Annotated in this window: 66 protein-coding genes and 1 tRNA gene; 59 read left to right on the top strand and 8 right to left on the bottom strand. The window is 42.0% G+C overall.

Annotated elements, in window-relative coordinates; all coding sequences use genetic code 11:
- Positions 1-1,336 precede the first annotated feature (1,336 nt).
- Together EKM99_RS12170 and tnpA are read right to left on the bottom strand one after the other, a co-directional pair.
- On the bottom strand, positions 1,337-2,476 hold the full coding sequence (locus EKM99_RS12170) for an RNA-guided endonuclease TnpB family protein (RefSeq protein WP_125583696.1): 1,140 nt from the start codon (positions 2,474-2,476) through the stop codon (positions 1,337-1,339).
- Positions 2,457-2,909: an IS200/IS605 family transposase gene (gene tnpA, locus EKM99_RS12175; RefSeq protein ID WP_125583697.1), complete on the bottom strand. Its 453-nt coding sequence runs from the start codon at positions 2,907-2,909 to the stop codon at positions 2,457-2,459. Before tnpA ends, EKM99_RS12170 begins: the two co-directional genes overlap by 20 nt.
- A 639-nt stretch (positions 2,910-3,548) precedes the next feature.
- On the opposite strand from tnpA, the gene EKM99_RS12180 reads away from it, so the two are divergent.
- Positions 3,549-4,952: an S-layer protein gene (locus EKM99_RS12180; protein WP_125583698.1), complete on the top strand. Its 1,404-nt coding sequence runs from the start codon at positions 3,549-3,551 to the stop codon at positions 4,950-4,952.
- Positions 4,953-5,534: 582 nt separating this feature from the next.
- On the opposite strand, the gene EKM99_RS12185 is transcribed toward EKM99_RS12180, so the two are convergent.
- On the bottom strand, positions 5,535-6,257 hold the full coding sequence (locus EKM99_RS12185) for an XRE family transcriptional regulator (protein ID WP_125583699.1): 723 nt from the start codon (positions 6,255-6,257) through the stop codon (positions 5,535-5,537).
- A gap of 160 nt (positions 6,258-6,417) precedes the next feature.
- On the opposite strand from EKM99_RS12185, the gene EKM99_RS12190 reads away from it, so the two are divergent.
- The 4 genes from EKM99_RS12190 to EKM99_RS12205 are packed head-to-tail and all read left to right on the top strand — an operon-like array spanning position 6,418 to position 7,851.
- Positions 6,418-6,669 carry a helix-turn-helix transcriptional regulator gene (locus EKM99_RS12190; RefSeq protein WP_085768473.1) on the top strand — a complete coding sequence of 84 codons (252 nt, stop codon included), beginning with the start codon at positions 6,418-6,420 and terminating at the stop codon, positions 6,667-6,669.
- 15 nt (positions 6,670-6,684) lie between these two features.
- Positions 6,685-7,443, top strand: a complete 759-nt coding sequence (locus EKM99_RS12195; RefSeq protein ID WP_125583700.1) for a Rha family transcriptional regulator — start codon at positions 6,685-6,687, stop codon at positions 7,441-7,443.
- A 12-nt stretch (positions 7,444-7,455) separates the two neighbouring features.
- The gene (locus EKM99_RS12200; RefSeq protein WP_125583701.1) at positions 7,456-7,653 is read left to right on the top strand and encodes a hypothetical protein; all 198 of its coding nucleotides are present in this window, start codon (positions 7,456-7,458) and stop codon (positions 7,651-7,653) included.
- 12 nt (positions 7,654-7,665) lie between these two features.
- Entirely contained in the window at positions 7,666-7,851 is a 186-nt protein-coding gene (locus EKM99_RS12205; protein WP_047021379.1) for a hypothetical protein, read from the top strand.
- Here EKM99_RS12205 and EKM99_RS12210 read toward each other — a convergent pair.
- Entirely contained in the window at positions 7,844-8,017 is a 174-nt protein-coding gene (locus EKM99_RS12210; RefSeq protein WP_125583702.1) for a YjzC family protein, read from the bottom strand. The genes EKM99_RS12205 and EKM99_RS12210 overlap by 8 nt on opposite strands.
- A 102-nt stretch (positions 8,018-8,119) precedes the next feature.
- On the opposite strand from EKM99_RS12210, the gene EKM99_RS12215 reads away from it, so the two are divergent.
- The 3 genes from EKM99_RS12215 to EKM99_RS12225 are packed head-to-tail and all read left to right on the top strand — an operon-like array spanning position 8,120 to position 8,889.
- Complete coding sequence (locus EKM99_RS12215; protein WP_047021378.1) at positions 8,120-8,431, top strand: hypothetical protein; 312 nt, start codon at positions 8,120-8,122, stop codon at positions 8,429-8,431.
- A gap of 37 nt (positions 8,432-8,468) precedes the next feature.
- Positions 8,469-8,660 carry a hypothetical protein gene (locus tag EKM99_RS12220; RefSeq protein WP_125583703.1) on the top strand — a complete coding sequence of 64 codons (192 nt, stop codon included), beginning with the start codon at positions 8,469-8,471 and terminating at the stop codon, positions 8,658-8,660.
- Between the two features lie 25 nt (positions 8,661-8,685).
- On the top strand, positions 8,686-8,889 hold the full coding sequence (locus EKM99_RS12225; RefSeq protein ID WP_225419861.1) for a hypothetical protein: 204 nt from the start codon (positions 8,686-8,688) through the stop codon (positions 8,887-8,889).
- On the opposite strand, the gene EKM99_RS12230 is transcribed toward EKM99_RS12225, so the two are convergent.
- Positions 8,886-9,107: a DUF2188 domain-containing protein gene (locus EKM99_RS12230; RefSeq protein WP_125583704.1), complete on the bottom strand. Its 222-nt coding sequence runs from the start codon at positions 9,105-9,107 to the stop codon at positions 8,886-8,888. The genes EKM99_RS12225 and EKM99_RS12230 overlap by 4 nt on opposite strands.
- 99 nt (positions 9,108-9,206) lie before the next feature.
- Between EKM99_RS12230 and EKM99_RS15850 the strand changes: the two genes are divergently transcribed.
- Positions 9,207-9,374 carry a hypothetical protein gene (locus EKM99_RS15850; protein WP_164511598.1) on the top strand — a complete coding sequence of 56 codons (168 nt, stop codon included), beginning with the start codon at positions 9,207-9,209 and terminating at the stop codon, positions 9,372-9,374.
- Positions 9,375-9,419: 45 nt separating this feature from the next.
- Positions 9,420-9,581, top strand: coding sequence for a hypothetical protein (locus tag EKM99_RS15855; RefSeq protein WP_164511597.1), 162 nt, complete (start codon positions 9,420-9,422; stop codon positions 9,579-9,581).
- Here the strand turns inward: EKM99_RS15855 and EKM99_RS12235 are convergent.
- Positions 9,556-9,939 (bottom strand): hypothetical protein, encoded by a 384-nt coding sequence (locus tag EKM99_RS12235; protein WP_125583705.1) that lies wholly within the window; start codon positions 9,937-9,939, stop codon positions 9,556-9,558. The two genes, EKM99_RS15855 and EKM99_RS12235, sit on opposite strands and share 26 nt — an antisense overlap.
- On the opposite strand from EKM99_RS12235, the gene EKM99_RS15860 reads away from it, so the two are divergent.
- The 49 genes from EKM99_RS15860 to EKM99_RS12470 all read left to right on the top strand — a co-directional run bounded on the left by EKM99_RS15860 (position 9,940) and on the right by EKM99_RS12470 (position 43,582).
- Positions 9,940-10,104, top strand: coding sequence for a hypothetical protein (locus EKM99_RS15860; protein ID WP_164511599.1), 165 nt, complete (start codon positions 9,940-9,942; stop codon positions 10,102-10,104).
- Complete coding sequence (locus EKM99_RS12240; protein WP_125583706.1) at positions 10,094-10,297, top strand: hypothetical protein; 204 nt, start codon at positions 10,094-10,096, stop codon at positions 10,295-10,297. Before EKM99_RS15860 ends, EKM99_RS12240 begins: the two co-directional genes overlap by 11 nt.
- 109 nt (positions 10,298-10,406) lie before the next feature.
- Positions 10,407-10,661: a hypothetical protein gene (locus tag EKM99_RS12245; RefSeq protein WP_125583707.1), complete on the top strand. Its 255-nt coding sequence runs from the start codon at positions 10,407-10,409 to the stop codon at positions 10,659-10,661.
- Positions 10,658-10,879 (top strand): helix-turn-helix domain-containing protein, encoded by a 222-nt coding sequence (locus EKM99_RS12250; RefSeq protein ID WP_047021373.1) that lies wholly within the window; start codon positions 10,658-10,660, stop codon positions 10,877-10,879. Before EKM99_RS12245 ends, EKM99_RS12250 begins: the two co-directional genes overlap by 4 nt.
- A gap of 2 nt (positions 10,880-10,881) precedes the next feature.
- A complete protein-coding gene (locus EKM99_RS12255; protein WP_125583708.1) occupies positions 10,882-11,388 on the top strand; it encodes a hypothetical protein in 507 nt (168 codons plus the stop codon).
- A gap of 13 nt (positions 11,389-11,401) precedes the next feature.
- A complete protein-coding gene (locus EKM99_RS12260) occupies positions 11,402-12,085 on the top strand; it encodes an ERF family protein (RefSeq protein WP_125583709.1) in 684 nt (227 codons plus the stop codon).
- On the top strand, positions 12,078-12,506 hold the full coding sequence (gene ssb / locus EKM99_RS12265) for a single-stranded DNA-binding protein (RefSeq protein ID WP_125583710.1): 429 nt from the start codon (positions 12,078-12,080) through the stop codon (positions 12,504-12,506). Before EKM99_RS12260 ends, ssb begins: the two co-directional genes overlap by 8 nt.
- Before the next feature lie 14 nt (positions 12,507-12,520).
- Positions 12,521-13,237, top strand: coding sequence for a putative HNHc nuclease (locus EKM99_RS12270; RefSeq protein WP_125583711.1), 717 nt, complete (start codon positions 12,521-12,523; stop codon positions 13,235-13,237).
- A complete protein-coding gene (locus EKM99_RS12275; RefSeq protein ID WP_125583745.1) occupies positions 13,218-13,970 on the top strand; it encodes a conserved phage C-terminal domain-containing protein in 753 nt (250 codons plus the stop codon). The genes EKM99_RS12270 and EKM99_RS12275 overlap by 20 nt, the downstream gene beginning before the upstream one ends.
- A 1-nt stretch (position 13,971) precedes the next feature.
- Complete coding sequence (locus EKM99_RS12280; protein ID WP_125583712.1) at positions 13,972-14,742, top strand: ATP-binding protein; 771 nt, start codon at positions 13,972-13,974, stop codon at positions 14,740-14,742.
- 170 nt (positions 14,743-14,912) lie between these two features.
- A complete protein-coding gene (locus tag EKM99_RS12285; RefSeq protein WP_125583713.1) occupies positions 14,913-15,323 on the top strand; it encodes a hypothetical protein in 411 nt (136 codons plus the stop codon).
- On the top strand, positions 15,316-15,606 hold the full coding sequence (locus tag EKM99_RS12290) for a hypothetical protein (RefSeq protein ID WP_125583714.1): 291 nt from the start codon (positions 15,316-15,318) through the stop codon (positions 15,604-15,606). Before EKM99_RS12285 ends, EKM99_RS12290 begins: the two co-directional genes overlap by 8 nt.
- A 181-nt stretch (positions 15,607-15,787) precedes the next feature.
- Entirely contained in the window at positions 15,788-16,231 is a 444-nt protein-coding gene (locus EKM99_RS12295) for a YopX family protein (RefSeq protein ID WP_225419862.1), read from the top strand.
- Positions 16,212-16,406 (top strand): hypothetical protein, encoded by a 195-nt coding sequence (locus tag EKM99_RS12300; protein WP_125583716.1) that lies wholly within the window; start codon positions 16,212-16,214, stop codon positions 16,404-16,406. The genes EKM99_RS12295 and EKM99_RS12300 overlap by 20 nt, the downstream gene beginning before the upstream one ends.
- An 8-nt stretch (positions 16,407-16,414) precedes the next feature.
- Entirely contained in the window at positions 16,415-16,630 is a 216-nt protein-coding gene (locus EKM99_RS12305) for a hypothetical protein (protein ID WP_125583717.1), read from the top strand.
- Between the two features lie 11 nt (positions 16,631-16,641).
- Positions 16,642-16,965 (top strand): hypothetical protein, encoded by a 324-nt coding sequence (locus EKM99_RS12310; protein ID WP_125583718.1) that lies wholly within the window; start codon positions 16,642-16,644, stop codon positions 16,963-16,965.
- Between the two features lie 143 nt (positions 16,966-17,108).
- On the top strand, positions 17,109-17,525 hold the full coding sequence (locus EKM99_RS12315) for a transcriptional regulator (RefSeq protein WP_125583719.1): 417 nt from the start codon (positions 17,109-17,111) through the stop codon (positions 17,523-17,525).
- 127 nt (positions 17,526-17,652) lie between these two features.
- Positions 17,653-17,710 (top strand) — tRNA-OTHER (locus EKM99_RS15865).
- A gap of 642 nt (positions 17,711-18,352) precedes the next feature.
- Positions 18,353-18,859 carry a terminase small subunit gene (locus EKM99_RS12320; protein ID WP_125583720.1) on the top strand — a complete coding sequence of 169 codons (507 nt, stop codon included), beginning with the start codon at positions 18,353-18,355 and terminating at the stop codon, positions 18,857-18,859.
- Positions 18,856-20,166, top strand: a complete 1,311-nt coding sequence (locus EKM99_RS12325; RefSeq protein ID WP_075168642.1) for a PBSX family phage terminase large subunit — start codon at positions 18,856-18,858, stop codon at positions 20,164-20,166. Before EKM99_RS12320 ends, EKM99_RS12325 begins: the two co-directional genes overlap by 4 nt.
- A 172-nt stretch (positions 20,167-20,338) precedes the next feature.
- On the top strand, positions 20,339-20,683 hold the full coding sequence (locus EKM99_RS12330) for a hypothetical protein (protein ID WP_087051874.1): 345 nt from the start codon (positions 20,339-20,341) through the stop codon (positions 20,681-20,683).
- Positions 20,637-22,427 carry a phage portal protein gene (locus EKM99_RS12335; RefSeq protein WP_125583721.1) on the top strand — a complete coding sequence of 597 codons (1,791 nt, stop codon included), beginning with the start codon at positions 20,637-20,639 and terminating at the stop codon, positions 22,425-22,427. Before EKM99_RS12330 ends, EKM99_RS12335 begins: the two co-directional genes overlap by 47 nt.
- On the top strand, positions 22,348-23,283 hold the full coding sequence (locus EKM99_RS12340; protein WP_225419863.1) for a structural protein: 936 nt from the start codon (positions 22,348-22,350) through the stop codon (positions 23,281-23,283). Before EKM99_RS12335 ends, EKM99_RS12340 begins: the two co-directional genes overlap by 80 nt.
- A gap of 212 nt (positions 23,284-23,495) precedes the next feature.
- The gene (locus EKM99_RS12345; protein WP_125583722.1) at positions 23,496-24,134 is read left to right on the top strand and encodes a DUF4355 domain-containing protein; all 639 of its coding nucleotides are present in this window, start codon (positions 23,496-23,498) and stop codon (positions 24,132-24,134) included.
- Positions 24,135-24,146: 12 nt separating this feature from the next.
- Positions 24,147-25,223 carry a phage capsid protein gene (locus EKM99_RS12350; protein ID WP_125583723.1) on the top strand — a complete coding sequence of 359 codons (1,077 nt, stop codon included), beginning with the start codon at positions 24,147-24,149 and terminating at the stop codon, positions 25,221-25,223.
- Positions 25,224-25,239: 16 nt separating this feature from the next.
- Complete coding sequence (locus EKM99_RS12355; protein WP_125583724.1) at positions 25,240-25,581, top strand: hypothetical protein; 342 nt, start codon at positions 25,240-25,242, stop codon at positions 25,579-25,581.
- The gene (locus tag EKM99_RS12360; protein ID WP_125583725.1) at positions 25,578-26,180 is read left to right on the top strand and encodes a hypothetical protein; all 603 of its coding nucleotides are present in this window, start codon (positions 25,578-25,580) and stop codon (positions 26,178-26,180) included. The genes EKM99_RS12355 and EKM99_RS12360 overlap by 4 nt, the downstream gene beginning before the upstream one ends.
- A 4-nt stretch (positions 26,181-26,184) precedes the next feature.
- A complete protein-coding gene (locus tag EKM99_RS12365; RefSeq protein ID WP_087129282.1) occupies positions 26,185-26,505 on the top strand; it encodes a hypothetical protein in 321 nt (106 codons plus the stop codon).
- 2 nt (positions 26,506-26,507) lie between these two features.
- The gene (locus EKM99_RS12370) at positions 26,508-26,879 is read left to right on the top strand and encodes a hypothetical protein (protein ID WP_164511600.1); all 372 of its coding nucleotides are present in this window, start codon (positions 26,508-26,510) and stop codon (positions 26,877-26,879) included.
- Positions 26,872-27,357 (top strand): phage neck terminator protein, encoded by a 486-nt coding sequence (locus EKM99_RS12375; RefSeq protein ID WP_125583727.1) that lies wholly within the window; start codon positions 26,872-26,874, stop codon positions 27,355-27,357. The genes EKM99_RS12370 and EKM99_RS12375 overlap by 8 nt, the downstream gene beginning before the upstream one ends.
- A gap of 3 nt (positions 27,358-27,360) precedes the next feature.
- Positions 27,361-28,449 (top strand): hypothetical protein, encoded by a 1,089-nt coding sequence (locus EKM99_RS12380; RefSeq protein ID WP_125583728.1) that lies wholly within the window; start codon positions 27,361-27,363, stop codon positions 28,447-28,449.
- Positions 28,450-28,462: 13 nt separating this feature from the next.
- Positions 28,463-28,963 (top strand): hypothetical protein, encoded by a 501-nt coding sequence (locus EKM99_RS12385; protein WP_125583729.1) that lies wholly within the window; start codon positions 28,463-28,465, stop codon positions 28,961-28,963.
- Between the two features lie 179 nt (positions 28,964-29,142).
- On the top strand, positions 29,143-29,205 hold the full coding sequence (locus tag EKM99_RS12390) for a putative holin-like toxin (protein ID WP_232457175.1): 63 nt from the start codon (positions 29,143-29,145) through the stop codon (positions 29,203-29,205).
- A 215-nt stretch (positions 29,206-29,420) separates the two neighbouring features.
- A complete protein-coding gene (locus EKM99_RS12395; protein WP_086989670.1) occupies positions 29,421-30,050 on the top strand; it encodes a hypothetical protein in 630 nt (209 codons plus the stop codon).
- Between the two features lie 61 nt (positions 30,051-30,111).
- On the top strand, positions 30,112-30,309 hold the full coding sequence (locus EKM99_RS12400) for a hypothetical protein (RefSeq protein WP_042253738.1): 198 nt from the start codon (positions 30,112-30,114) through the stop codon (positions 30,307-30,309).
- Positions 30,309-34,169: an NlpC/P60 family protein gene (locus tag EKM99_RS12405; protein WP_164511601.1), complete on the top strand. Its 3,861-nt coding sequence runs from the start codon at positions 30,309-30,311 to the stop codon at positions 34,167-34,169. Before EKM99_RS12400 ends, EKM99_RS12405 begins: the two co-directional genes overlap by 1 nt.
- The gene (locus EKM99_RS12410) at positions 34,169-35,353 is read left to right on the top strand and encodes a LysM peptidoglycan-binding domain-containing protein (protein WP_125583731.1); all 1,185 of its coding nucleotides are present in this window, start codon (positions 34,169-34,171) and stop codon (positions 35,351-35,353) included. Before EKM99_RS12405 ends, EKM99_RS12410 begins: the two co-directional genes overlap by 1 nt.
- Entirely contained in the window at positions 35,353-35,688 is a 336-nt protein-coding gene (locus tag EKM99_RS12415; RefSeq protein ID WP_042253745.1) for a phage baseplate plug family protein, read from the top strand. Before EKM99_RS12410 ends, EKM99_RS12415 begins: the two co-directional genes overlap by 1 nt.
- 5 nt (positions 35,689-35,693) lie before the next feature.
- Entirely contained in the window at positions 35,694-36,626 is a 933-nt protein-coding gene (locus EKM99_RS12420; protein ID WP_125583732.1) for a hypothetical protein, read from the top strand.
- A complete protein-coding gene (locus EKM99_RS12425) occupies positions 36,619-37,032 on the top strand; it encodes a hypothetical protein (RefSeq protein WP_125583733.1) in 414 nt (137 codons plus the stop codon). The genes EKM99_RS12420 and EKM99_RS12425 overlap by 8 nt, the downstream gene beginning before the upstream one ends.
- Positions 37,029-37,427 (top strand): hypothetical protein, encoded by a 399-nt coding sequence (locus EKM99_RS12430; RefSeq protein ID WP_125583734.1) that lies wholly within the window; start codon positions 37,029-37,031, stop codon positions 37,425-37,427. Before EKM99_RS12425 ends, EKM99_RS12430 begins: the two co-directional genes overlap by 4 nt.
- A complete protein-coding gene (locus EKM99_RS12435; protein WP_164511602.1) occupies positions 37,411-38,646 on the top strand; it encodes a baseplate J/gp47 family protein in 1,236 nt (411 codons plus the stop codon). Before EKM99_RS12430 ends, EKM99_RS12435 begins: the two co-directional genes overlap by 17 nt.
- A 10-nt stretch (positions 38,647-38,656) precedes the next feature.
- Positions 38,657-39,259, top strand: a complete 603-nt coding sequence (locus tag EKM99_RS12440) for a hypothetical protein (RefSeq protein WP_060463125.1) — start codon at positions 38,657-38,659, stop codon at positions 39,257-39,259.
- A complete protein-coding gene (locus tag EKM99_RS12445) occupies positions 39,259-40,788 on the top strand; it encodes a hypothetical protein (protein ID WP_125583736.1) in 1,530 nt (509 codons plus the stop codon). The genes EKM99_RS12440 and EKM99_RS12445 overlap by 1 nt, the downstream gene beginning before the upstream one ends.
- A 189-nt stretch (positions 40,789-40,977) precedes the next feature.
- The gene (locus EKM99_RS12450) at positions 40,978-41,406 is read left to right on the top strand and encodes a hypothetical protein (RefSeq protein ID WP_125583737.1); all 429 of its coding nucleotides are present in this window, start codon (positions 40,978-40,980) and stop codon (positions 41,404-41,406) included.
- On the top strand, positions 41,399-42,217 hold the full coding sequence (locus tag EKM99_RS12455; protein ID WP_125583738.1) for a GH25 family lysozyme: 819 nt from the start codon (positions 41,399-41,401) through the stop codon (positions 42,215-42,217). Before EKM99_RS12450 ends, EKM99_RS12455 begins: the two co-directional genes overlap by 8 nt.
- Complete coding sequence (locus tag EKM99_RS12460) at positions 42,217-42,489, top strand: hypothetical protein (protein WP_125583739.1); 273 nt, start codon at positions 42,217-42,219, stop codon at positions 42,487-42,489. The genes EKM99_RS12455 and EKM99_RS12460 overlap by 1 nt, the downstream gene beginning before the upstream one ends.
- 206 nt (positions 42,490-42,695) lie before the next feature.
- Positions 42,696-43,145: a Panacea domain-containing protein gene (locus tag EKM99_RS12465; protein WP_125583740.1), complete on the top strand. Its 450-nt coding sequence runs from the start codon at positions 42,696-42,698 to the stop codon at positions 43,143-43,145.
- A 2-nt stretch (positions 43,146-43,147) separates the two neighbouring features.
- Positions 43,148-43,582, top strand: coding sequence for an MAG6450 family protein (locus EKM99_RS12470; protein WP_225419864.1), 435 nt, complete (start codon positions 43,148-43,150; stop codon positions 43,580-43,582).
- A 203-nt stretch (positions 43,583-43,785) separates the two neighbouring features.
- On the opposite strand, the gene EKM99_RS12475 is transcribed toward EKM99_RS12470, so the two are convergent.
- Entirely contained in the window at positions 43,786-44,013 is a 228-nt protein-coding gene (locus EKM99_RS12475) for a hypothetical protein (protein WP_047021337.1), read from the bottom strand.
- Positions 44,006-44,794: a ParA family protein gene (locus EKM99_RS12480; protein WP_125583742.1), complete on the bottom strand. Its 789-nt coding sequence runs from the start codon at positions 44,792-44,794 to the stop codon at positions 44,006-44,008. The genes EKM99_RS12475 and EKM99_RS12480 overlap by 8 nt, the downstream gene beginning before the upstream one ends.
- Between the last annotated feature and the right edge of the window lie 942 nt (positions 44,795-45,736).

Below are 45,736 nucleotides of genomic sequence, written 5' to 3' on the forward strand. Positions count from 1 at the left end.
ATCTGTACGGCTGGGTGGTGAATGGTGAGCGCGACCATTAACGGCGCGGGTGGTAAAACGAAGCTTCGGCTTGGTGCCATTGATTAGTTGGTGATCGAACAAAAATAAATACGTATCATCAACGCCTTCTAGGGCGTTTTTTAGTAGGTTAAACCGAAAACGTAGGTTTATAATGAGTGGTGGTAGCAATACCGCAATTGTACAGACAAGCGACGGGCGTTAACGACCGACGAACTAAGGGGAAACTTTTAGTAGTAGAATTGTACTCTGGTTCAGTTATTCCAAATAGCTGTTTCCAGGGAACAATTCTGCGCTCAAAACGTCACTCCCTCTAAACTGAATGGAAAACCGTAACCCGTCAAGTCAAATTCCAAAGAAAAAAAGAAAGTTGGTGGAATTGTTGGAATGTAAGGATTACATTGTTCCATTGAATCCAGATGTGATCGTTAAGAAGACAATCTATCGGAGTTCTGCAAGAATTACTGATCGACAAAGGAACCAAGTGAAGAGAGTTTTGCGTAGTCAAGGGTATCAGGGAAGAATTAGTAGTATTCGATACACTCGGGTAAATTACAAGTATTCCTTTAAAGTATCCGTGAAGTATCAGGGGAGTGTCGGTAAGTTTTTGGTTAATACAAAGAATGAGACAGTTGAATTTAAGGGAATGGTCTAGGAGTAATACCAGTAATTTTCACAAACTTCCTTTCCCCAATTAAAGCCAATCTGCGACCTATACCACTTCTTTTTTGGACAAGTTCACAATCAAAAAATAACGGAATGTGGAAGTACCGCGGTGAATGTGGGTTACTTGGGATAAGCCGCCTTATGTAAAGTAAAAATTGGTATACTAAAAAGAGGTCTCCGGTATTATGCTGGAAGCCTCTTTTTAGTAAATGAATGGATGAAACTTTGTTTGTTATCCTAAAAATGATAGTTCACTTTTAGAAAAATGTAAATTAAATAATCAAAAAAGCCACCAAAGAAGTTGTGTACTGAGGGTAACTTTGAGTGGCTTTTCTAAAGATGAGGACGTTCCGAATGATTGGAACTTTTACATCATAGCATTTGTGAATTATCGTAGCAATTAAAAAATAAAATATGGATAGCCTACGATTAGCTATCCATATTTTATGCACGTTCAGACTATCTCATAGAAGAACAATTGAATATTAACATATTAAATCTAGTCTGGTCAATTTCAAAACTAGCCTTGTGAACTACTCGGCCATGAATGACCGAGCTTCTAGGAACACCGCTGACTTACACATTAGTGGCTAGCACTACGTGCAGAGGTTACGGCTATTTACTAGGGCTCGTTCCGAGCCTGATTAGTCGGTTAAGCGCTTAAGATATTCTTGGCCGCGTTAATATCACGATCATGGCTTATGCCACATTTAGGGCAAGTCCACTCACGAACATCTAAAGTGTGTTTGCCGTCATCAAATCCGCAGTTACTGCAAATTTGACTGGTTTTCCTCGGGTTCACAGTGACCAACTGTTTCCCATACCAAGCACACTTATACTCCAGCTGAGAACGTAGTTCTCGCCAGCTTTGGTTAGCAATTGCCCGAGCAAGCTGATGATTGTGTAGAAGATTCTTGGTTTTCAAATCTTCTATCTTAATCAGATCGTACTGCTCGACGAGTTGTTTACTGAGATTGTGCAGGTAGTTATTCCGTTGGTTGGCAATCTTTTCGTTATACTTGGCTACCATGTGCTTAGCTTTTAAGTAATTTTTGAAATCTGATAGTTCTCTAGGGTTTAAAACTTTATTGTGGCGGTCCCAAGCAATCTCCCTTTGAGCTTGAAGCCTTCTACGAGCTAAGCGTTTCTCCCAGTAATGTTTCTTCTTGGATAGGATTTTGTCGAACCGGATTGTTGGGTATTTAATACCATCACTGGTAATCATCAAGTCAGCTACACCCATGTCAATACCGACGGTATTGTTAGTTTTTGGTAGCTCTTGAGTGTCAGTATCAACCAACAATACCGCGTAGAACTTACCAGTGGCTGACAGCCGGATTGTAACGTTCTTGATTTTCCCAGAAACGGCTTGCCCACACTTAAAACGTACCTTTCCTAGTTTAGGTAACTTAAGGCAGCAGGCATTGGTCACTTGAATATTATGATTCACAGAATTGCATTGGTAACTTTGTTTTGGAAACTTACGTGATTTGAATTTTGGGAAGCCTCTATGTTCTTTGAAAAGTTTCTGATACGCGTGGTGTAGGTCACGACTGACATGTAGCAAGGAGGTCGATTCAGCCGCTTTTAGGAAGGTGAACTCTTGCTTTAAAGACTTGATGAGGTAGTTCATGCCAAATTCGTTTACGTATCGACCACCATTGTCGTGACGTTGAATTTGCATGTCCAACAATTGGTTCCAAACAAACCGACAGTAACCAAAATTAGCAATGATTTTAGTCTGCTGTTGCGAATCAGGATAGATACGAGTTTTAACGGCCTTCAAAGTCATCTATTTCCACCTCCTTATGTCGTTGTTCGTCAATGTATTTAGCCACTGCGTCTTGATTAGTAATACCGATACTTTCCACATAGTAGCTAGGCGACCACAGATGGCGATCGACCTTTTTCCAGTAGTTACGTTGCAATTCGGGACATTCATGGAACAGGCGCCAAGCGCTAATTCCTTTTAACAATCTAACAATATTAGTTACTGATAGTTTAGGTGTGGCGCTAATTAGCAGGTGGATATGGTCGTCTTTTCCAATTTTCATGTGATCAATACTAAATCCATATTTTGAAGCAATTTCCAGCAATACCCGCTTCAATACAACTTCAACGTTTCCTTTGAGAACACGGTTGCGGTATTTAGTACCCCAGATTACATGGTAGTTAAGATTGTAAACAGAAGTTCTACCATAGGTAAGTCTCTTGATGTCTTTCATATCAAGAGTATACCACGTTTTAGGTTCAATCATATGCACTACGTGCAAAACAAAAGGCGATTCATCACGTCCTTAAAAGAACGTGTTTCCTCGCCAAATTTCAAAAATTAGTTTGACTTTACTGGAATTATAAGCTATTATACTTGAAGAGATTTCTTTAAAGTTGGTTTTTATTCTTCCTTCTTTGAAGATTGGACGCTCCTTCAAGCAGGGCGTCCTTTTTTGTTACAAATATTTCATTGATATTGTTTTTTTACTACATATAGGTTATAATTGTCTTTGCATAGATGAATCCTTGATTTCTTCCCTTCCGCTGACCTGTTGAAGGGTTTTTTTATGCACTTTTTTGGTAGTTGTGAATTTTTTGTGAACTTTTTAAAATTTTCTTTTGGCATAGTCAGTAACGTATGCTATAATTGCCATTAGCAAGAATGATTGTGGACATTTACATAATGTTTTTGCTAAAAAGAAATTATTAGGAGGTTTTCATCTATGCGTTCATCATTCGCAAAGTCTATTTATGTAGGCGCTGCAGTGTTAGGTTTAGCTGGTCTTTCAGCTGTTACTACCACTACTGCAAGTGCTAAGAGCTATGCAACTGCAGGCTCATATACTGCCCTTACTAAGGGTCAAAATGTTTTGGTAAACGGTACTAGTGCCATTTACTCAAAGCCAGGTACTGTTAAGGGTGCTAAGGTTGTTGCTTCTAAGAAGACAGTTGCTAAGTTAGCTGCTTCAAAGAGTTCCAACGACACTTTCTACGCATACGGTACTAAGAAAACTAACCGTGGTTCCGTATACTACAAGATCGTTACCATGGACAAGAAGTACCGTGGTTACATCTACGGTGGTAAGACTGCCGGCACTTTTGCTGGTGGTATCAAGACTACTGATACTTTAACTACTGCTGCTACTCCAGCACGTACTACCGGTTACTACTTGAAGGATGCTTCAAAGAACACTCTTTGGACTGCTCCTAAGAATACCGATATCAATGCCAAGAAGGTTAGCCTTTACGGTGCTGCCAAGACTGATCCATTCACGGTTGACAAGGCCGCTACCACGACTAAGGAAGGTTATTTATACTATCACGTAACTGATAGCAAGGATTCTTCAGTCTCTGGCTGGATCTACGCTGGCAAAGGTTACGACGCTACTATCACTGATAACACTAAGCAAGACTTAGGTGGTCTTTCCTTGACTGTTTCTGCTGATACTGCAACTGCTGACAACAGTGTTAAGGTTGTTTACCGTGATGTAAACAACAACAATGCACAAGCTGGCACTTCAACTTGGATCAACGCACCTAAGAGTGGCGCTGCTGCTACCAAGGCCGGCGATCCTGTTGGGGCAAATTTAGTAGACGTCTCAGGCACTAAGCTTGCTGATTTCGTTACTAACAATGTACCAGCAAACTACAAGGCTTCTAACATTGGTGATGCTACTAATGGTGTGAAGTTCGGTAACACTATCTATGTTGACGTGACTGAAGCAGCAACTTCTAAGGTTTCCTTTGTTGTTGACACATTAGCTGGTGCTAATGTTAATAGTGCTGCTAATGTTGCTGCTGCTAAGGCTACTGCTGATAAGGCTGCTGTTCATGCTCAGAATGCTGCTAAGGCTGCTGAGCAGGCTGATGTTCATGCTCAGAATGTTGCTAAGGCTGCTCATGCTAAGGCTGCTGCTAAGCCTGTTACTGTTGCTAACGCACTTCATGTGGGATCAGCTTTAACTTCTAAAGACTTTAGTGCTACGTTGACTCCAGCTGCTAAAACAGCATTGACTGGTGAAAAGGGCGTACCATTTAACCCTACTGAATTGAATGCTGTTGTTAACGGAATCACTGTTGGTAAGGGTACTCAAAACTTCTATGCAAGTAATGGTGACGCATATCACTACGAATTTGCAATTACTTCCAAGGGCGAGTTTGCTTCTGATAACCGGTTTGCATTCCCTGGTGACACCTTGAAGGTTGGCGTTACTGCTACTCTTGTCAAGGGTGCTGCTACAACCGCTTCTTCAGACAACAGTTGGATTGCTTAATTAGTTTTAAATAGTTGTTTTTTAAAGGTAAACCCAAATGGGTTTACCTTTTTTTGTACATAAGTATCAAGTTTAAAAGTGCTTTCCTTGCATATTAACAGGTTTAGACAATGTAGGCTTAACCTTTTTGCGTGGCATATTTTCCTTGTGACGCTTATATAGCAAGTAGAAGCATGTACCGGCAATGATCAATAAGGCTGGCCATGACGTAACAATCTTCCAGACGTCTATTAGCAGCATGATGCCTATGATCCACCATATCCACTGTGTGAAGAATTTGTATCCTGCCCATATAACTATGAGTGTAAGTAGTAAAAGCATTGTGAGCGCCCCCCCTAATGGCTTTGTTTATCTTCTAACAGTTTTTCTAAAAAGTCCCATAGCATTATTCTCCTAGAACGGGTCCAGCTTTTACCGACTTCCGTATCTGGTCTTATATAGTTATAATACCGCTGATCCTGGGGACTGGCGGTATTATTTTTTAATCAACTGATTACATAGGACTCGGACCCATGACCAACCACCCGGCCAATCAAACATATGTTCTTTTTGAGTGCTAAGAGAAGTCCCAATATAGGGGACTTATGAAAATACAACGCCTAATATTTTGACGCCAGATTCCTTATCAACTTTGATATTAGGATATTGTGGGTTTAGTGATACCAGCGTAGCCTCACCATCAACTACTGACAGCTTTTTCAGATACGCGCAACCGTCCATAACTGCCGCGATGATCTGACCATCACGGTAATCGTCTTCCTTTTTGACGAAGACAACTTGCTTATCCTGGTAAACAGGCTCCATTGAGTGGCCGTTAATCTGGAAGGCATAGTCATAATTGCTAGGAACAGGCTTATGTACGGTTACAGTGAATGGCTTGGTAGAATCATCAAGGAACTCGCCCACACCAGCAGAGAGAACACCATTGGCGGTAATTTCTAGGGTGTCATCGTCTTTAGGAAACTTGATGACGTTTCGGTTATTGTTTTGCTGTTCCTTTAATTGATTAGAAATGTAATCGTAAGAAGCTTGTTGACGTTTTAGGTTTAGCTGATTAAAAATACTTAACACATCAAGCTTAGGAGAGGACACCTCGTTCTCATTGCGCAAATCTTTGTTCATGAGATCATCTAAACTAACATTAAAAATGTGTGCAATATCAGAAAGCACACCAGCTTTTGGCTGATATTTTCCTTTTTCCCATTCGCTGATTGAGGAGGTACTCTTACGTCCTAGCTTGGTAGCAAGTTCAATTTGATCCATATTATTTTTTTCTCTTAGGTATTTCAGATTATCAGAAAACATATTTAATTTTCCTCCCTTAATATATAAGCTAATTATAGCATTGTTTCATAAAAACCGAAAGGCATTTCCGAAACATAATTTCGGATTTTCCGATTTTTCGGGTTGACTTCGGAAAAACCGAAGTGTATATTAGTAACTGTAAACAAGAGGAGATGAAGCAATGGTTAAGGAAGAAAAGTTTACTCTTTCGCAATGGCGAGGAATTAGAGGCATGTCAAAGGCTGATCTATCAAGGGAAACGGGCATTACTGAACGGACGATTTCTAGCTATGAAAGTGATGTTTATTCACTACGAAAGGCTAACTATGATCGACTAGATGAACTGGCAAAAGCTTTGCATGTTTCTGTAAACGATATTTTTTTAAACCCGACTTCGGAAAATCCGAAGTTTCCTATCGAACAATCAGTATAGAAAGGAATGAACCACATGAATGACTTAGTAATCATGAAAGACAAACAAGCAGTCACCAGTAGCTTGCAGGTAGCTGAGGTATTTGATAAGCAGCACAAACACGTTATGGAAGCAATTAAAAACAAACTTAACTCAGCCGAAAATTCGGCTCAGTACAATTCGATGTTTGCAGAGGGGGTGTACAAGGACAAAAGTGGCAAGTCGAACCCAATGTACTACATGAACCGTGATGGATTTTCATTTATCGTAATGGGTTTCACGGGACACAAAGCTGACAGCTTCAAGCTCCAATACATTGATGCGTTCAACGAGATGGAACAGCAAGTTAAGTCTCGTACCTCAGCACTGTCTCCCGAGCTCCAATTCATGCAGGGTGTTGTGGATAAGCTAGCAGCTAATGAACGTAATCAACACCGCCTCGAGAACAAAATTGATGGCGTTAGTGAGATTGTTGCCACGTCTACCATGGATTGGCGAAACGAGACCTCACACCTCATTAGTAAGATTGCACGTCAGCAAGGTAACACCGGTGAATCATACAAAATGACTCGCAACGACATCTACGATGAGGTAGACCGGCGAGGCGGGGTATCACTTAAGACGCGGCTAACCAACCTGAGACGGCGAATGGCTGAGGAAGGGACTTCAAAAACTCAGCGCAAGAATACAACAAAAGTTGATGTCATTGCCCATGACAAGAAGCTGATTGAGATTTACACAGCAATCGTTAAAGAATTTGCCATCCGGTATCAAGTTTGGAACGAAGAATACTAAGGAGGAATCAATATGGAATTTGATAGTGTTCGGGAAGTGATGGAGTTCTTGATTTCGTACAACGAGTCACCACGTGAAAATATGAAGATTGATGGACACGAACCATCTTTTGAAGACCTGCAAGAAGCAAATCGAGAAGCTTTGTACAGTGCTTGCGATTTGCTGGGTATGAGTGACTTGTACCTGCATCTTGATGAGCAGACAGCATAAGGAGGTGAGCTGATGAAGCTACTACGTCATCACATTACGTTGTACTTCAATGAAAAAAACGAGGCAGTTTTTGAATCTTGGATTCAATTGAGCCTGTTCGGCAGAAACTTTTACTTTTCTGACGACAAGATTCTACTGAATCCAGAATCTGCAAACGACCTCGTCGTGTTAGAAAGATTAGTTAGAAATGCTAATTAACCTTTTTCCACTTGTTGTGAGTTCCCTGACTAGTTGGCGGTAATGTTGAAGTATTGTTCTTCATCGTTGCGTGATGAGGATTAGATACTTTACCGCCTCGTGGTCCCACTTCAATGTATCGACCGGATTTGACATTATCAATACCCGGTTCAAATAGCTTGGCCATAATTTTCACCTCCTTTGTGACAATTATGTCACTTAAAAGGTGGATAGAATTATTTTTAAGCAGATTGAAACTGAGCAGACAGCATAGAAAGGAATGATCCACATGAATGACAGCTTAAACGAAAGCGTCATTAAAATCTTGTCTTCAAAAGAAAGAAGCCTTATGACTGCTGGCGTTTTACCTAAGCATGTAACCATCGCGATTGGCACGCTAGAAATTGATTTAACGATTGAAAGGGTTGGAGAAAGTGTAAACGCTGATTTTGATAATAAAAAAAGGCTCAAGACATTGTCCAAGTCTAATAGCCTTGAAGCTTTTCTAAGTGCCTCAAAATTGATTAAAGAGCTTTTTAACGATGAACAAATAACTGAAAGGAATGATCCACACGAAAGAACTAATCAAAGTAAACGTTAACACCAAAAAACACCTGCTGACTATTGTCCATCAGGAAATGAGAACTTTTGTTTTTGCAGATAATGTGTTGCTGAATGGTGTGTTTTATATTGATTTTGAAATTAAGCCCCATGATCCTGATGATTACTCTTCTGAAGCTAAATGTGTTTTGACAGTTGATAAGAACAAGTTTGCTCAGAATCATAAGGGCGCTAGGATTCTAAACGAATATGGACAGCTATTTAATTGAGCAGACAGCATAAGGAGGACAAATAATGAAGAAAGAAATGGAAAACTTACCATGCGTTGTTGTACATCCAGCAAATGATCCTGATTTCGGTGGATCAATGCTGAATAGTAAGGCATGGGACCGCATCGTAGTTGTAACGGATGAGGGTAAAAAAGTAGCAGAGATTAGCACTGACGATGCCACCCCTGCTACCGGTTACTTGGTAAAGCTCTATCCAAACGTTAACTAGCCTTTGATAGAGTGTGGGTCATGACCGTGACTATCTTTGCGAGAGATTTTTCCATCACGATTATGAACCACAAGTTCGGAATGCTGATTCTTAGCAATTTCACGGGCACGTTTTTCAGCGTCCACCTTGTTGTCTAAGTGTACGGTTGCTCGGGAATTCCCGGCACCTTTAACATTCCAACCGCCTTTACCATCAGGAATAACGTGTTGATCTGACATCTTTTCACCTCCTTTGTGACAATTATGTCACTTAAAGGGTGGATAGAATTATTTTTTAAGAAAATCGAAGCTGAACAGACAGCATAAGGAGGTGAGCTGATGGAAAAAGAAAAAGAGCAGTGTCCCAAAATCGAAATTGCTGGGAAACGCTACTCAAATATCACCGTCATTAACAAAGACCGCGAGCCTGTGGCAGTCATCGCAGCGGATGAACTAATTACCAAAAAAGGCTACAAAATCTTGTTTGATGTCGGTGAGGTTAGCTAGCCAAGATTATTGTTTTTGGTACAGACAGCATAAGGAGGAAACGACATGAAGAAACTGATCAACGTTTTATGGGCAATAGAAAAAGACCTCCATGTTATCGCAAGTAACACGGAAGCCAAAGAAAACAAGCCGTTACGAACAAGCAAAATGACAGTTAATGTCGATACAGATAAATTAGCAGCTAAAATCCTATCAAAAATTGTATAGCTTCGTAGTCACCCTGAACTTTTGAGATGAATGAAAAAATAGAACTGATATAAACCCAAAAAATCGTGACATCGAAAGAAATATCAGCAGAGGAGGTTTCATTATCAGAAATATTTTCAGTGCTATGTTTGGCTTCTTCAATAACATCTTCAAAATTTTCCGTAAGCTGTTTTCTTACTACGTAATTTCGTTGGCTATTATTGCTTGGGTTCCTGCGTACATGGTTGCTAATGATCTTGGAGCTGTCCAAGACTTGGCCATGTTGATAGCTATCGTGAGTTATTCGTTCAATCGGGTAGGCAAGCTGCTTATAGAAATTTTCAAAGGATTGTTGGGATAGCGGAAAGGAATGATCCACATGAATGAAGTTTATCTGCTAGTTGGCTTTATAGCCTTCTGGCTAACAGTAATTGTATTGATCGCCTCAACTGGTTATCAGCTACGGAAGTCAGTGGTTCGTGCCGGCGGATGGGCACCATTTTGGAAAGATTTCTTTGGAATGGAGGATCAACATGAAAGTTAATGTTGGTGACAAGGTCAGTTACGAAGATACGTATGCCGCAGGTATCAAGATGGTGCCTGCTGGTGTTGGCAAAGTAGTAGAACTCAAGCCAGACGTTTACGGAAAGTCGAATAAGCAAATTGCTGTCATTATGCAACGTGGCCATGAGCCATTTGAAATGTTCACTAACGGATTGGAGGTCGTCGATCGATGAAACTATGGCACAAAAAAAGAGTCCCGACCTGGCCGTCAGAACTCGAAGAGATGAAACGTTTGTCAAAACTATTCTATGACAATTCTACTCAGAAAGTGGGGCGTTGGCAATGGCTTTAGACGGAACTACTGCAGAATATGACCGGAAATTTTCTACGCCGGTGGTCACACACATTAATCGGACTGACGAGGAACAAGCGATCTTAGAGCATAACGCCCGCATTGCAGCGTTAAAAACATATGCAGTGGAACTACGCGCACACTTTAAAAATAGTGAGGACGAAAAGTATAAGCGGTATTTGGCATTGAAGATCGACCGCACTAATCAGCGATTGGAACAGCTACGAACGGAGGATACAAAATGAAATTAGCTGAAATAATTGGCGAAAACTTACGTGTATTGATGGCTGTAAAGCAAGTAACCGTAAGCAAAGTACACCAAGAGACCAACATATCAAGATCAACCCTAGCAACGATTAAATCAGGGGAGTTCAAGATGATTCAAACAAGAATTTTGGAAACACTCGCTAATTATTTCGAAGTGCCCGTTGCTCAGCTAGTTACACCATTTGAGGAGGAATAGGCATGGCAAAAGCCACGTTAGAACTCTACCGACGTTACGAGCTTTTAAACGATCTGATGGGTAGCAAAATCAGCAAATACAAAGACGAGATCGACTATGAAACAGATAAAAAGGCATTTGAACAAGATAAGACACTGGTTATAGCTCGTCAGCAGGAACTGCAAGCAGAAGTTGATGAAGCGTATGGCGAGTTCTTATCCGCTATGGACGGACATGAATCCTTAGATGGCGTCGATCGGGTTCGACATGATCCGTTTAAGAAAAATAGTTGGCAAGTTAAAGCTAAACTAACCCGCGCCAAGATTGGCAAGCTGCCTGACGATTCTGTATTACAGCAAGCGGTGCAAGAGTACCGGGAACTTAATGAGTCGAAAGTTAAGCAAATGCTGGCTAACGGTGAGATTGCCAAAAGTGGTGATCACATTGTCGGACCTGGCAATGAGAAGCTGGATGACTATATTTCCGTTGAAATCAAGCCAGACGAATTCAAAGAGACTAATTCGAATTAAGTAGGAGGAAGTTATGGAAAAAAGCGAATCAATTAAAAACTTGGCTACTAGTATGGCACAATTCCGCAAGAATTTACTCAAAGCACAGCCAAGTAAAGATGGGAAAAGCCACTATGGGAATTATGTGACTTTGGAAGACTTAACCGCTGCAGTAGATAGGGCGTTGCCAGAGTCGTTAGGTTATACGCAGGAGGCGACTAGCGATCCTAATGGTGTCTCTATTACGACTATGCTGTTTGATGCTAGTGGCGAGTACATTATTTACAATCCACTTAGCATGCCAGTTCAGCGTAAAGACGCGCAGGCATTCGGCTCTGCCGAAACTTATGCACGACGATATAGTTTATCAGCAGCATTCGGCGTATCCGCTTCTAAAGATGACGATGGACAACAAGCAACTAAAGCGGCTCCTAACAACAGTACGGCACAACAACCAGCTCATAGGAATAACGGGACACAACAAAGCAATCATCAACCCCTGCCTGTAACTAAACAGCAGGCCACAACACTTAATGGATTGTTTGAGGCAATGAGTAAGGCAGCAAGCGCCCCAATTGAAGCCGTTAGAAACGGTTATCTGGAAAAATTAAACGTTAGCCAGGTCAAAGATTTGACGCATGATGGTGCTAACCAACTGATCAGCCTAGTGACTGCTCAATTAAAAAAGCAAAGTGAAAAGGGGAATTCTAATGATTAATCGAGTAGTTTTGACTGGACGACTAACCCGTGATGTGGATTTACGGTATACGCAAGGCGGTGCTGCTGTAGCTACTTTCAATCTGGCCGTTGATCGGCGGTTCACCAACCAACAAGGTGAGCGCGAAGCTGATTTCATAAGTTGCGTCATTTGGCGCAAGCCCGCAGAAAACTTTGCCAACTTCTTCCACAAGGGTTCCCTTGTCGGCATTGAAGGCCGTATTCAAACACGTAACTATGAAAATCAGCAAGGCCAACGCGTATACGTCACAGAAGTTATTGTTGATAACTTCTCATTCTTGGAACCAAAAAGCTCTACTGGTAACGGTAGTTATCAAAATAATCGGCCACAAAATAATACGAGTGATCCGTTTGCTAATGGTGGATCTGTCGACATTACCAATGATCAGTTACCGTTCTGATTTGAGGTGATTAAATGCAGCGGTCACGATCAAAATACTTTGAACGGAATGGAAAGTCATACTTGTTAGTTGAGCTTGATCATCAGCCTAATTTAGACCATATAGAGACCGTTAGCGGCTCACGTGGCCAACTTTACCTGGATTGGGAACTAGCCGACACACGCAAAGCTAGGCCGCAACAACGGCGTCTATTCTTTGCCCTGCTAAATGATATTGCTGATTACTTCGTGGTGCCACAAGACTTCCTGAAAGCAATGTTTTATGGCCAATATTGTGAGTATACAAACGGTAATGAGATTAGCCTGTCAGACACGACAGAATCGTCTGTGAGCGACGCTAACGTGTTACTCGACCTAGTTATCGACTTCATGTTTACGTGGCGTGTACCGTTCAAACAAGGCTATGAATTGCTACCGAGAGAGCAAGAGTATTACCAATATCAGTGTTGCCGGCATCGTCGGTGCATGGTGTGTGGCCGTGAACATTCGGATATTAACCACGTTGATACGGTTGGGTCTGGCCGTGATCGAAATCATCTTGACCATACGCAACTACGAGTTAACTGTTTGTGCCGAGAGCATCATACAGAATGGCACAAGATCGGTCCGACAGCCTTTGGCGAGAAGTATCACATTCCAGTTGCCGGGATTAAGTTGGACGAAGAGACATTGAGAAAGATTGGAGTCAGAGGAAATTATCGAGGTGAAACAAATGGGAAATCTATTAATTAGTGAGCCACCGTTACAGGTTTTACCATCATTAGCAGTAAAAGTTGGATTGAACGAGGCAATCGTTCTTCAACAATTTCATTACTGGTTGCAGCGATCAAACAATATACGTGACGGCTATAAGTGGATTTACAACAGCTTTCCTAATTGGAATAAGCAATTTCCCTTTTGGGGATTAAATACGCTTAAGCGTGCAGTAAATGGGCTGGAGAAAGATGGCTACCTTATTACGGCAAATTATAATAAGGCCGGTTTCGATAGAACCAAATGGTATCGCATTGATTACAGTAAATTGGACATGAGCCGACCATCGACCCAAAATGGGACGACGAATGGCCCAAAATGGGCCGATGGAACGTCCCAAAATGGGTCTACCAATACCAATAGACTACCAGAGACTACTACAGAGACTACAAAAGATAATAGTGCAGCTAACGCAGCACCTGAGTTTCCTTGGCAATCTGTAATTGACTATCTCAACGAAAAGACTGGCAAGCACTTCAAACACACTAACACTAACAAGGGATTAGTTATGGCACGACAGCATGATGGATTTAGCGCCGAAGATATGCAAAAAGTGATAGACCATCAATGCAAACTGTGGCTCAACACTAAAGATATGGCTCAGTATTTAAGACCATCTACTTTATTTAGAGCTAGTAAATTTGAAGGCTATTTGAATGCAGTACCTGATGAGTCAAAACATGAGGGCCGCGAGTATTGGACGGGAGGTTAACATGGAGCACGTTACTTTTGACCAAGGATATATTCAACGGCTAGCCAATGCCCACCATGTTGACCTGAACCACTTGCCAACTAAAGAAGAATTAGATCGTAAGACGGCTGAACAAGCAGCTCAACAATTGAAACGGGACAAAATGGCCCAGTACTATAGCTACTCGGTCTGGTCCGGCAACATACCGCTCAAGTTTTCGTTTGGCAACTGGGATATTGCTAAGCAGGACAATCCACACTTAGCTAAGTCGTTAGGCAAGAAGGCATTCGTGTTGGCTAAGCAATTAGAAAACCAAAACTTCAACGTTGCTATGATGGGTGATCGTGGCGTTGGTAAAACGTCTTTAGCACTAGCGATGTTGGACCACCTGATGAGCCATGGTCATAGTGGCATGTTTGTATCAACTGCTGAGCTGCTAAGAATGGTCAATGACAAATATGAGGACACTTCAATTCGTTCCAAACTGCTCGACATAACGCGTTCAATGATTGAGGTTGATGTATTGGTACTAGATGATTTTGGCACGGAAGGCGGTATGACCGGCAACATTAAACCGGTTCATAAGGATCTGCAAGACATCATGTATCGGGTATCTAACGCTAGAGTTGATTTTAATCACAACACCGCTAAAGGTATCACCATCATTACAACCAACAACACCAAAGGACAGCTAAAACAGATGTATGAAGGCAAGTTCATTGATCGTGTATATCCAGACAACCCGGAACAGCAACTTATTTTTGACGGCATGAAAGGAGTGCGTAATGTATGAGTGAATGTCCATTGTGTCATGGCACTGGCGTTTTTCATCACTGTACAGCAAGTACCGTCACAGCTAGCCCGTGTCCCAATTGCAATGAAGCTTTAAAAGAACAACGTAAACGTGAATTTGAAGAACTAAGGAACGAAGCAAAACGATTAGTAAGAAAGGAGTAGAGGCGTATGTCATCAAACAAGAAAATGGCAGCCGCAATCAGGGCTGCTTACGCCAATTATGGCGATGATCCAGATAAGTGGCCGAAAGATGTTAAAAAAGAGATCCGCGGTCAAACTGAGGAAGGACACACGGCAGAAAATAAGATCCTACGCCACCTGATTTTACATGGATACACCAACCAATATATTGCACAAGAACGGTCAAAGACACCGCAATATATACAGCAATTACGTGGCAGAATGCGAAGACGTGACGAATTGGATTACCAATCCACACCAGATGAATTGACACAGTTGAAATACACCGTCAAACACATGAATCGACCTAACAACCAAGGGGTGGCTCGTGTTATGGGACGCGACAAAGATTGGGTGCGCTGCATGCGAGAGAAGCTACGGGAGGCAGACAATGGATAACGACATTTCAAGTACCCTGATAGCTAATCGAAGCGGAATCAGTGAGGATTCAGTTAAAAGGCTAATTAGAAATAATATGGGCTTTTTGGAAGATTTTGGAAAGGTCGACATTGAGGTGGATAGATCAATGGAACGTGGTGGCCCATCAAAGATATATCGTTTGAACATCTATCAGGCATGGTTTATCGTGTCTTGCTTAAAAAATACGAAAAAGGCCGCCCAATTAAAAATGGACATGACTAAGCAAATGATTGAAGAAACACATAATCCTTCTATGGGATAAAGGAGGCAGCCAATGAAGTACGGCGATAAGGTGCATTACCACCGACACCATCACGTTAAGCAACCGGCTACATGGCTATGCTGGGTCACTCGTGGTGATAGGCGGTTAGCAATGGTGAAAGTTAAAGGCAGTCACAGGCATATTGAGGTGGCACCAAGTGATGTTGAGATTGGGAGGGCGAATGATGGTACCGAAATTTAGAGCGTGGGACAAAGTTCAGAATAAAATGCTGTTACCTGACAACATCGAATTTATTTATGGTCAAGCCTACTGGGCAGAGGCTAGTGCTGATGGGTATTACGAGTGCTCTAACGATGGTAAAGTTGATGGAATTTGCGCAATGTTTGAGCTTGAACAGTTTACCGGCCTGAAAGACGTGAACGGAAAAGAAATTTACGAAGGAGACATTATTAAATTTTTTGGTGCTAACAAAAAAATTAAAGCCAAAAATGAATTTGGAACTATTGTTTATAAAGCCGATAGATATGGAGCTGGCTTTAATTCGATTATTCAAAATAAGGAACATGGTTATGGTGGAATAAATATTGCACAAGATATTGTAGTTGGCAACGTTCACGAGAATCCGGAACTATTGGAGGCACAGCATGACACACGAACAGATTGAGTATCGCAATTACGTGATGCAAGGTATGGCAAGCTATGGTGGCGATGTGGCACAGGCGCTAGTGTGGTGCGGAAATCACTTTACCAATCTGAGCGACAGCCAGCGCAACGTGATTAACAAATTGTCAGCTAAGGAACGTAACCAGGTTATCCATGAGCTGACAATGTTTATGTAGGAGGACGTATGGATAAAACACGCGACGAAATGAACGGCAACCAACGTATGTTGCTTAACTATCTGGAAGCATTGGTGCCAGAAGACGATGTATTGATGGGGATAGATGAGTTTCAATCCAGATTAAGCGAGCACAGCGTGCCTAAGGAAGTTTACATTGCTTTGGGTATGCTGAGCAATGTGGAGATTACTAACGTGCTACACGAGCTTACACGGCCATTTTAGGAGGAATAATCATGATCGATATGCGAATCGGTAAGTATCATATCACCAGTGAACCACGAAACTATATCGTATCACTTGCTAAATTAAACGATGATGGAACACCCAAAACAGCCATGACGAAGACCGGCGAGGTTTTCAGTGAACGTGCGTTAGGCTATTATAATTCGCTTCCACTGGCCTTGCAGGCAATTGCTAAGGATATGATGAAACGTGGTGATGAACGTGTCACAAGCGTTGAGCAGTACGTACAAAAGGCCAAGTCAGTAGATGTGGAACTCAACCATGCAGTTTATGAGCATGGGCTAGAGTTGGAAAAGCAATCACAAAATATTTAGACAGCAAAAAAGGGCCGCCCAGCAGCAGCCCTTACCCCAAATCGGCTTCTAAAATTAACTCTTACTCCGCGGCCAACGAATGAAACATTATACCATTAACATTAAAGCAAACTTAAAATAAGTTTAAGATGGAGGAATGATGGGTGAAACGATCGACGATTAGAACGGTAGAGGATATTCTACGTGATTATCCCAAAATTGATAAGTTAATTACGGCTAGAGAAGAGGAATTGCGCCATCCAATAAAACAGGAAGATGACAATGTTGGTGGTGGCAGATCATCTATGATAGGCGATAGTGTAACTACGGTATTGATAAAGCTAGAAGAAGATGGTCCACTAAATCTTTTGAAACGAAAAAAGAGTGCAGTTCAAGAGTGTTATGCTAGTTCTGATGAGGATACTCAGGTAATAATCAAAGAATTGTATTTTAAAAAACGGCCACGGCTTAGTGTAGAGGGAATAGTTGCTAATGGGCTAGTTAATTGTAGCCGAAGCAGTGCTTTTCTTTTAAAAAAGGAGTTCATTGAAAAGTGTGCCAAAATGCTAGGAATATACTGAATTGAAAAAACACAAGATTATCATGATACTATTTTGATATTAATCCGATACTATTGTGATATTATTTTGATACTTTTGACCCCTAATTTGGGTGTAAATTAGTATCATAGATGAAAACCGTTAAGGCACGTGCATAGCTCAGCGGCAGAGCAAAGAAGATACGGGTTCGACTCCCGTTGCACGTATTGGGCGCAATAACTTAAAGGAGATGGACTCTCCCGTTCATCCAAGGCTATAGCGTCCATACCAAGCACATTGGTCAGCAACCACGGTATTGCGCAACCCCAAAATGCGAGTTCTATACGCTAATCTTAAAAGCGTAAGTCGACGGGTGGTTGAAACGTGGCTAGAAAATAGAAAAAGTCCACGTCAGGAGGCTCATTACCGCGTGTGGTTCGATTCCACACCAATCACATTTAACAAGCGTTATCTGATACTTATGTGAAGATAACGTTTACAATGGAGCTGTATTAGGAATACCCCCAAAAATATTTCCTAATATGTGACTCCATTTGCATTAGCCAGCATTGCATCGCTGGCAATCATATACGGTCGTCTCAAACGAGGCGGCCTTTTAATTTGGAGGAATGGCAATGAGAAACTATCAACGGGACAACTTAATGTTCGGCCTGCTGATGGTGCTGCTCATTATTGTGCTGGGGGTGTGGCTACATGCAACACACTGAGTATGGCTACGTTAGCCCAGCAGAGGACCATTGCTGTCGTGACTTGGAGCGTTGGCTGGCTGATAAGAAGAAACGTGAGCGTCGTGCTAAGAAGCATGGCGCTTTTAGCTTGGAAAAGAAACGGAGGCGTGGTGGTATGTAATGAAACTAACAGTAAAACAACAAAAATTCGCTGACAATTATATCAAGTCCGGGAACGCCACTCAGTCCGCGATTGATGCGGGTTACAGCAAACATACATCTCGTTCTATTGGGCAAGAAAACCTGACAAAACCCGATATTAAAAATTACATCAAAGATAAGCTGGCTAAGATTGAATCGCATAAAATTATGGACGCTACAGAAGCCTTGCAACTGTTAACTAGTATTGCCCGAGGCGAAACAAAAGAGACAGTTATCTCATCAACGCCATTTGGCACAACTGAAGATGAAAAGACGGCTGATTTGAAAACACGTATATCAGCAATGAAAGAAATCCTAAAGCGTTATCCTAGTTCAGACAAGCTAATGAGTGCGAAAATTCGTAAGCTAGAAGCTGAGGCTGATGTGGCAGAACAAAAGGCTCGCGATGCTAGAAGCGGTGGCCAAGATGTTGGCAAGCAGTTTGACAAGATGTTCGAGCGGTTGAAGGAGGACAGCGACAAATGACAACTTATGCTGATTTGAAGTATACAAAGAAGCAAGTCGAAGTCTTCAAGCAGTTTGACCGTGACGACTGGTCGCTAATGATCAACAGTGGGGCCGTTGGTTCTGGCAAGACGGTCATTGACAATGACATGTTCTTGCGTGAGCTATTACGTATTGGCAAGTTAGCCCAATCAATGGACAAGAAAGCGCAATACATTCTAGCCGGATTTTCTAGTAAGACGATCGCTAACAACGTGCTGCAAGAAATCATGCAGGCTTACCCTATGCTTAATATTAAATTTGATGTGCATGGTGCTTTTGAATTGTTTGGCGTGCGTGTTGTACAAGCCTATACGGGTTCAATTGCTGGTATGGCATCTATTCGTGGTATGAATGCCTGGGGAGCTTATATCAATGAAATGTCACTAGCTAATGAACAAGCATTCACAGAAATTCGTAATCGTGTTCGTGGATTTGAAGGGGCTAGAATCATTGGTGATACCAACCCAGATACGCCAACCCATTGGCTTAAACGAAAGTACATTGATCAGGCTAAGGACGAGTCAAAAGGTATCATCTACAATCATTTCACGATGGACGACAATACATTTTTGCCTAAGAAGTACGTGCATGATATGAAGGCTCAAATGAGTGGCATGTTCTATGATCGCAGCATCTTAGGATTGTGGGTTGCTGGTGAAGGATTGGTTTATGGCGACTTCGATAAGTCCAAGAATGTTATCAGCCGCTCGGAATTTGATAAACGTACTGCAGATCAAACACTTAACTACTATTGTGGCGTCGATTGGGGCTACGAGCACGATACGTCGCTTGTGGTGCTTGCTGACGACAATCAGGGTAATACGTACTTGGTTGAGGAACACACCGGTAATTTACAACAGATTGACCATTGGGTTAGTGTCGCTAAGCAGATACAACAAGACTATGGGTACAATATTCCATTTTATTGTGACACGGCCCGGGTTGAACATATTGATGAGTTTCAAGCTAATCATATTAACGCATTGTATGCCTATAAGGCAGTGCTAAAAGGTATTGAAACGGTTGCCGGTAAAATTAAACAACGCCAGTTTATGGCTGTTCAAGAAGGCATGCAACAATTCTTGGATGAGGTTTATCAGTATGTTTGGAATGACAAAACGGGTGAGCCGGTTAAAGATCATGACCATGTCATGGACGCTGTACGATATGCGATTGCAACCAAGTTGTGGAATCAAAATAACAAACAACCGGATAACAGTTATAACGATCAGACTAAGTTATTAGCTGATAACGGATTGATCGATTATCCTGATGATTTTTGGTGATTTATTTGCATTCAAAATAGACACTCAAAATGGACAGTTGATTAAACAAATAAAAAGCAGGTTTTAAGCTTACAGAATTTGGATTTATAGGATATTCGGTCTTGTAAGCTGTAATGTCTATATAGAGTACACCTAGATTAGACATTACAGCATAGGTTTTGAGGTGACATTGATGGCAAAGCTAATGACAATGGAAGAGTGGAAAAAACAAGCAACTACCAAGGACACAGCACCGCTTGATATGAATGTGTTTGAACCAATGCTGAATGGCAAGCCACTAGAATTTACCGATAGAGGCATTACTTATTCAGTACCAATTGGTTTAGATGTTAAATATATTATTGAAGCGATGGCAGAATTGATTAATGAGAATATTAACGAACAAGATAAAGCGGTCAGCGACTCTAATAGGTTGCTGGCCGTTAAGTTTGCACACAATTATTGCCAACAACATGAAAGCGAGGTGAACAATGATGGCAGAGACAAACGACAAAACAGCTCACAGCCTGTCGATTAATCCTAAGCCAAACTCGATTAGTTTGTTAAATGGTAAGCGTTATGGTGGGCGATATTCGTTCGATACTAATCAAATATACAGCATTCCACAAGCAAGATGGGACGCTATTAAAGATACACCAGCGGCGTTTGAAGAGTTAGTGCAGTGGTACGTTAACGATCACTACACAAATCAATTGCCACGAATTCTTGAATTGGAACGTTATTACCAAGCAGATAATAACATTCATTACTGGTTGTCTAACAAGAAGAGCCATCGAGCAGATAACCGTATCTCTAGCGCATTGGCACGCTATATTACTAACATTCAAGTAGGATATGAGTTTGGCACGCCATTAACGTTCGGGTACCAAAACAAAGATGATGACACCGACACTGGTGAAGGGCCAATGCAAGCACTAGATGATTTTAATCAAACCAATGATGAGGCGTATCACGAAAAGATTATGGGCAAGAACTTAGCGAATACTGGTCGTGCGTATGAGCTGCTATATGTAGCAGACGGGTCAAAAGATCCACGAGTTACGGCAATCGATCCCAATAGTGCGTTCGTAGTCTGGTCTACCGACGTAGAACCCGTAGAACTATTTGCTGTGCGCTACTACGTCGTTAAGGTGGCAGATGAAACAAATTATCAAGTTGATGTCTATACGGATAAGAGCATTTATCACTTTACAGCGGGTGACGAACCCGATAGTGATTGGACTCTGACAGACACCGAAGAACACTTTTTTCAGCAAGTACCGTTAACTGAATATAGCTTAAATGAAGAACGCGTGGGCGCTTGGGAGACTAAACTCGATGAGATTGATGCCTATGACCAAGCGTTGTCTGAGATGGCTAACAGCCAAGAAGACTTTAGCAATTCAATGCTGATGATCAACGGAAAAGTTGCCAACAATTCCGGCAAGTCAGAGCAAAAACTAGGGCCAGACGGTCAGCCAGTTTACATTGACAACGTGAGTGGTGGATATACAAATGAATCCACAACCAACGGGAAAAGTAATGCACCCGTTATGGTTGAAAAGGTGCTTGATAGCAACACAAACGTTTTGTATCTACGGCCATATGTCCAAAAAAATCCAAACGGATCGCCAACTGTTGTGCCAACATCGGCAGCTTATCTGACTAAGTCGTTGAATGCTAGTGAGTGGCAAATTTATATTAACCAATTGTTATCCGACATTCATAAGGACACAAATACACCCGACACAACTGACCAAAACTTTGCAGCCAATGCATCGGGTGTTGCCATGGCTTACAAACTATGGGGTAGTGACCAAGAGATGGCTATGTCGGAAACACTTTATCAGCGTGGCATACGGCGCCGGTTGCGGTTGCTAATGACGTATTGGAGCTATCTCAAAAATAACGACGTTACGATCACCGCTGAAAACAATCCGTCCGACAATGTGACAATCACATTCACGCCTAATCTGCCTAAGAACAATCAGGAAACGATGACACTTATTCAAGGCCTCAATCAGACGGGCAAATTTTCTGCAGAAACATTGCGTAATTTGGCTGAACCGATTACTGGGATTCCGGCTGATCAAGAAAAACAACAAGTAGATGATGAGTCTGGCGATCAAGATGAACGAACAACAAATATGATTGCTGCTGCGCAAGCCAAACTGCAGAACGTGAATGGGGTAGGTGATAGCGTTGACAACGGTCAAGAAGGAGCGCCAGAAGATTCGCCAACTGGTCAAACAGGACAAGGCGAACAGTCAGACGATCAATAGCTTCTATCAGCAATCCTTAAGCATTATCGCCAACCATCTAAAAGAATTCTATAACGAGTACGCCGATGATAGTGGGTTAACTCTTAATCAAGTGTCGTCAGCAGTTAGTTCATGGGACACGCAACACTTTTACGCTGCCATTAACGAAATGTTAACGGACGTTCAACCCGACGATAAACTATCTAAGCAGTTACAGGCTGCTTATGTTAAAGCATCATTAACCAAGCGAGATATGTTGGGTGCAATGATTGGGGCTGGTATGAGTATTGCGACAGCGAGAAGCGAACTATATGGTGTCACAGAACTAAATAGACAGCGTTCGGCAGCGTATGCAGATAACTCTTCACGTTCGCAGCAAAACGTTCCACAGAGCACTGATCAGGCCGAATACGTGCAACGACTATGGATGCACCAAGATGTTATGGCTAATCGCATGATTGAGACCTTAAATAAAGGTCTGAGTCGAGGAATTTCGGTAACCGCAATGAACAAGCTAACTAGAAGCATTCCACAGTCGGGCGATCGAATTGATGATAACTTGGCAACACCAATGAATCAGCTATTATCTCGAATTGATGGATTGATGCAGACACAATCGGTTGAGAACACCAACGAAGGTAAACGACAAGCTTACGAAGATAGCGACGTTAAATTTGTAATGTGGCTAACCGAAGAAGACTACCATGTTTGTGATATTTGCCAACCATTAGACAAGCAGATATTTCCATTCGGCCAAGCACCGATTCCTCAAGAAGATACGCACCCACGTTGTCGATGTCAATTGGTAGCGTGCGATGAAGATGGCAATTTACTTGATGGCCAACTAGACGGTATGATGACAGGTGAATTTGATTAGGGGCGATTTCTTAGTAATAGCCCCTTAAAAACACTTACAAATAAGGGTAGTTAACAAATAATCAAAATTATAGGGGTTATTTATCTGCTTTATATGATAATAGCTCCTATTTTTGTGGGCTTTTTCTTACTTGCAGCCCTAAAAGAACAAGCAATTTAGTCATTCGGACTTTAACCGATCTAGTCTACGGACTTTAAAAAGGAGCTTTTACGATGAAGATGAACTTGCAATATTTTGCTGAACCTGGTGAAGAACCAAATCCAATCGATCCTGATAAGGAGCAGCAACAAGAACCTAAAGATCAGGAACCATCCGGTAAAGCATATTCACAAGATGACGTGAATAAAATGATGGGTGCTAAAGCTAAGCAGCTGGAAGAAAAGTTTAATGGTCAGCTGGAATCCCTGAAAGAAGAATGGATGTCCAAAGGGGAAGAACGCGCTGGTATGAATGCGCAACAGAAGGCCGAAGCAGAACTCAATGACAAGCGGCAAGCCCTGGCAGACCAAGAGAAACGATTGCAGGAACGACTAGACGCCGTTGATGAGAAAAATGCTTTGACTGCAACTAAGTCAGCCTTAACGGATAGCAAGATTCCTGTTGAATTTGCAGAATTCGTTACTTCTAAAGATGACGATGTACGTAAGAACAATATTGACAAGTTTATCGACTTGTTCAACAAGGCTGTTCAAGATAGCGTAGAACAACGCGTCCAGGGCACACATACGCCACAAAACGGTGGTCAAACAGTTCCAGGATCGCTGACACGCGAAGATTTTGCCAAGCTCAACATGGATCAGCAGACTCAAATTTATCGTGAGAATCCAGATTTATACAACAAACTTAAATAGGAGGTGTAGGTAATGGCTGTAATTAACGGCAATCCTACGAATTTTAGTAACTTAATTGAACCAACAGTCTTTTTAGACTGGATCTATCGTCAAAATACTCAAACTAATCGATTTGTTCAATCTGGTGTCTTGCAAAATGACCCAGTATTAGGTGGCCGATTGCTTCAACCGGGTCGGACAGTAGAAATCCCGGCAATGAACGACTTGTCCGGCGATGCTGATGAATGGAACGATACTAACGACATTCAAACGAATGGTGTCGATTCTGCGATGGAACACGGCATTAAGATGTATCAAAGCAAGTCGTTTGGTAATACTGACTGGGGCGATTTGATTTCTGGCGCAAGCACCCAGCAACAAATTGCCAATCGTTTTGGTAACTGGTGGACTCGCCAAGATACTGGTCTACTGCTGAATACGGTAAAAGCAACTTTCAACAACGCAGATATTGCAACTGCAAAGTCTTTCGGTGTTGGCTCTGAAAAGGAATTATCTGCCGCAGACTTTGTTAAGGCACTCGCACGTATGGGCGATACGATGGATAACACCTTATCGACATTAGTTGTTAACTCAGCAGCTTATTCAGAAATGCGTGAACAACAATTGATTGAATACCTGCAACCTGCTGGTGCAGCAACTCCAATTGCTACGTACCAAGGCATGAGTATCGTTCAAGATGATAGCATTCCAGTTGCTTCTGATGGAACTACTTATGCACTCATCTTCGGTCCAGGAGCCATTGATTATGCAACGGCTACGCCAGACAATGGTTTAGTCGTACAACGTGATGAATTCCAAAAGGGTGGCATGGTTGCCATCATTCAAAAACGGGTAGTAACTTGCCATGTGGCCGGCACTAACGTTGACTTAACGCAGACTAATCCTGACACCTACCAAGCTGATTTGAAGGCCGGCACTAAGCCACTGTTTGCCGTGTCTTATGATCCACGACAAATTCAATTGGTTAAGTATGGATTCAAGGTTGGTACAGACTATGTAGTGCCAACAATTAATGCGCCTAAGAAGGCAGCAATCACTGGATCAAGTTCTACAGGTAGTGGATCAAGTTCATCAGGTAGCGGCAAGTAGAAAAAGGTGATTAGGTATGGAAGACGCACTTATGCCGGAAAATATCAAGAGTGATATTAATATCTTCCAAGGATTTAGCGATGCTCATATTAAAGAGCGGTTAGATGACGCGGCGCTTAAGGCTAGTCACGATCAAATTTCAGAGGACGCGTTAATCAACGCCACAAGAGCTTGGACGCGTCATCTGCTATACAATGATTGGTTCATGAACTATGGTGGCGTTCAATCCGCAAGTACGTTTGGTAACTCGCAGACAATGGTCAACTTTAATGGATATGACGACTACCGTGCTGAGTATGATGACATCGTTGATGATTATGGTGTGTCGGACTCAATGGGAGCCGTGTGGACAGAATGACAGAAGACTTTGATAATACTGCAGAGGCAATTAGACGATTACAGGAGTTGCAGTCAGTTAGATTGTTCGTGGGTGTGCCGTGGCTTAATAATCATTTGAACATGATTGCTTTGGTCCAGGAATACGGTAAGACTATTGTTCCAGTCAATCGACAGTGGCTGGCGTTGCCAACACCGAACTCAGGTGATAAACGGCCAGCAGATTTTCAAAACCTTTTCTTCATGTTAGGAAAAACTGCTGATCAAGCCTATTTAGCCATGCCGGATACTAATAGTGGTTTTAAAATCATGTTTATTCTGCGCAAGAGTGTTGTGATTCCACCGCGGCCATTCTTGCGTTATTCGTTTAATCACCATCTCGGTCGGTGGACAGAGTTGGGAGCCGACTTGGCTTTTAAGTGTATGGTCGGTGAAATTGAGCCGAAAGATGTGTACTCAGTATTGGGAGAAGCGATGGTCAAAGACATTAAGCAAACCATTGCTGACTTCAGCACACCAAGGAACGCGCCATTAACTGCCAAGAATAAAGGATTTAATGATCCGTTAATTGATAGTGGAGAACTGCGTGACTCAATCACGTGGATTACAGAAAGGATTTGAGTTTATGAGTATGGAATTAGTTATTGTTGCAGCAAAGACGGGGACAGACGGTGCTTATATCACGCCAAGTCGTGACACGGAACAAACGAGTGACATTGCCTTCTTCCCAGAAAATGATCCAAAGGTTGTCAAGATTACGGGGTACGCGCCTGGTGATACAATTCCTAGCGGTAAATATTTTGCTGCTTTCTATAATCCAGACACTAAAAAGTTCCTGGGACAATTTGTGTCAGTATCTGGATTCACGGTTGCAGGCGAATCAACACCAAGTGATCTTAAAGTAACGCCAACCGATACTGGTGCTGAAGTCGCATCAGGCAACTAGCGATGAATTTTCAAAATTTTGGGAATTTTGGATTCATGAATGACATGTTAGCCGAAGACTTGACAGTCACCATTCCAGGTCATGACACCGGAGATTCTGATGAACTAGGCCGACCAATCATGGCCCCAGCTACGGTAAAAAAGGTGCATGAGCCGATTGTTAATTCGACTAATCCAAACATGACGTATACCCCAGAATTGGGCGGTCAATTGCCTGTAGGCACGCTTTATTGGCTATCAGGTCTAGTTGGCTGCCCCAAAGGAACAAAGGTGCAGCGAGCTTCTGGTGCGACCTATGAGGTCATTAATCACGGTGATGATTTTGCAGCTGGACGTGTGTACTACCAGTTGAAGGAGGCTGGCACTGATGAGTGAGTTCAACCTGTATGATGCTGTTTCAGCAGCACTCGTAAAACAAATTAAAACGTATATGCCACAAGTTACGGTTCGTCCGGAGAGTGTTAAAAACTTTACGCCTGATTATCCGTATGTCACGTACAAAATTTATGACGATTACGGACGAGTGCTATTTAATACCGTGAATGAAGAAATTTTTGATATTCACGTTCAATTTAAAGCCGTCTCAAATGACGAAGGAGAAGCTAAAACACTCGGGCACGAGTTGCGGAAGCTTTTTTTCTTGCAACAACCGGCGTATGAGCTATTTCAGCAACACATTGTTGCCAAGGATTGTAGCACGATTCCATCAACTGACACGTTTCTTGACGTTGATTGGCAGTTTATGTCTGGTGCTGACTACACGTTTGGTGTTCAAGACAACTTCACTGATGAGACACAAACGGGAAGTATTGCGAGTGTTGACCCGCAAATTAATACAAAAGGAGCTGAATAAATTTTGGCAATTAAACAAACAACAGACGTCCACTTTGTTGTTTCCATTCATGCGTTAAAGAACTCAGGTGGCACGCCAGCCGTTGGTATTGCAACTAAAGGGGCGGACGCAACAACTAAGGCGTCTATTTATACAGACTTATATAGTCTGTCAGCAGATTTTGATGAAACAACTGGCGTTTATTCCCAAGCGGAGGCAATGTTTGAAGCTGACAACTTCAAGGGTCCAGTGGAAGTTATCACCTATCCTAATGTTGACTCAACGACCCCAGCCAATGTTCAAACGACGGGAACAACTACTGGTGCAACTGTCACGGCAACGACCACACCTGGGATTGTGGTTGGCCTGACTGAACACTTATTTGATGGATTCAAGTATTTAGTTCTGGACGGGGCTACTGAAGCAGAGACTGAGGCCGTATCAGACTTTTTGTATGACAACCAACGTATCATGCTGGTTACGCAGCCTAAGTCGGTTACTGATCTCCAAACGTTGTCCACCCATGTTAAGGGCATTCAAACAAAAAAGAATTCACTTGGGAATACAGCAGCTATTGTTGAAACGGCTAGTGATCGTTTCGTGGCTGCTCAAGCGGCCGCATACGCTGCAGCCAACTTACCAGTTGATTTTCAGCACATTGGTAATCAGTCACAGTTCGAACCAGACGCCGATTTATCAACCGATGATTACGACACGATTGCTGCAGCTAATGGGACAGTAGTTGTAAACAAGTCTGGTGATTACATGTTGCTGAACGGCCTAGCTTTGGCTGGAAACTACGTCGACCAATTTGTTCATACGCAACTGGTCATCGATACGTTCCAGACGGCATTGCAGAAATATCTTAACCGTCATAACTTCCCAATTTTTAATGACGCCACGATTAAAGAAATGGCACAAACTATTGAAGCTTGCGGTCAGCAACTGCAACAGCAAGGCGTATTGGCTAGTGCTGTTCAAATTACTAGTGTGCCTCGTTCTAATGTGTCTAGCAGTGATGTGGCCGCACGTAAGTACAACGGATTCGGGTTCAATGTTCAGATTGCCGATGATATTGATACGATCAACGCCAAGATTGATTTGACACTTTAAGGAGGGATAAGTTATGGCAATCACTTTATCAAACGGAAAAGAAGTCAATTTATATTCCGCACGGTTCTTACACATTTATTTGTTGTGGAAAGGCCAATCGAAAGAATTAGGTGGCTTCCAAAACGGTGAAGCTTTTAGTTCACAACGTACGGCTGCAGATACAACTATGCAAGGCGATTTTCACTCAAACGTTATGTTCTTCGACACTGACGACGAGACAGGGACCCTAACGTTGAATACCTATCCTGGCACTTCAACAACTGATATTCTGTTCAATCTCTATCATTTACAACACGATGAAATGCAAGCAGGACTATTGAGTGCTGACCAAATGTTTGGCCTCAATATCGTCAATGATTCTACTGGTGAAAAGATCACTGCAGAAGGCTGCCGTTTAGCCGGCCTGCCTAATAACCAAGGTAATGAGCAAGCATACTCGCTGGCCTGGACGGTACTGGCAGGTTACTACCAAAACACCGGTGCCGATGTTGACGACTCAATGTTTAAAAACTAAAAGCGCACTAACCGTCCGTTAAGGGCAGATTAGCGCACTGTTTTCATGTTATACTGACTGAGCAAGAAGTTTTAAGGGCGGTGGCTGTCTTTTCCCTTGTGAGGTGGGGCCCATGGGAACATGGAATAATCTTCAGGAAGGTTTCACAGTCAATGAGCGTCTTCCAGACACTCTCGTTGATGTTGCTGTTTGGCACGTTTTTAATCGCGCTACTCAGCTATATCGACAAAAGGAACAAATAAAAAAGCCGCCCTGCTCAACTTTGGTAGGTTGCAGGACGACAAAATTATCGTTTGAATAACTTGCCACCGCCTTTGAAGCGGCTTGCAGGGGTCGGTGTGATAGCACCGACCTTTTTCTATGCCCATATTATAACACATTTTCAAATCGCAATCTCACAAATAGACTATGAGGTCACCAGACGGTGTCCTCTTTTTAATTAAGGAGAGACTTTTATATGTCAGAAAAAGATGAACAAGCTATTGCAGCGTTTATGGATAATCAATTTGAACGAACGGTAGAATATACCGATTCGAAGGGTGACAAGAAGACACGTAAGATCACGCTACAAGATCCTGGATTTGATATTGCCTCACAAGCAATTGATGCCCTAAACGTTGGTGAAGATACCGGAGACGCAGGTCGACTGTTTGACCTTATTATGCACAACGTATTAGTTAATCCACATATGGATTATGAATCATTGAATGCAGAAGTTCCAGACGACATTAAGAAGAAAACCGTTACTAAGAAAAATCGTAGCGGTAAAGACGTGCATATCAACATGGTTTGGCCAGGTTATCGTACTGCTTTGCAGATTGTTTTCATGTCAACGCGGCCATCTGGGGCATCTAATATGAACGGTACGATGACCAAGCTTAATAGTGAAGTTTTCCGCACAGATAAGAATGAAGTACTTAAGATGAACTTCTGGGACGCTACAGGAGATGGCAGTGGACTAGGTATGATTGCCATGCAGGAAGCTACGAAGTTCTTAGCAGAAATCACGGACCGTAACGGTGACCAATCGGTATTAGGTAAAGCGTTTCAATTTCTTATGGAGTCGTTACAACAAGTTAAACTCTAAGTTTACCGACGCTCATGGCAATGTTGATCAGTCATTATTAGACAAGGTGGTTGACAAGCGCATGGCTTTTGTTAACCCAGCGCTGTTTCTAGGAATGACAGAACATGATATACGGCAACAGACCCAAGATGAATTTTTGGTTAGCAATGAAATTGCTGAACGGATTGGTAAGGAATTAAAAACAATCATTGCAAAAGGCGTGTCTGATGGAGTCCTGATGGCACTAGGGAAAATATTAGGTCAGAAAGGAGGAAAATGATGGCAGAAACTAAAGAGTTGCGGCATGCCGGTATTGGCATTGATCTTAAGGTCAATGGACTAGAGGAATTTCGTAAGGCAAACTCGATGCTTGATGACTTCATGCGTTCGTTTCATGAAATCACTGGTCAGGCTGATAAACTAAAAGAATCACTAGGTTCTGGGCTTAACATATCTCGTGATGTTAATCAGTCTAAAGACAGCATGGCTGGATTTCGAAGTGAGTTCCGCAAGACTGCCCAGCAGGCTGATACCTTTAAACACAATCTGGACTTTTCCAATGTAGGGGCTAAAGACACTGAATCGATGCGTAAGCTCAACGATCAAGTCGGCAAGCTACGTTCTGACAAGATTACGCATATCAAGACTGAGATGCAGGGATCAAATAAGTCAACTAACGATGGTTCTGAGGCAATTAAAAAATATAGTAATCACGTAGATGAAGCTCATCATCGCATGCGTCGGCTACATGATATTATCTTCGGCAGCTTTGTAGGAACAGCCATTTCTAATGGCTTGCAGAACATGGCATCGGGTATTCAAAACGTCGTCAAATCGGGCTATGAATTAGCTGAAGGTGGCGAACAAATTCGCAATCAGTGGAAAGATATTGGGCTAAGCAAAGCGCAAGCCAAGGGCATGACCGATCAGATTGGTGAGATTCGTAGTAAGTCAAATATGGCTGGTTCAGCAATTGATGCGATGCAAAAGAAGTTTTATGCAGTGACGAACAGTGTGCCACAGGCAAAGAAGTTTACGAATGAAATTGCAGCGTTCGGTGCAGCTGCAAACAAGTCCAGTCAGCAGATTCAGCAAATCTCTATGGGTGTTGCTAAATTAGCTGGATCTAAGAAAGTTTCGGCTGGATTTTTTCAACGTTCAATTGGACAGCTACCAGCATTCCAAAAAGCAATCATTTCAGCTAGCGGCATGACAACCAAGGCCTTTAACGATCAGTTGAAGAATGGCAAACTGACTGGTGCTAAGCTACAGCAGTACATGACAACTGCCGCTAAGATGAGCAGTAAGGAATGGGCCAATTTTAGCAAGACGACTAAGGGGCAACTGGCCGGAATTGAAGGGACTTGGCAAAACTTAAAAGCAAAATTCGCTGGTCCCCTCGTTGAGGGTATGGCTAAGGCCTTAGAATCGGTTGATAGCAAGAAAGGTGGCCTAGGCGACGTTAAAAAGCAATTGCAAGGCATTGCAGAAGCTTTGGGCGCTAAGATGGGCAATTATATTGGTGAGGCCATCAAATTCTTGGTTAAAAACCGGAAGGCTTTGTCTGAGATCGCTAGTTCTGTATTTACCATTGGTAAAAATTTAGCTATTGGGGCCTGGAAGCCTATTGCGTCGATCATCAAAACTATTGGTGGCCAAAGCGGCAAAGCTTCTAAAGGTTTGCGTGGATTTGGGGACGCGTTAAATGCTATTTCTAAACACAAGAGTGCTATTCAGTCTGTAGGTAAGGTTCTTATGGGTGCATTTGCCGCCAAGAAGCTTTTAGAAATGGGTAGCGGGATTCGGGGACTAAGAGAGAGCATTTTAAAGTTCACATCATCAACGAGATTAATGGGAGCAGCCATTAAATTACTTCCCTGGGCTTTGTGGATTGCAGGTATTACTGCGGCAATTGTAATCTTAGTTAAGCTATACCAGCATGATAAAAAATTCCGCAAGTTTGTTAATGGCATTATGGCATCAGTTAGAAAGATGGTTAAGTCGTTTAAAAATTTGTGGGGAGACGCCAAAGGTATCTTTAAAAATGGATTTAAGACAATTGAAAGCATCGTTAATGTTGGGATTGATGTTATAACTGGCAATTGGAAAGACTTTAAGAAAGACGGCGTTAAGCTGATCAAATCATTTTGGTCCTTAGCCAAAGACGTCTTTAAGGCTGACTTTGACTATATCAATGATCTGACTGGTGGAAAATTAGGAAAAATGACTAAGGCATTTAGCAATACTTGGAAAGATATTGGCAAGGGCTGGAAATCATTTTGGAATGGTATATCTGATTGGTTCGGCGATCTCTGGAAAGGTATCGTTAAACACGTTCAAGATGGTATCAACAACGTCATCAAAGTTCTTAACTCAGGAATCAGCGGTATTGATTCAGTCATTCACGCATTTGGTGGATCTAGCAAAGCAATTGGAACGATTAATCCAGTTCACTTAGCAACAGGGACCGGTGCTTTATCTGGTCAGCGTAGAGCGATTACTAAGCCAACCATGGCTATGTTGAATGATGGACATGATTCGCCAGAAACTGGTAATCGAGAAATGCTAATTCACCCTAATGGTATGGGCGAACTGATTAAGGGAACCAATGTTATGCGCATGTTAGAGCCGGGCGCTGAAGTGTTGAATGCCACGGAATCTAAAATGGCTATGAGCATGCAACACTTTGCTTCGGGTACTGGCTTCTTTAGTAATCTATGGAAGGGGACTAAAAAGGTGGCTGCTGACGCAGTCGGCGGTGTCGAATCAGGCATTTCAGGAATTGGTAACTTTGCGTCGAAAGCTTGGCATGGTGCGACACACTTGCTGAGCACGATTCAAAAGATTATTGCCGGACCCGGCAAGTATTTAAATAGTCTTATGGGTAAGAAGCCATCAGGACAAGGCACTATTCTTAGCGACTTTGCCGGTGGCTTTTATAATTCCATGAAAAAGCAAGCCTCGACTTGGTGGTCCTCACTCTGGTCAATGGCATCTGGGGTTCTCGATGATTCTGGATCAGCCTCAGGCTTACTTGCTGCGGTAGAAAAATACGGTAAGGGAAAGAAATACGTTTGGGGTGCAACTGGGCCTAATACGTTTGATTGTTCTGGATTGGTCATGTATGCCCTGAAGCATGCGTTCGGTATTGATTATCCGCATTTTTCGGGTTCACAAATTGCTAAAGCCAAGAGTATCAGCAAAGGCGACTTGAAACCGGGTGATTTGGTCGGAAATAACGAACACATTGGGGTCTATGCTGGTAACGGTAAGTATTGGTCAGCTATGAGTCCAACTAGTCATCCGAACGTTGGCATGAGTTCGCTGTCATACTTCCCAGGAACGCCTAAATTTGGTCGGGTACCTGGAACTGAAGATAAGTCCAAGAACAATACCAAGTCCGGTGGCAGCGCCTTACAAAAGCTCATTAAACAGGAAACTGGTGGCATGATGGGCTGGATTGAAAAACACTTATCACCTTTGCTGGATTCTGGCGGCGATGCCAGTGGCGGAAGCGTTAGCAGCGCGTTAATTCGCAAAGCAGCATCAATGATGGGAGTTCACCCGAGTGGGGCGGATATTGCCAATATTGAACGGGTCATTCAACACGAATCTGGTGGGAATGCTAAAGCTATTAATAAATGGGACTCTAATGCTAAGGCCGGAACACCATCTAAAGGTATTTTGCAGTTCATTGATCCGACCTTTCAGCATTATGCAATGAAAGGCCACAAGAACATTTACTCTGACTTGGATCAGCTTTTGGCCATGTTCAATGATACTAACTGGCGCTCCGATGTTCACACTGGTGGCTGGGGTCCAACTGGTGCCGTTCGCCGGGAAAAAGGTGGAAAACTAGCTAAGAATCAATTATCAGTAGTCGGTGAGAAAGGCTGGGAACTGTTTAATCCGGATAATTCCGGTGTAGTCATTCCTCATGAAGCTTCGGAAAAACTTATTAGTGGTGGTAGTAAGGGTAAAGTAACCATTAGTGCGCCCACTAAGGTGGTTATTCAAGGCAACGCTGACAAGTCAGCAATTGACGAGTTAGATAGCCGGTTAGAAAAACGTAATGATGATTTAGTTGAAAAGTTCCGCGAACTTTGGGGACTAAATGATGAAGGAGGGCTTAATGTCTAATGGCTAGCAAAACGAAGAAGCTTAATTTAAAGGGTAAGAGTGACAAGAAGATTGCCAACGAAGCCCAGAAATGGAAGAAAACCGTTTCTGCTGATGCAGCCAAGATTTCCAAGGCCGGTAAGGCGATTACTGCTGCCGAAAAGAAAATTGATACGGCTAATGACTATTTAAACAAAGCCAATGGCTATAAAGCTAAGAGTTCAGCTTACGACGCTCTTGAAACTCGAATCGAAGCGCAAGAGAAGTTGATTGCTAAGACAAAGAGTTCGTCCAAGAAGAAAACAATTACTTCCAAAATTACGTCACTGAAAAAAGATAAAAAATCATTAGTAAGTGATATGAAGAAGATTGCTTCCTCAGCTGGTTACCAGAAACAAATGTCAGCAAAAACCAAAGCACAAGCGAACATTAAAACGGAAAAAAGCAAGATTAGCAGTCTAAAGACTAAGAAGTCTAAAGACAAAAAAATTTATGGTCAATATTCTTCTACAAATACTGCACGCAAGTTAGTTGCACGGAAAAAACTTCAAAAGGCTAATGGAAAGAGTATTCGATCCAAGATTAAAGTGGTCAAGAAAAATTATGGTGGTCAAACGGCTATCTATCGTGCTGATTTAAAGACTAGTCGAGTATTTATGCTAGGGGAATTTGATCCGTCAGAAACTAACGACCAAGATGTGCCAACTAATGCAGTTGACAAGTCTGATCCACGAACTAACTACAGCGTACGTAATTCTAAACAGTTATCGGGGACTTACTATTTATTTGGTAAGTCTTTTTCTGATTGTGATAAGCAGTATGAAATCTTACAAGGTTGGGCACGTAAGGGCGTTGAGGTCACTGTACGAGGCTTCTCTAAGTGGAATCATGCTTACTTATCATCGGTTGGTAAGACGGCTTATACAGCAGGCAATAAAAATAGCATGCAGCTATCAATTACCTTCACGTATGCCCAAAAAGACAAAATTGCTTATGCCAAGAAAAAGACTAAAAAGAAGTCGAAGTCTTCGACGGGAGCAAAGACCGGTACCAAGAAAACAACGCACAAAACGGTAACGGTAAAGTCTGGTATGACTTATTGGTCAATTGCCCAAAGCCATAATGTGTCAGTTTCCAGCCTGGAAAAGATGAATAAGTGGCCCGCTGCTAAGTTGCCAATTGGTGTGAAAGTGAGGTATCAGTAATGACCGTTCATGACACGATACCAATCGAACCAGATGATATGCCATATAATCGCCAAGTGGATTTAGACTCCGGAAGTTATATCTTTGGATTTCAGTGGAATGAAATTGATCGTACCTTTACGATAGACGTTTCTACGCTTGATGGTGTTGCTATTCGTCAAGGCGAAGTGCTGGTGCTTAACCAACCACTTTGGCGTAATATTAACATTGATGGCTTGCCGGCAGAAACGATTATTCCTCTGGACGAGTCCGGAAATGAAATTGAAATTGATCCAGGCAATCTGGGTGATACCGTTAATTTATGTATTGATGATATTCCTGATGGCGAGGTGTGATTGCAATGTCAGTAAAAGTTAAAAGCGACGGTTACTATTGGGGATATACGACAACTATCGTGATTACTCACAACGGGGCCAAACTCACTTTATCTGAAAAAAACAGTGTTCCGATCAATTATGAAGTACCGTCTGATGACGGTGGCAGTCCGGCAACATGTACAGTCACCGTTTTTAATTTGGCCAAAACACACCTCAATAAGATTCATAAAGGCGACCATATAACGTTGCATACGGGGCCAACAGGGCTCTATGGTCTACTTACCGAGGGGACCATTTCGCAAGTCTCACCGGAGACGAGAGACGGCATGGATAAGGAAACACAGATTACGTTCACTGAAGGTAAAGACTACAGCAAAGAAAAACGATTGTATAGCAAATTTAATGGATCGAAAACGGTTACACATAAGGTTAAGACGAGCGACGGCAAGACAATTTCTTATCAAACTAAGCAAGTTAAAAAGGTAAACATTGCCTTTAAAAAGAATGTTAAAGCTAGTCAAATTATCGCAAGGATTAAACGCGACGCTAAGATTGACATTGCCACAGTGCATTTAAAAAAGAACAAGGTTTACAAGAAAGGCTACTCGCTTTCATCTAAGCCATTGGCCGCTATTAAATCAATCGCTAAGGATTGTGGGAGCAAGGTCTACTATCGACGAGGTGCAATTTATATTGATGATTGGCAGAAGCCTAACCCATACAATGAGCACTTATATCTAGCGATGACTAATGGGCTAACGCAAGAGCCAACCTATAACAGCACTGACGATGGTTCAGCAACCTGGACGCTAGAGTGTTTCGATGATCCACGAATACTAGCTGGCTCAGCTGTCTATGTAAAATCGACGGAGATTACTGGATTGAAACGAGTTAAGAGCGTTACCCATACGCACGATCGAGATAGTTACAAAATGGAGGTGGTTGTTTATGCCTAAAGTTAAAAAGAAAGTGGTTGATCCCAAGCACAAGATGTCTGATTTTCTGGAAAAAGAATTAATCCCGTTGATTTCATCGCAGATTAATTGCAACATGATTGGCCGGGTCATTTCATACAGAAAAACTGATCATCGTTGTAGTGTTCAACCGTTGCCGCTACAGTCTGACGGGGACAAGCGTGCGCCTCTAGTTGAGTGCGTGGTGCCATCGTCAATTTGGCAGCTTGATGAAGTTCTTGGGAAACTAAGCAAAAGTTGGAAGCCAATGAAAGTCGGTTCAGTTGTGAGCGTTGACTTTTGCGACCGTGAAATGGACAACTGGACGGGTAAGAGCAACTATGCAATTGAAACCAAACGGGTTCACAGCCTACAAGACACAATTGTACAGGCGGTGATTTTGTCATGATTGCTTTTGGATTAGACGACACCGGTGACTTGGATTTTGATGCCAACACTGGTGTTTTTAATTTGGTTGAAGATGACGATGAATTGGCACAAAAGCTAAGCTTACTGCTAAACATCAACACGGCAGAACTCCTGTGGAACGAGGATATTGGGATTGACCATAATGATCTACTAGCTAATGCAGACGATCAAGGGGTTATCCAGTCAATTCTCGCTGATTACTTACAAGAACAATGGCCCGAAGAGTTTGATGCGGTTGAGATCACTGATTTTCAGGTGAATGCTGAACAGCGAATCACTAACTTGTCAGCGACAGTAACCCTTAATGGCGGCACCACAATTGCGGCAACAGTCGGAGTAGACGTAGGAGGCGATGTTGATGCCACTAACGACTGATACAGGATTTGACCGAGAAGAATTAGACGACTTACGTGATGATATTAATGCGCTATTCATTAAGCGGTTTGGTGATGGCATTGACTTAGATGACAGTCAGACGCCCGGCATGCTGGCAGGCGTGTTATCTGAGGCAGACGATACATTGGAAAAACTGGCCCAAGGCGTTTATAACTCATTCTTTGTGCTGAAAAGTTCCGGTGCTAACTTAGACGACTTGGCGGCAGAACTTAAGGTCTATCGTAAGCCTGCAGTGAATGCTTATGTAGACTTGCGAATTGACGGGTACGTAGACCCAGATTCACCAACAATCATTCCAGAAGAAACACAATTTTCCACACCAGATGGACAGGTATTTTCGACCATGGCTGACACGAAGATTACACAACAAGCTACTTACGTTGATAGTGGGGGTAATACGCAGCCATTAGAAGATGACGACGGTAATGTATTAGGCCGGCAAATCGTTCAAGCGGTAGCCATCGAGACGGGCACAGCTTCGAACGTTATGCCCAATACGGTCATTAATCCGGAAGACTCAATTGACGGTTTTTATGCGGTGACAAATCCTTCCGCAGCAACCGGTGGTGGTGATCCAGAAACGGATGACGAGTTACGTCAGCGCGTACTAGCTAACCGTTTAAATACACCCAATTCAACGCCAAATGGCATTCAAACCGCTATTAAAAATCTATCCGGGGTTACCGACGTCCGACTGATTAACAACAACACAATGAGCAAAGATAGTTACGGCAATCCGGCCAAGTCAGTACATTTGTATGTCATTGGCGGTGCTGATGCTGACATTATCCAAACTTACTTTGATTACTTACCACCACAATCCAACACGATTGGCTCAGTGATGGGAACTGCAACGGATATTGGTGGCCGTCAGCACATTGTGGCTTTTGATCGAGCAGAAACGGTCCCTGTCTTCATTAAAGTCGATATTCATATTGATGATACAAAGTTTGATACGGACAATGGACCGGCCAGTATTAAAACAAACATCATTAATTACTTCGACACATTGGGCATGGGCGATAAGGTACTTTATTCTAAACTATTTGCTCCCGCGTATTCGCCGGTTGGTGTCACTGATGTGGCACTAACACTGGGAACCAGTTTAGATAAATTAACTGAGGCCGATGTAAGTGTTAGTGATTTTCAACTAGCGGTAACCAGTTCAACTAATATCACGGTCAATATAATCGAGTGAAGGTGACTAGATGTATCAAACCGAAGCAGATTTATCAAACGATTCGCTACGTGACTGGATAACGGCCATGCTGCCTGGAAAACTTAATCAAGAAGATGATTCCAACAACCAACGGCTTCTCAATATTATCAGCGATATTTTTTTGGCACATAAGAATGACTTGCTCAACATTTCGGACCAATTGCGACTGTCAAAAGCTGCTGGCCAAGTGCTGACTGAAATTGCGGCGGATTACGGTGTCACACGGCTTGATGACGATGATGATTTTTTGCGCTTTCAGGTACGGTTACAGTTGCTTAAAAATCATAGTGGTGTGACAACCAATGACATCAAGAAGCTCATTGCAACGGTCTTAAGCATTGATCCTAGTGTGTTTGATATTGATGGCACAGATAATCCAGAAGAGATCGAAGTGACCAATATTCCGTTTGACTTCAACTCTGGCGATAAGGCTGAGATAAAACGGAAGATTTTAACAAACGCGATTCAATCAATGCTACCACCAGAATATTTGTTGAAAGACTTACAGTACGCCGTAACGGCCAATAAGCCATTATATGTGGCTGTACATGCCCAAGCATATTCACAGATAACCGTAAAGGAGACGATCTAATGGCAACACCAAACGTTGGTATCTTAACCACCGCCGGTAAAGCTTTAATTGATAAGGTGAATTCCGGTCAAGCAAAAATAAGTTTCAGCAAAATTGTCTTTTCATCGATGGATAATTCCCAATTATCCGATATGCAAGTCAAGGCTTTAACCGCAATTGCCCCACAAGAGGTGGTGGTTAGCTCACCAGAAACGACACTGGACACCAATTCTGGAGAGACTCGTATTCGAGCTACCGGGACTAATGAAAAATTAGCCGACGGCGTATACGTCAAAACCTACGGGGTCTTCGCCAAAGACGATACCGGCAGCGAAATTTTATATGGTGTGACCGTGTCACCCAACCCCAACTATTTTCCTGCTTATGATGGTGTCACCCCGCAAGCAGTGACTTACAGCTACAAAACTGTCATTCAAGAGACTAGCAATATTACCATGACGAACTCGAATGATGTGTATGCCTCTCAGGAAGATTTAGCTGAGGCATTACAGCCTTACGCCAAGACGGTTGACGTTAATCAGCAACTGGATAAAAAAGTGAATATTGCTGATATGCGTAAACCAGCTAGCGATGTAGCGGGAATTGAAGAGGTTAACGCCAAACAAGATAAAATTGGTTACACACCTGCTGATGATTCAACCGTTTTGCACAATAACGCTCTTAATCAGATATTGACTGATAATTCAGGAATTATTATCGGAAATGATAAAGATTTCGGGTTTATTAAGAGACAGAATTATAAAGGTGGTTTAGCTATTGGCTCAGGTAACAGCTTCCACTTTTTGGCAACAAATGATGCCGCTTTAAGCAATACATCTGAATATCATGACGTTTGGAATATTTTGCCTAATGGTCAAGTATCAATTCTGGATGGTGCTTATTTTACACCTGCTGATGATAGCAAAGTAGCCCACCTATCTGGAGCTAACAACTTTGACACCGTTCCAACGGTCAACAATAATCCGTTACTACTCGCAAGCAGTTTACCGTCTGATCTTGCACGAACATCTCAGCAAACCAACTTTACTGCGGGTTTGCAGTCAGGAGGTATATCAGTCGCTACCAGCGACGATTTGAAAAGTGTTGCAGACTCTGCTTGGTATATAATTCCGGAGAATAACACTAACACCATTACAGACATTGGATGGATGAAAAGAGATCCGGTTAACAAATACTTGTATATACTATACAATTTTGCATCTGTTCCACGGATTCCAACCTCACCTGAAATGATAGTTGACTTATCAAGCTATGTCGACGCGCTTGATGATGCTCTTGGATATATAATGCTTTCATCAAATGACTACTCTAGCAACGGAAATGTTTGGAATTTGAGCGATCCACATAGATCAATGTCAACAGTTTGGGCTAGAGACGCAAAATTAGTTGTTGGATTAGGGTTCAACTTTTACGACCTAAACGACGGAAACAGTCATTTAAAATTATCAACATTTAATGACAACGTTGATAATAATCCGTGGACAAATAAATGTTTAAGAGTTCACTATAACAATTGGATTAGATCATAATAATTAATTTAGAAATAAGTAATTTTTATGACTTATTATGTAACACTTGACATCGATCAGTATAAATAAATCACTGGCAAGGATTATGTAGCACCAACAACGCAAGCAACGACCACAAGCACCACTAACTAGCGATTAATAGCCAGTTAGTCAGTGCTTTTAATTTGTCCAAAGTTAGGAGGATAAAAAATGTTTAAAGAAATTACAGATGTGTTCAATTGGCTTAATAATGTGGGAGTATTCGCCTTCTTAATGGTGTTAATTCCCGCCGTGTACAAGCTGGCAAAGCCACTATTAACTCGTAAGGTTCAGACGGAAAAGAACACCCACGTTAAGCAAGGCTTAGAAGTGGGATTAAATTTGGCGAATACGATTGTTCCAGAAATGGCAGTCATGGCTGACTTATCCCTGTCTGATCGCAAGAAGGAAGCAATCCGCTTCGTTAATGCTCAATTAACGGCCAATGGCTTTGACTTAGATGTTCAAACTATCTCTGGACTGGTTGAGAAGGCTTACCAAGCTTATAAGGTAGCCGGTGGGGATAATCATGCCCCAGTAGTTACCCAAGCACCAACGGAGGTCATTACCCCATCAGAAGGGACTGACAGCAATGACTAAAAAGATTGTTGACCTGTCTTCTTATCAGGCCGATTCCTTAGCTTACATGAAGCAACTCAAAGGTTGGGGAGCAGAAGGTATTATGGTCAAGTTAACCGAAGGTACGGGTTATCTAAACCCCAAGGCTGGCAACCAGATTGCCAATGGATTCAAAGTATTCGATACCGTTGGGGTTTACCACTTCTTCCATGGACGGGGAACGGCTGAAGCTCAATACTTTCTGGCTTGGGTGAAGAAGATGGGATTAGATAAGTCCACAGTACTTGCAATTGATGTTGAAGCACCAGACTTACCATATTCCACGACCAGTCAGGTTAATGTCTTCCTTCGATACCTGATTGACCACGGGTATAAGAATGTGATCACGTACGGCTCAGGTAGCTGGTTCAATGCTGGCCGAATTAATCGTTCCCAACTGGTAGATAAAGCAATCTGGGTGGCGGCTTATGGTGTCAGTCAACCGGGGGTAGCTAATGCCAACGCTTGGCAATGTACCGACAACTGGCACGGTGTAGATTGCAGTTATGATTTCGATGGTAAGCTGTCTGGCAAGGTTACCAAGGCGACGCCTAAGAAAGCCTCATACTGGGCTGATAACGGCTTGTATGAAGTGATTACTGACCAAGTTAACGTGTATGGCAAGCCAGCCCTAGACAAGGCTGATAAGCGCCGTATTCACTTCTCAAAGGGAAGCACAATCTACGGTAAGGCTGTTAAATATGGCAAGGTGTACCGGATTAAGACGGACGTTGGGTACATCTCAGCTAACAAGGACTACGTAAAATTGGTTAGAAAGTCTGGTGGCAAGTAATGACCTTTGATCGTTGGATGGAATTAATCACCTTGGCTTTGGCTGTAGTCGCGGGTATATATGCAGCTTTGATGGTTATCATGAAGCCCTTCACAAATCAGCTGCAAGACATTGCTCAAAGTATGAAGGATAGCAGCCAGCGAATTGAACGGCTGTTTGATTCACAAAATGCGCTGCGTGAAGATTTAATTGCTAGCAGAAGCGAGCATAAAGTTATCAACGAACGCTTAGACAATGTTGAAGACGATGTACGTGAATTAAAAAGTAAGTAGTGCTAGGATTAATTTAATCCTTCAAAGTTGACACAACCCAAAAGCCACTCATCTCATCACGAGGTGGGTGGTTTTTTTGCTAAATTATTGTATATTTTTGATTTTTTTAATTATTTTCAGTAAATGTATTGCCATAGTCTTTTATGTCATTTAAGATGAAGTAGAAGCATGCGGAACAAATGTGAAACATTTATGGAGGTGTTTGCATGTATTCTATTAATGATATAGCTGCTTGGTTCATCAATAAAGAGCCAATGAGTGATAAGAAACTTCAAAAGCTCTCATACTATGCCGTCGCGTGGGGATGGGCACTTTTAAAGAGGCCCATTGTTTCTGATACGGACTTTGAGGCATGGGTTCACGGACCAGTGTCACCAGTACTTTATGCGGAGTATCGTCAGTATGGATGGACAAATATTTATGAACCAGCGGTTCCGGGAAAAACGATAGATAATGATGAAATGGTGTCTGATTTAATGGAATCCGTTTGGGAGACCTATGGGGATAAGACTGGAGACGAACTTGAGGCTTTGACCCATTCAGAACTACCATGGAAAGAGGCACGTCGGGGTCTTCAATCTAATCAATCAAGTAAAAACAAGATTTCACCTGAAACAATGGAAAAGTTCTATAGTGAAATCTACATTGGCGATTAGTTATGAGAAAACTGACGAAAAAGAATCATGCTAGAGAAAAAACGAGTAAGGTTTTGACTAGTGCCGTGAGTAAGGGAAAAGCCATTTCGAAACTTACTTCAGATGAAAGATCTAGTGTCAAATTTAAGATTGCGTTAACGGAGACACTACAAAATCCATACACCTTTAGAAAGATGAAACCTGCTGACATTAAGGAGTTTAGTTCTTTTTTAAGCAAAACAGTTGGAAGAAACTTATCTATTTCAAAAGTTGAACAGCTTTATTTAAGGACAGATGGACCAAATGGCGCAAAAAACAAAGAAACAATTCATGACGCGGAAAGAATAACAATGCATTTTGATAATGGGAGTCGTGATTTTAGGATACATGGTTATTATGATGATTTCGATTATTTTTGTGTATGCCGAATTGATCCACATCATGAATATGCTTTTTAAAATTCACAAAGTTTACAAAAGAGTTCAAAGATGTAAAACAGGAAAATCGACATTAAAGCCACTCATCTCTTAGGAGGTGGGTGGCTTTTTTGCGTACATTCTGCTTCGTTTAAATGGACAAGTATACGTCTAAAAGCTGAACGTGTTGTCTGAGAGCACGTAAGCATGGATAAAATAATAAAAAATAAATAATTTATTTTTTATTATTTATTATTAAATTCGTCTGAATTGATTGCGAACTTTAGCATAGAGTCTATGACATCAACTATCTTGGATTCTTGTCGATAGGCAATGTCTTTTACTTGCTTGTAAGTGGTTTCTCGGACTTGCACTGGACGAGTGCTTTCTTTTTTTTGCTTAAATGGGCTTTCGTTATCGCCTAGTTGTTGGTTAGCCTGCTTTGCTAACTTGCCTAAAAAGTCATTAGCCATTTTCCATTTCTCCAATCCGCTTTAATTGTTCTTTTAGTACCATATCGTACATTCCAATTGCTCGTTTATCCCAATGGTCTTCATTCTTAATTCCTTCGTTTGAAAATAGCTTAACTCGCTCTTGCTGCCAAATTCTGTTGGAAAATACAGCGTCTCCAAATGAATCTATGGCAGCTTGTGTTATTTCTTTATCAACTTTGGCATCTTTTTTAACAAGGTAAAGAATTACACCAGCAACGTTAAAAGATGCTTGATAATCACTTTTTAGTTGAAACATATACTGCGCAGTTTTAAGGACAGATGTGTAAGCTTGCTTTTGAGTTTGCAATACTAACGATATATAGTCACTAGCTAAGATTGCATTATTGGTAAAAATGGAGAGTGTTGGTGGAACATCGATGATAATGTAATCAAATTGTTCCTTAAATTTTTTAATCAGCTCGCTTAGTATAAGCATGCGATCATGAGATTTAATCTTTTCAGCTTTACCAGGCCATAAACTTAGTTCCCAATCAGCTGGAATTATTGAGATATTATCGGTTAGAGTAACTACTGATTTGCTTAGATCTAAATTTAGTAGTCCGTTGTAAAGAGACACAGCCGGTTCAATTTCTTTGTTAAATGTGGATTTCATAATTTCGGTAGCGTTTGCCTGCGGGTCGAGGTCAATAAGCAAAACTTTGCTTTTGTTGGCACCCAATAAATATGTGTTCATGACGCTTAGTGTAGTCTTGCCTACGCCACCTTTAAAGTTAAAATGTAGCAATGTTTTAGCTCTCATAGTATACCCTCCAATGACACAATTATAACACAATAATAAGATAATTTAAAATAAATAATATGTAATTTAAAATAAATAATTTATTATTTATAATTTTTAAAAGCTTGACGAGCTATCGATTCAGGGTTACCATTACTTCGAGGACATTATTGAATAATAAGTCTACTCTACTAAATTATATACAAATAAAATAGAACATAAAAAAACACCCACCGACTGGAATCGGTGAGCGCCACATAAAAGTCATCGCTATTTAATGACTATTATATCATGGCCGGTGCGATTTTTAAAGCCCTAGGGGACAAGCTGGGGTCTAAATCCAAGGGGACACGTTTGCCAGTGCGACTTCAATAAGTCTGGCTATACCACAACAAGGTCATCTGTACGGCTGGGTGGTGAATGGTGAGCGCGACCATTAACGGCGCGGGTGGTAAAACGAAGCTTCGGCTTGGTGCCATTGATTAGTTGGTGATCGAACAAAAATAAATACGTATCATCAACGCCTTCTAGGGCGTTTTTTAGTAGGTTAAACCGAAAACGTAGGTTTATAATGAGTGGTGGTAGCAATACCGCAATTGTACAGACAAGCGACGGGCGTTAACGACCGACGAACTAAGGGGAAACTTTTAGTAGTAGAATTGTACTCTGGTTCAGTTATTCCAAATAGCTGTTTCCAGGGAACAATTCTGCGCTCAAAACGTCACTCCCTCTAAACTGAATGGAAAACCGTAACCCGTCAAGTCAAATTCCAAAGAAAAAAAGAAAGTTGGTGGAATTGTTGGAATGTAAGGATTACATTGTTCCATTGAATCCAGATGTGATCGTTAAGAAGACAATCTATCGGAGTTCTGCAAGAATTACTGATCGACAAAGGAACCAAGTGAAGAGAGTTTTGCGTAGTCAAGGGTATCAGGGAAGAATTAGTAGTATTCGATACACTCG

Origin of the sequence: Levilactobacillus cerevisiae (assembly GCF_003946245.1) — a bacterium.
GTDB classification, from domain to species: Bacteria; Bacillota; Bacilli; order Lactobacillales; family Lactobacillaceae; genus Levilactobacillus; species Levilactobacillus cerevisiae.

Coding starts and splice junctions, on each gene's coding strand:
- EKM99_RS12270 (WP_125583711.1), top strand. CDS start 12,521: ATGCAGCGGTCACGATCAAAATACTTTGAACGGAATGGAAAGTCATAC.
- EKM99_RS12305 (WP_125583717.1), top strand. CDS start 16,415: ATGGATAAAACACGCGACGAAATGAACGGCAACCAACGTATGTTGCTT.
- EKM99_RS12250 (WP_047021373.1), top strand. CDS start 10,658: ATGAAATTAGCTGAAATAATTGGCGAAAACTTACGTGTATTGATGGCT.
- EKM99_RS15850 (WP_164511598.1), top strand. CDS start 9,207: ATGGAAAAAGAAAAAGAGCAGTGTCCCAAAATCGAAATTGCTGGGAAA.
- EKM99_RS12420 (WP_125583732.1), top strand. CDS start 35,694: ATGTCAGTAAAAGTTAAAAGCGACGGTTACTATTGGGGATATACGACA.
- EKM99_RS12325 (WP_075168642.1), top strand. CDS start 18,856: ATGACAACTTATGCTGATTTGAAGTATACAAAGAAGCAAGTCGAAGTC.
- EKM99_RS12245 (WP_125583707.1), top strand. CDS start 10,407: ATGGCTTTAGACGGAACTACTGCAGAATATGACCGGAAATTTTCTACG.
- EKM99_RS12285 (WP_125583713.1), top strand. CDS start 14,913: ATGTCATCAAACAAGAAAATGGCAGCCGCAATCAGGGCTGCTTACGCC.
- EKM99_RS12190 (WP_085768473.1), top strand. CDS start 6,418: ATGGTTAAGGAAGAAAAGTTTACTCTTTCGCAATGGCGAGGAATTAGA.
- EKM99_RS12240 (WP_125583706.1), top strand. CDS start 10,094: ATGAAAGTTAATGTTGGTGACAAGGTCAGTTACGAAGATACGTATGCC.
- EKM99_RS12210 (WP_125583702.1), bottom strand. CDS start 8,017: ATGGCCAAGCTATTTGAACCGGGTATTGATAATGTCAAATCCGGTCGA.
- EKM99_RS12435 (WP_164511602.1), top strand. CDS start 37,411: ATGCCACTAACGACTGATACAGGATTTGACCGAGAAGAATTAGACGAC.
- EKM99_RS12280 (WP_125583712.1), top strand. CDS start 13,972: ATGGAGCACGTTACTTTTGACCAAGGATATATTCAACGGCTAGCCAAT.
- EKM99_RS12200 (WP_125583701.1), top strand. CDS start 7,456: ATGGAATTTGATAGTGTTCGGGAAGTGATGGAGTTCTTGATTTCGTAC.
- EKM99_RS12430 (WP_125583734.1), top strand. CDS start 37,029: ATGATTGCTTTTGGATTAGACGACACCGGTGACTTGGATTTTGATGCC.
- EKM99_RS12410 (WP_125583731.1), top strand. CDS start 34,169: ATGGCTAGCAAAACGAAGAAGCTTAATTTAAAGGGTAAGAGTGACAAG.
- EKM99_RS12400 (WP_042253738.1), top strand. CDS start 30,112: ATGGCTTTTGTTAACCCAGCGCTGTTTCTAGGAATGACAGAACATGAT.
- EKM99_RS12290 (WP_125583714.1), top strand. CDS start 15,316: ATGGATAACGACATTTCAAGTACCCTGATAGCTAATCGAAGCGGAATC.
- EKM99_RS12385 (WP_125583729.1), top strand. CDS start 28,463: ATGGCAATCACTTTATCAAACGGAAAAGAAGTCAATTTATATTCCGCA.
- EKM99_RS12475 (WP_047021337.1), bottom strand. CDS start 44,013: ATGGCTAATGACTTTTTAGGCAAGTTAGCAAAGCAGGCTAACCAACAA.
- EKM99_RS12365 (WP_087129282.1), top strand. CDS start 26,185: ATGAGTATGGAATTAGTTATTGTTGCAGCAAAGACGGGGACAGACGGT.
- EKM99_RS15855 (WP_164511597.1), top strand. CDS start 9,420: ATGAAGAAACTGATCAACGTTTTATGGGCAATAGAAAAAGACCTCCAT.
- EKM99_RS12350 (WP_125583723.1), top strand. CDS start 24,147: ATGGCTGTAATTAACGGCAATCCTACGAATTTTAGTAACTTAATTGAA.
- EKM99_RS12345 (WP_125583722.1), top strand. CDS start 23,496: ATGAAGATGAACTTGCAATATTTTGCTGAACCTGGTGAAGAACCAAAT.
- EKM99_RS12215 (WP_047021378.1), top strand. CDS start 8,120: ATGAATGACAGCTTAAACGAAAGCGTCATTAAAATCTTGTCTTCAAAA.
- EKM99_RS12470 (WP_225419864.1), top strand. CDS start 43,148: ATGAGAAAACTGACGAAAAAGAATCATGCTAGAGAAAAAACGAGTAAG.
- EKM99_RS12480 (WP_125583742.1), bottom strand. CDS start 44,794: ATGAGAGCTAAAACATTGCTACATTTTAACTTTAAAGGTGGCGTAGGC.
- EKM99_RS12295 (WP_225419862.1), top strand. CDS start 15,788: ATGATGGTACCGAAATTTAGAGCGTGGGACAAAGTTCAGAATAAAATG.
- EKM99_RS12255 (WP_125583708.1), top strand. CDS start 10,882: ATGGCAAAAGCCACGTTAGAACTCTACCGACGTTACGAGCTTTTAAAC.
- EKM99_RS12300 (WP_125583716.1), top strand. CDS start 16,212: ATGACACACGAACAGATTGAGTATCGCAATTACGTGATGCAAGGTATG.
- EKM99_RS12445 (WP_125583736.1), top strand. CDS start 39,259: ATGGCAACACCAAACGTTGGTATCTTAACCACCGCCGGTAAAGCTTTA.
- EKM99_RS12460 (WP_125583739.1), top strand. CDS start 42,217: ATGACCTTTGATCGTTGGATGGAATTAATCACCTTGGCTTTGGCTGTA.
- EKM99_RS12395 (WP_086989670.1), top strand. CDS start 29,421: ATGTCAGAAAAAGATGAACAAGCTATTGCAGCGTTTATGGATAATCAA.
- EKM99_RS12440 (WP_060463125.1), top strand. CDS start 38,657: ATGTATCAAACCGAAGCAGATTTATCAAACGATTCGCTACGTGACTGG.
- EKM99_RS12415 (WP_042253745.1), top strand. CDS start 35,353: ATGACCGTTCATGACACGATACCAATCGAACCAGATGATATGCCATAT.
- EKM99_RS12425 (WP_125583733.1), top strand. CDS start 36,619: ATGCCTAAAGTTAAAAAGAAAGTGGTTGATCCCAAGCACAAGATGTCT.
- EKM99_RS12370 (WP_164511600.1), top strand. CDS start 26,508: ATGAATTTTCAAAATTTTGGGAATTTTGGATTCATGAATGACATGTTA.
- EKM99_RS12330 (WP_087051874.1), top strand. CDS start 20,339: ATGGCAAAGCTAATGACAATGGAAGAGTGGAAAAAACAAGCAACTACC.
- EKM99_RS12310 (WP_125583718.1), top strand. CDS start 16,642: ATGATCGATATGCGAATCGGTAAGTATCATATCACCAGTGAACCACGA.
- EKM99_RS12335 (WP_125583721.1), top strand. CDS start 20,637: ATGATGGCAGAGACAAACGACAAAACAGCTCACAGCCTGTCGATTAAT.
- EKM99_RS12405 (WP_164511601.1), top strand. CDS start 30,309: ATGGCAGAAACTAAAGAGTTGCGGCATGCCGGTATTGGCATTGATCTT.
- EKM99_RS12320 (WP_125583720.1), top strand. CDS start 18,353: ATGAAACTAACAGTAAAACAACAAAAATTCGCTGACAATTATATCAAG.
- EKM99_RS12170 (WP_125583696.1), bottom strand. CDS start 2,476: ATGACTTTGAAGGCCGTTAAAACTCGTATCTATCCTGATTCGCAACAG.
- EKM99_RS12455 (WP_125583738.1), top strand. CDS start 41,399: ATGACTAAAAAGATTGTTGACCTGTCTTCTTATCAGGCCGATTCCTTA.
- EKM99_RS12185 (WP_125583699.1), bottom strand. CDS start 6,257: ATGTTTTCTGATAATCTGAAATACCTAAGAGAAAAAAATAATATGGAT.
- EKM99_RS12225 (WP_225419861.1), top strand. CDS start 8,686: ATGAAGAAAGAAATGGAAAACTTACCATGCGTTGTTGTACATCCAGCA.
- EKM99_RS15860 (WP_164511599.1), top strand. CDS start 9,940: ATGAATGAAGTTTATCTGCTAGTTGGCTTTATAGCCTTCTGGCTAACA.
- tnpA (WP_125583697.1), bottom strand. CDS start 2,909: ATGAAAGACATCAAGAGACTTACCTATGGTAGAACTTCTGTTTACAAT.
- EKM99_RS12355 (WP_125583724.1), top strand. CDS start 25,240: ATGGAAGACGCACTTATGCCGGAAAATATCAAGAGTGATATTAATATC.
- EKM99_RS12260 (WP_125583709.1), top strand. CDS start 11,402: ATGGAAAAAAGCGAATCAATTAAAAACTTGGCTACTAGTATGGCACAA.
- EKM99_RS12465 (WP_125583740.1), top strand. CDS start 42,696: ATGTATTCTATTAATGATATAGCTGCTTGGTTCATCAATAAAGAGCCA.
- EKM99_RS12275 (WP_125583745.1), top strand. CDS start 13,218: ATGGGAAATCTATTAATTAGTGAGCCACCGTTACAGGTTTTACCATCA.
- EKM99_RS12450 (WP_125583737.1), top strand. CDS start 40,978: ATGTTTAAAGAAATTACAGATGTGTTCAATTGGCTTAATAATGTGGGA.
- EKM99_RS12230 (WP_125583704.1), bottom strand. CDS start 9,107: ATGTCAGATCAACACGTTATTCCTGATGGTAAAGGCGGTTGGAATGTT.
- ssb (WP_125583710.1), top strand. CDS start 12,078: ATGATTAATCGAGTAGTTTTGACTGGACGACTAACCCGTGATGTGGAT.
- EKM99_RS12375 (WP_125583727.1), top strand. CDS start 26,872: ATGAGTGAGTTCAACCTGTATGATGCTGTTTCAGCAGCACTCGTAAAA.
- EKM99_RS12195 (WP_125583700.1), top strand. CDS start 6,685: ATGAATGACTTAGTAATCATGAAAGACAAACAAGCAGTCACCAGTAGC.
- EKM99_RS12220 (WP_125583703.1), top strand. CDS start 8,469: ATGAGAACTTTTGTTTTTGCAGATAATGTGTTGCTGAATGGTGTGTTT.
- EKM99_RS12205 (WP_047021379.1), top strand. CDS start 7,666: ATGAAGCTACTACGTCATCACATTACGTTGTACTTCAATGAAAAAAAC.
- EKM99_RS12360 (WP_125583725.1), top strand. CDS start 25,578: ATGACAGAAGACTTTGATAATACTGCAGAGGCAATTAGACGATTACAG.